General features: G+C 36.9%; 40 protein-coding genes and 1 riboswitch. Of the genes, 27 read left to right on the forward strand and 13 right to left on the reverse strand.

The genetic code is table 11. The features are described 5' to 3' along the window. Nucleotides 1–43 precede the first annotated feature (43 nt). The 6 genes from metA to rne form a co-directional block, all read right to left on the reverse strand. Entirely contained in the window at nt 44–976 is a 933-nt protein-coding gene (metA, locus tag J3U35_RS08055) for a homoserine O-acetyltransferase MetA (protein ID WP_267360665.1), read from the reverse strand. A gap of 221 nt (nt 977–1,197) precedes the next feature. Next, nucleotides 1,198–2,010, reverse strand: coding sequence for an ATP-binding cassette domain-containing protein (locus J3U35_RS08060; RefSeq protein ID WP_220216008.1), 813 nt, complete (start codon nt 2,008–2,010; stop codon nt 1,198–1,200). A 24-nt stretch (nt 2,011–2,034) separates the two neighbouring features. Then, nucleotides 2,035–3,024, reverse strand: a complete 990-nt coding sequence (sapD, locus tag J3U35_RS08065) for a putrescine export ABC transporter ATP-binding protein SapD (RefSeq protein WP_065559789.1) — start codon at nt 3,022–3,024, stop codon at nt 2,035–2,037. A 2-nt stretch (nt 3,025–3,026) separates the two neighbouring features. Continuing rightward, entirely contained in the window at nt 3,027–3,887 is an 861-nt protein-coding gene (locus J3U35_RS08070; protein ID WP_220216010.1) for an ABC transporter permease subunit, read from the reverse strand. After that, the gene (locus tag J3U35_RS08075; RefSeq protein ID WP_267360668.1) at nt 3,880–4,809 is read right to left on the reverse strand and encodes an ABC transporter permease subunit; all 930 of its coding nucleotides are present in this window, start codon (nt 4,807–4,809) and stop codon (nt 3,880–3,882) included. The genes J3U35_RS08070 and J3U35_RS08075 overlap by 8 nt, the downstream gene beginning before the upstream one ends. A gap of 85 nt (nt 4,810–4,894) precedes the next feature. Next, nucleotides 4,895–7,585 (reverse strand): ribonuclease E, encoded by a 2,691-nt coding sequence (rne, locus tag J3U35_RS08080; protein ID WP_220216012.1) that lies wholly within the window; start codon nt 7,583–7,585, stop codon nt 4,895–4,897. Nucleotides 7,586–8,325: 740 nt separating this feature from the next. Between rne and syd the strand changes: the two genes are divergently transcribed. Both syd and J3U35_RS08090 read left to right on the forward strand, forming a co-directional pair. Further along, on the forward strand, nt 8,326–8,853 hold the full coding sequence (gene syd / locus J3U35_RS08085) for a SecY-interacting protein (protein WP_267349608.1): 528 nt from the start codon (nt 8,326–8,328) through the stop codon (nt 8,851–8,853). Between the two features lie 136 nt (nt 8,854–8,989). After that, nucleotides 8,990–10,165, forward strand: a complete 1,176-nt coding sequence (locus J3U35_RS08090; protein ID WP_267360671.1) for an aromatic amino acid transaminase — start codon at nt 8,990–8,992, stop codon at nt 10,163–10,165. A 117-nt stretch (nt 10,166–10,282) separates the two neighbouring features. Here J3U35_RS08090 and J3U35_RS08095 read toward each other — a convergent pair whose 3' ends face one another. Then, entirely contained in the window at nt 10,283–11,419 is a 1,137-nt protein-coding gene (locus J3U35_RS08095; protein WP_267360673.1) for an MFS transporter, read from the reverse strand. Nucleotides 11,420–11,723: 304 nt separating this feature from the next. On the opposite strand from J3U35_RS08095, the gene purB reads away from it, so the two are divergent. The 5 genes from purB to J3U35_RS08120 are packed head-to-tail and all read left to right on the forward strand — an operon-like array spanning nt 11,724 to nt 15,820. Then, complete coding sequence (gene purB, locus J3U35_RS08100) at nt 11,724–13,085, forward strand: adenylosuccinate lyase (protein WP_267360676.1); 1,362 nt, start codon at nt 11,724–11,726, stop codon at nt 13,083–13,085. After that, nucleotides 13,082–13,606, forward strand: a complete 525-nt coding sequence (locus J3U35_RS08105) for a GNAT family N-acetyltransferase (RefSeq protein WP_267360678.1) — start codon at nt 13,082–13,084, stop codon at nt 13,604–13,606. Before purB ends, J3U35_RS08105 begins: the two co-directional genes overlap by 4 nt. Continuing rightward, on the forward strand, nt 13,603–14,388 hold the full coding sequence (locus tag J3U35_RS08110; protein ID WP_267360680.1) for an amino acid ABC transporter substrate-binding protein: 786 nt from the start codon (nt 13,603–13,605) through the stop codon (nt 14,386–14,388). Before J3U35_RS08105 ends, J3U35_RS08110 begins: the two co-directional genes overlap by 4 nt. Next, nucleotides 14,385–15,071 (forward strand): amino acid ABC transporter permease, encoded by a 687-nt coding sequence (locus J3U35_RS08115; RefSeq protein ID WP_267360682.1) that lies wholly within the window; start codon nt 14,385–14,387, stop codon nt 15,069–15,071. Before J3U35_RS08110 ends, J3U35_RS08115 begins: the two co-directional genes overlap by 4 nt. Beyond that, on the forward strand, nt 15,068–15,820 hold the full coding sequence (locus tag J3U35_RS08120) for an amino acid ABC transporter ATP-binding protein (RefSeq protein ID WP_267360685.1): 753 nt from the start codon (nt 15,068–15,070) through the stop codon (nt 15,818–15,820). Before J3U35_RS08115 ends, J3U35_RS08120 begins: the two co-directional genes overlap by 4 nt. A 158-nt stretch (nt 15,821–15,978) precedes the next feature. On the opposite strand, the gene J3U35_RS08125 is transcribed toward J3U35_RS08120, so the two are convergent. Further along, nucleotides 15,979–17,340 (reverse strand): MmgE/PrpD family protein, encoded by a 1,362-nt coding sequence (locus J3U35_RS08125; RefSeq protein ID WP_267360687.1) that lies wholly within the window; start codon nt 17,338–17,340, stop codon nt 15,979–15,981. 213 nt (nt 17,341–17,553) lie between these two features. Here J3U35_RS08125 and folK point away from each other — a divergent pair, with 213 nt between their 5' ends. From folK to gluQRS, 3 genes are all read left to right on the forward strand, one after another. Further along, nucleotides 17,554–18,039, forward strand: a complete 486-nt coding sequence (gene folK / locus J3U35_RS08130; protein WP_267360689.1) for a 2-amino-4-hydroxy-6-hydroxymethyldihydropteridine diphosphokinase — start codon at nt 17,554–17,556, stop codon at nt 18,037–18,039. 134 nt (nt 18,040–18,173) lie between these two features. Further along, entirely contained in the window at nt 18,174–18,629 is a 456-nt protein-coding gene (dksA, locus tag J3U35_RS08135; protein WP_065559802.1) for an RNA polymerase-binding protein DksA, read from the forward strand. A gap of 42 nt (nt 18,630–18,671) precedes the next feature. Next, nucleotides 18,672–19,562: a tRNA glutamyl-Q(34) synthetase GluQRS gene (gluQRS, locus tag J3U35_RS08140; protein ID WP_267360690.1), complete on the forward strand. Its 891-nt coding sequence runs from the start codon at nt 18,672–18,674 to the stop codon at nt 19,560–19,562. Here the strand turns inward: gluQRS and moaA are convergent. Beyond that, a complete protein-coding gene (gene moaA / locus J3U35_RS08145) occupies nt 19,542–20,516 on the reverse strand; it encodes a GTP 3',8-cyclase MoaA (protein ID WP_267360692.1) in 975 nt (324 codons plus the stop codon). The two genes, gluQRS and moaA, sit on opposite strands and share 21 nt — an antisense overlap. Beyond that, a riboswitch (molybdenum cofactor riboswitch) is annotated at nt 20,510–20,639 on the reverse strand. Its footprint overlaps the gene before it by 7 nt. A 390-nt stretch (nt 20,640–21,029) precedes the next feature. Here moaA and ppnN point away from each other — a divergent pair. Continuing rightward, entirely contained in the window at nt 21,030–22,406 is a 1,377-nt protein-coding gene (gene ppnN / locus J3U35_RS08150) for a nucleotide 5'-monophosphate nucleosidase PpnN (RefSeq protein ID WP_220217316.1), read from the forward strand. Nucleotides 22,407–22,488: 82 nt separating this feature from the next. Here ppnN and radA read toward each other — a convergent pair whose 3' ends face one another. Continuing rightward, the gene (radA, locus tag J3U35_RS08155) at nt 22,489–23,868 is read right to left on the reverse strand and encodes a DNA repair protein RadA (protein ID WP_267349586.1); all 1,380 of its coding nucleotides are present in this window, start codon (nt 23,866–23,868) and stop codon (nt 22,489–22,491) included. Nucleotides 23,869–23,877: 9 nt separating this feature from the next. Further along, entirely contained in the window at nt 23,878–24,852 is a 975-nt protein-coding gene (serB, locus tag J3U35_RS08160; protein WP_267349584.1) for a phosphoserine phosphatase, read from the reverse strand. Between the two features lie 154 nt (nt 24,853–25,006). On the opposite strand from serB, the gene J3U35_RS08165 reads away from it, so the two are divergent. Continuing rightward, nucleotides 25,007–25,534: an NAD(P)H-dependent oxidoreductase gene (locus J3U35_RS08165; RefSeq protein ID WP_220216027.1), complete on the forward strand. Its 528-nt coding sequence runs from the start codon at nt 25,007–25,009 to the stop codon at nt 25,532–25,534. A gap of 54 nt (nt 25,535–25,588) precedes the next feature. On the opposite strand, the gene rsmB is transcribed toward J3U35_RS08165, so the two are convergent. Both rsmB and J3U35_RS08175 read right to left on the reverse strand, forming a co-directional pair. Next, complete coding sequence (gene rsmB / locus J3U35_RS08170) at nt 25,589–26,881, reverse strand: 16S rRNA (cytosine(967)-C(5))-methyltransferase RsmB (RefSeq protein WP_267360694.1); 1,293 nt, start codon at nt 26,879–26,881, stop codon at nt 25,589–25,591. Nucleotides 26,882–26,908: 27 nt separating this feature from the next. Further along, the gene (locus J3U35_RS08175) at nt 26,909–28,252 is read right to left on the reverse strand and encodes a Na+/H+ antiporter family protein (RefSeq protein WP_220216029.1); all 1,344 of its coding nucleotides are present in this window, start codon (nt 28,250–28,252) and stop codon (nt 26,909–26,911) included. Between the two features lie 413 nt (nt 28,253–28,665). On the opposite strand from J3U35_RS08175, the gene J3U35_RS08180 reads away from it, so the two are divergent. From J3U35_RS08180 to J3U35_RS08250, 15 genes are all read left to right on the forward strand, one after another. Then, complete coding sequence (locus J3U35_RS08180; protein ID WP_267360696.1) at nt 28,666–29,487, forward strand: sugar phosphate isomerase/epimerase family protein; 822 nt, start codon at nt 28,666–28,668, stop codon at nt 29,485–29,487. 46 nt (nt 29,488–29,533) lie between these two features. Further along, complete coding sequence (locus J3U35_RS08185) at nt 29,534–30,406, forward strand: shikimate dehydrogenase (protein ID WP_267360698.1); 873 nt, start codon at nt 29,534–29,536, stop codon at nt 30,404–30,406. Nucleotides 30,407–30,540: 134 nt separating this feature from the next. After that, nucleotides 30,541–31,305: a type I 3-dehydroquinate dehydratase gene (aroD, locus tag J3U35_RS08190; protein WP_267360699.1), complete on the forward strand. Its 765-nt coding sequence runs from the start codon at nt 30,541–30,543 to the stop codon at nt 31,303–31,305. A 104-nt stretch (nt 31,306–31,409) separates the two neighbouring features. After that, entirely contained in the window at nt 31,410–32,258 is an 849-nt protein-coding gene (locus J3U35_RS08195; protein WP_220216033.1) for an SDR family NAD(P)-dependent oxidoreductase, read from the forward strand. A 111-nt stretch (nt 32,259–32,369) separates the two neighbouring features. After that, the gene (locus J3U35_RS08200) at nt 32,370–32,657 is read left to right on the forward strand and encodes a putative quinol monooxygenase (protein ID WP_267360701.1); all 288 of its coding nucleotides are present in this window, start codon (nt 32,370–32,372) and stop codon (nt 32,655–32,657) included. A 213-nt stretch (nt 32,658–32,870) separates the two neighbouring features. Beyond that, nucleotides 32,871–34,913 (forward strand): FAD-dependent oxidoreductase, encoded by a 2,043-nt coding sequence (locus tag J3U35_RS08205; RefSeq protein WP_267360703.1) that lies wholly within the window; start codon nt 32,871–32,873, stop codon nt 34,911–34,913. Between the two features lie 235 nt (nt 34,914–35,148). Then, a complete protein-coding gene (gene plsB / locus J3U35_RS08210; protein WP_267360705.1) occupies nt 35,149–37,566 on the forward strand; it encodes a glycerol-3-phosphate 1-O-acyltransferase PlsB in 2,418 nt (805 codons plus the stop codon). Nucleotides 37,567–37,939: 373 nt separating this feature from the next. Further along, on the forward strand, nt 37,940–41,008 hold the full coding sequence (gene fdnG, locus J3U35_RS08215; protein ID WP_267360706.1) for a formate dehydrogenase-N subunit alpha: 3,069 nt from the start codon (nt 37,940–37,942) through the stop codon (nt 41,006–41,008). Nucleotides 41,009–41,023: 15 nt separating this feature from the next. Next, nucleotides 41,024–41,998, forward strand: coding sequence for a formate dehydrogenase subunit beta (fdxH, locus tag J3U35_RS08220; RefSeq protein ID WP_294825775.1), 975 nt, complete (start codon nt 41,024–41,026; stop codon nt 41,996–41,998). Then, complete coding sequence (locus J3U35_RS08225; protein ID WP_267360708.1) at nt 41,991–42,689, forward strand: formate dehydrogenase subunit gamma; 699 nt, start codon at nt 41,991–41,993, stop codon at nt 42,687–42,689. Before fdxH ends, J3U35_RS08225 begins: the two co-directional genes overlap by 8 nt. 103 nt (nt 42,690–42,792) lie before the next feature. Next, a complete protein-coding gene (gene fdhE, locus J3U35_RS08230; protein WP_267360710.1) occupies nt 42,793–43,701 on the forward strand; it encodes a formate dehydrogenase accessory protein FdhE in 909 nt (302 codons plus the stop codon). 279 nt (nt 43,702–43,980) lie between these two features. After that, a complete protein-coding gene (locus J3U35_RS08235) occupies nt 43,981–44,940 on the forward strand; it encodes an ABC transporter substrate-binding protein (protein WP_267360711.1) in 960 nt (319 codons plus the stop codon). A 290-nt stretch (nt 44,941–45,230) separates the two neighbouring features. Then, complete coding sequence (locus J3U35_RS08240; RefSeq protein WP_267349559.1) at nt 45,231–46,205, forward strand: ABC transporter substrate-binding protein; 975 nt, start codon at nt 45,231–45,233, stop codon at nt 46,203–46,205. A 59-nt stretch (nt 46,206–46,264) separates the two neighbouring features. Then, entirely contained in the window at nt 46,265–47,218 is a 954-nt protein-coding gene (locus tag J3U35_RS08245; protein WP_267360713.1) for an ABC transporter permease, read from the forward strand. Next, nucleotides 47,211–48,005, forward strand: coding sequence for an ABC transporter ATP-binding protein (locus J3U35_RS08250; RefSeq protein ID WP_267349556.1), 795 nt, complete (start codon nt 47,211–47,213; stop codon nt 48,003–48,005). Before J3U35_RS08245 ends, J3U35_RS08250 begins: the two co-directional genes overlap by 8 nt. Nucleotides 48,006–48,668: the final 663 nt, after the last annotated feature.

The raw sequence follows: 48,668 nt of genomic DNA on the forward strand, positions 1-48,668 counted from the left end.
TTTCTGGCTCTTTTAATCTAGGTATAATTTCTTTATGTTCGGTTTAATCATCAATTGTTAAATTGCGTGTCGTTAAATCAAATGGTGTTAATTGATAGACATAATAGTTAAGCCAATTGCTGAACAATAGATAAGCGTGACTACGCCATGTGGCTTTAGGGGTTAAGTCTGGATTATTATGAGGAAAATAATTTTCAGGGATAGTAGGCTGAATGCCAGCTTTAAGATCACGAAAATATTCGTTGGCTAAAGTAAATGAGTCATATTCAGGATGCCCGGTAACAAATGCCATTCGTTTATCTGCTGTTGCCATTAAATAAGGGCCGGTAATATCAGAATCTGCCAGTATTAAGAGATCAGTATAATTTTTTATTTTTTCAATCGGAAAATCTGCATACCGTGAATGCGGTGCTAAAAAAGAGTCATCGAATCCTCGGGTTAAAATGGCATTAGGTTGTAAAATCTGATGCTGATAAACCCCAGATAATTTATGTGATCGTGTAAATTTTGGTAAATCATAAAGTACATTCAATGCGGCTTGTACTGCCCAACACACAAACATGGTTGAGGTGACATGTTCTTTTGCCCATGTGATAATTTCAACTAATTTTGACCAATAGACTACATCCGTAAAGGCCACTTTTCCTAACGGTGCGCCAGTGATAATAAGCCCATCAAAATTTTGTTCACGTATATCGTCAAAATCACAATAGAAACTATTTAAATGCTCGACTGGTGTATTTTTCGATTCACGCTGATCAATACGTAACAGTTGAATATCGACTTGTAACGAGGAGTTAGAAAGCAGTCGTAAAAATTGGTTTTCTGTCTCTATTTTTTTAGGCATAAGATTAAGAAAGAGCAGTTTTAACGGACGAATTTCTTGTGTATTTGCACGAGAAGATGTCATGATAAAAATATTTTCTTTACGAAGTACATCAACGGCTGGTAATGAATCAGGAATACAAATAGGCATAGCAAAAACTCCTAATAATCAACAATCTTTTAAAACCTAAAATAGACGTCTAGAAATCTGTACAGCTAAATATAAGATGTTTTAGATTATTTGTCGAGGTTTTTATTTTGATTAGCTAAATCCAATATCTCAAAGAAAATCATGATACTACTATATACGAATAACGTTAAATTCGCATTGGTCTTTTTTAGATTGGATAATTGACAAAAGTAAGGAAAAAGTTAAAAAGCCCGTGTATCGGTGCGCCATGAGTCAGCGGTTAACGCTTCGCCAAAATAGCTATTAACGAGTTTTTGCGTGATATCACTAAGTGGCGAGGCTAACACTTCAGCGGTATTCCCGTATTCAACAAGTTCGCCTTTGTGCATCACTAAGATTTGATCACTAATATGCTTCATCATCCCTATATCTTGAGTCACATAAATATAAGAGATGTTATGCTCGGCTTGTAATGACAACATCAAATTAACAATCTGTGAACGCATCGAGATATCTAATGCGGCTAACGCTTCGTCTAAAATAATAACTTTAGGTTTTAGAATTAATGCTCTCGCTAGGGCGACCCGTTGTTTTTGCCCCGATGCCATCACCGCTGGATAATAAGAAGCATGTTCAGGCAGTAACCCAACTTGCTTTAATACGTCGCTTATCATTTTTTCACGTTCAAACGCATCGTAATGTGTATTGTGTTTGAGTGGAATTTCAAGCAATTGACCAATGCGAAGTCTTGGATCAAAAGAGCTTTCAACATGTTGAAAAATCATGCGAATAAGTTGACAACGGTAACTATAATCGCCGTATTCGACTTTTGTGCCATCAATCCAAATATCACCACTATCCGGTTTGACCATTCCAACTAACATTTTAGCTAATGTTGATTTTCCCGATCCATTTTGCCCAATAATAGCTAGAGTTTTTCCTTCATTGATCGAAAAAGATATCGGTTTAACAGCATCAATGTATAGATGCCCCAAAAATCCTTTAGGAATTTTAAATTGCTTTGACAAATTACGCACTTTTAAAATAGGGTTCATGGTTTAGTCCTGGTATTGATAATTTTACTCATCAGTATTTAAAGGAAAATGACAAGCAACAAAGTGATCTTTAATTTGGATTAATTCGGGTGCTTGAATACATTTTTTTTGTGCATAAGGACAACGTGGACCCAATCGACAACCAATAGGTAAATGTTCAAGTGACGGAATAACACCCGGTAAGGTATTTAGTGGGCTTTTATGTGGCATTGCCTTACCAAAATCTGGAATGGCGTAAATGAGTGCCTGTGTATAAGGGTGATAAGGCGATTTTATTAAATCTTCGCTATCCGCCACTTCAACCGTCTGTCCACAATACAATACATTAATTCGATCTGTCCACCTTGTAATCATTTGCAAATCATGGCTGATAAGTAAAATCGTGGTGCCCATATTTTGATTCATGCTAGCCAGTAGCCTAAAAATTTGGGCTTCTGTCGTGGCTTCCATAGCATTAGTCGGCTCATCGGCAATGAGTAATTTAGGTTGATTGGCCAATGCAATGGCTATCATGACTTTTTGACATTCACCTTCTGTCAGTTCAAACGGATAAGACTTTAATATTTCTTTATGCTCTTTGATTCCAACCCGATGTAATAGTTCAATCGCACGATTTTTACGCCAAAATAGCCGTTGCCACCAATGACCTTTAAAGGTGCGTCTAGGTATTGCCTCGATCAGTTGTTGCCCAATTTTCATTGATGGATCTAAACATGATTGTGGTTCTTGGAATATCATGGAAATATTCGCACTAATAACTTTACGGCGTTGTTTAGGCGTAAGTTTTAGTAAATCAATATTATTAAAATGAAAGCGATCTGCCGAAATTTTCCAATTATGATTAGTGATCCCTAAAATCGCTTTGGCAATTAAGCTTTTACCAGAACCCGATTCACCGACTAATCCTCGAATTTCACCTTCTGATAATCTAAGGTTAACCCTGTCGATAGCACGTAACAGACCATCAGGTGTAATAAACTCAATCGTTAAATTACGAATATCTAACAATGCCATGATTAATGCCCTGCTCGTCGACCATTTAATCCAAAGTTTAATAAATAAACAAAGATAATGGTAGCTGAAACCGCAATTCCGGGGGATAAAAAGGCCAAGTAATTGGTACCAATAATGTCTTTCATTTTAAACATCATCATGCCTAAATCGGGTCTGGAGGTATCGTTAGCAAATCCTAAAAAGGTGATGCTGGTAATGGCTAAGATAATTGAGCTAAATAACGATACAATTTCAGTTAAATAGACCGGCAGAATATTAGGCAAAATATAGTGATTTAAAATCGTTATTTTGGATAAACCATCAAGCCGATAAGCCGTGATATAAGTTTTATTCCACTCCTTAATCACTCGTTGATGGATATTGTATATAAATCGTGGTGAATAAGATAACCCAATGATTAACAACATATTGGTTATGTCATCTTCAAATAACATACTGACAACGATAACCCCCAATAAAGGTGGTACGACCATAAAAAATCGGAAAATCAATAAAATAAAAGATCGTAGAAATGGAATAAAGAACATTAAATAATTAATTAATCCTGCAATCACAACAACATAAAATACCGCTTTTAGTGTCATCGATAAGGTTGAGCGATAACCAATTAATAAGTAATCAAAAATATCTTGTCCTTTAGCATTGGTGCCTAAAATGTGATTAATATCGCCATTCATAAACCATGCTGGCGGTAAGGAACTTGCATAAATAGGATCTAAATGAGCATGAAAAAACCACTTTGTTGAAACAGCAACAAAGACAATTGCCATAATGCCATAAAAGCCAACAATTGAATAAAGATTACTATGTAGCTTATTAAAACATAATGCCACACTATTTAATAACCTTGTTACCTTAGACATGATGTTCCTTATGACGTAATGGATAAATAGCCACAGCGGTAATTTCGCCCAATAGTGTTAAAAAGCTTATCACCGTTCCACAAGCAAAAATAGCAATTGAGATAATAAAATAACTATGATGATGATAAGCACCCATGACCCATTGCCCTAAGCCAACACGGTTAAATAATATTCCGACAATCATTGTTGAAAACAACAATGTAGTCGTATTATAAGTCAATTGAGGAATAGTTGCTGGAATGGTGTTGGGCAATAAATGTCGTCGTAAAATTTTTAAAGGTGACCTTTCTCGAATTGCAGCCATTTTTATGTAGTTCTGGCGTGAGGTATTTTTGACATTTTGGCTAATAAGCTGAATAGTCATAATGCTAGGCTGTATCGCAAGAATGATTATCGGCAGTTTCAAATATTGAAACTGCTCAATCAATAAATCTATTTTATTCTGTTTGTCAGACAGTAAAATCTCTAATAACGATGTACCAATAGCGGAGGAAGAGGTATCAAAATGTATTGATACAGACCAATTTGGAGAGACCCAAAACATAACAATCACAATTAGCATCACAATAGGACATGAATATAGTAATAAGCACCCTAACCGAATCGTGCTATTTAACCAATTAATATTACTTAGCCCTAAAAAGATACCTAATGGTAAACCAACAATTAGTGCTACTGCTAAGGCTAGAATACACAGTTCAATCGTCGCGGATAAAGTATAAAGAAACGAGACCTTTTCCCCTGAGGTTAATGTGAATTGTCCTTGCAATAATTGCCTAAAGAAAGAACTGTAAGCATCAACAATATGAAGATGATTAAACATAGAATGAGGCGAAAAATAGACAAGGCAAAAGCTGATCTGAGCCAAAATGCAGATAATTAATACAAAAGTGACTATTTTTTTCAAAATATAAATAATCATGTTTATCTTATCGCTTTTATTTGTCTAAGTAGGAACAGAAGTGGTCTGATGACCACTCTGTTTATAAATATCAGTTTTGAAACTATTATTCTGAAGGATAGGAAGGTTTACTTGCTTTAGCAAAGGCATGGTTTTGAGAGCTTAAACCGCCCGCTTCTCCTTTCCCTTCAAAGTGATAGTCTGATTCTTCCCGTAGTTTGAAACCAATTTCAGAATCTACATACTCTGGTGCAGGGGCTTTAGTCATTACTGACGAAGCGTGACCCGTAGCTTGAGACACATCAGTATTCACATCGCTATCATGACTTTCTTGTTCACTGTCTTTTGCAGCATCATGATCTTGAGTTGATTCAGAATTGATGGATACATCATTCAAATCAGCTGTGTGAATTGTCGGTTCAGAACGGGCTTCTGTCACTTCATTTTTAACGATAACAGGTAATAAAAGTGAAGGAATAACAGGAACCACATTACTTGGTTCATCTTGTGTGATTTGACTATAATCAATCGCAACCCGACCTAATGCCAATTCAAGAGATGCAGCAGCAAATTGTAACGGCATAGGTGATTTTTTAAGATCGCCACTTCGTACCCGTCGTTTATTACGTTGTCCATTCATACGTAGATGTCTGGAAGTGCGTCGTTGACGTTTTGGTTGTGACTCTAAAACAGGTGTTGTCTCAGCCTGTTCAGGCACTATCACCGGTAATAATAACGATGGAATAACAACACGCTCTTCATTGACTTGAATCGGTGCTTCACTATTTTTCACACGTACGCTTTTTGTCAATGAACGTTGTTGACGTCTTGGTTTCACTTCTTTTTGTTTCGGTGTGACCACTTCATTACTATTCGCTGTTTTTTCAGCTTTAGTCGCGTTTACCGCATTCGCCGAATGACTATTATTTTGCTTAGTACGACGACTGTTACTACGAGTTGTCTCTTTCACATCTTCTGTTGCTGCGCTGCTATTAGCATTTGCACCATTGCTATTACGACTATTACGCTGACGGCGACTATTCGATCGATTATTTTCACGTCTTTTAGTCGGTTTTGGTTTAACTTCTGGTTCAGGTTCACTTTTTTCAGCAACAAATAATTTGCGTAACTTACTAAATAATCCACTGAACAAGCCCCCAGATTTTTCAACTTTAGGCTCGCTCTTTTCTTTCGATGTCGTGTTCGCTTCGACTTTTGGCCCTGATAATACCGCTTGTTCAACGATGATTTCAGCCGCTGCGTCTTCTTCCTCTTCTTCCAATTCTCGGATTAATTTCGGTAAGTTATAACTCAGTACATCAGTCTCTTCGCCAACACGTTTACGAATCACTTTATAAAGTGGCGTTTCCATCTCTTCATCACCCACAATGACAATTTTTACATCAGGGTGCATTCTTTCGATATTGTTAATCGCACGACGTTTTTCATTTAATAAATAGCTGGCAATTGGCACTGGCACGATAACATCAATTTGGACAGTGTTATCTTTCATCGCTTCTTCTTGAATTAATCGAAGAATAGAAAGCGATAATGAATTATTATCACGAATCGTTCCCGTTCCTTGACAACGTGGACAAATGTGATGAGTCGCTTCACGCAAAGACGGACTTAATCGTTGGCGTGACATTTCAAGCAGACCAAATCGAGAAATTCGTGTTGTTTGAATACGTGCTCGGTCTGTTTTCATCGCCTCTTTTAAGCGATTTTCAACTTCACGTTGGTTACGAATTGGTGTCATATCGATAAAATCGATAACAATTAGACCACCTAAGTCACGTAAACGTAGTTGACGAGCAATTTCTTCAGCTGCCTCAAGATTAGTGTTAAAGGCTGTTTCTTCAATGTCACTGCCCCGTATCGATTTAGCGGAGTTAATATCGATTGCTGTTAATGCTTCGGTCGCATCAATTACAATAGAACCGCCGGAAGGTAAACGCACTTCACGTTGAAACGCAGATTCAATTTGACCTTCAATTTGAAAATGGTTGAATAGAGGTACATCCCCCTCATAAAGTTTTAGTCGATTAACATATTCAACACGCCCCAAATCAACTAATCGTTTTTTAGCGATCTCAAGGACTTTCGGATTATCGATTAATATATCACCCACATCATCACGTAAATAATCACGAAATGCTCGGGTAATAATATCACTTTCCTTGTGGATTAAACTTGGTGCTGGATGATTCTTAGCTTCATTTTGAATCGCTGCCCAATAATTGACTAACGCATCTAAATCTTGTTGTAACTCTTCTTGGCTTTTACCAACACCCGCTGTTCTGGCAATTACGCCCATGCCTTTAGGCTTTTCAATAGCGTCAATAATACGTTTTAAATCTGCACGATCTTCACCTTCAATTCGGCGAGACACACCACCAGCACGTGGATCATTGGGCATTAAAACTAAATAACTACCGGCAAGACTAATATAAGTCGTTAACGCAGCACCTTTTTTGCCTCGAATCTCTTTTTCAATTTGAATGAGAACTTCTTGACCTTCTTCAAGATGTTTAATGGTGCGACGACCGGTCATATTGGATGGAAAATAACTATCGGCAATCTCTTTTAATGGTAAAAAACCATCTCGCTCTCCACCATATGAAACAAAAGCCGCCTCTAAACTTGGATTGATTTTAGTAATTTTACCTTTATAGATATTGGCCTTTTTCTGCTCATGCCCAAGACTTTCGATATCTAAATCATATAAGCGTTGGCCATCAACAAGCGCAACTCGCAGCTCTTCTTGCTGGGTTGCATTGATTAGCATTCTTTTCATTATTCTACACTCTTCATTAATCTTAATTAATTGTAGGTAGAATCGTATTATTGATAAATGCTTATTTTAACAATGATAAAAAAAGTACTTAATTCGATATTTCTATACAGTGTGCATTATTTTATTTGTGTTATTTTTGTTATTATTTTATGTGACACCGATTTCACATTGACTACATTAAAATAATATTTTAGGGGGATAACCGCTAAATTCAAAAGTACAAATGACACGCCGAATTATTCCTAAATATATAATTTATTGATATTATTTCAATGGTTAATTTGCAAACCTTCATTTTATTGGTTCTAGCAAATAAACTAAATCTTTATATGATTGTTTAAAATAAACATATTATCTAATTATCTTGATTCTACTTACGCTATATTGTTTTGACAAACTGTAATGTCTAACGCCATTGCTGCATTACAAGGATAAAAATATCCCCCCTTATTATTCACGTTTCGGCAAAGGATAGCAAGAAAATTAAACTTCATATTTCATCGATAGTTAGATTAATATTTTGAGTTATTTACAAATAATATTTATCATTTCAATAAAATCATATTAGATATATTAAAAATTTATATTAACCACACTAAAAAGCCAAAATTGCTTTACATTTTTTTCTCATTTTTAGAAAACAAAAAATGGGCACTTACTTAGTAGTACCTAAAGTAAGTTAATTTGTATAATAATGGACGAAATATAAAATAAATTCAAAAAAGAGATTTAACTTATTTATGAAATCACCCGAAAAAACAGCCTTACTTGATTTTACTTCTCGTTGGATGAATCAATTTGATTATGCCCCTAAAAGTGAAGAATTACATGCCATTCCTTCACCTTGTATACTAAAAACAGCGCAACTTGCAGTATATTGGCAACCTTTTTTATTAGAGCCGGCAAGAGATCTAACTATTGTAGAACAAGTCGTTAACATCAATCTGTGTCAAAGTGCTCATGTTTTTTATGGCACACAATATGCCGGAAATATAAGCGCAAACTTTGCTGATACTCATTTAGTATTACTACAAGCATGGAATGATGACGATTTCTCAAATTTAGAGCAGAACTTAATTGCCCATTTGTCGCAACAAAAAAGATTAAAACGAATACCAACTATTTTTATTGCCTCTACCGATGAAAGTACCGAAATTATCGCCATAAATAATTTAACTGGCGAAGTGGTTAAAGAAGATCTCATTAGTGGAGAACTGACGATATTAGCTGAAAATTTAACATCATTTTTTAATAATCTTTCAATTTAATGTAAAAAAATAATTCATAAAAATTAACAAGATTATCGTCTAAACATTTATTCACAAATTGTATGTATCGAAATTGTGTATTATAAAATATTATGTATATAATGCGATGAAAGTGATTAGACGAAATAGGTGAATTATGTTTGAAAGTTTAACAGCAGCACCGGCCGACCCGATACTTGGATTAGCCGATCTTTATAATAAAGATGAACGCACCAGTAAGATTAATTTAAGTGTCGGTGTCTATAAAGATGAAACCACCCAAACACCTATTTTAGAAAGCGTCAAAAAAGCCGAACAATTTTTATTAAATAACGAAACCACAAAAAGTTACTTATCCATTGACGGAATCAAAGAATTTAATATCGCCACACAAATCTTATTATTCGGTAACGAAAATGAACGAGCCAGAACTGCACAAGCACCTGGAGGCACAGGCGCTTTACGAATCATGGCCGATTTTTTAGCTCGCCGAACCAAAGTAAAACGTATTTGGGTCAGTAATCCTTCATGGCCAAATCATCGAAGTGTCTTCCAAACTGCTGGTCTTGAAGTGCGAGAATACCGTTATTATGATGCACAAACCCATAGCTTGGACTTTGATGGACTGATGCAAGATTTAAGTAAAATTGCAGCAGGTGAGGCGGTACTTTTTCACGGTTGCTGTCACAATCCAACCGGTATCGATCCAACTCCTGAACAATGGCAAGCCATTTCAGATTTAGCCTTAAAAAATGGTTGGTTACCGTTGTTTGATTTAGCTTATCAAGGATTGGGGCAAGGTATAGAAGAAGATGTGTATGGATTACGACTATTCACCGATCATCACCCAGAATTATTAATTGCTAGCTCATACTCTAAAAACTTTGGGCTGTATAATGAACGAGTTGGTGCTTTTACCTTAATCGCTGCGGATACGGAGATTGCGGATCGGGCTTTTAGCCAAGTTAAAACCATTATTCGAGCCAATTATTCTAATCCACCCGCTCACGGCGCCAAAATTGTATCTTATATTTTAAATAACAAAGAATTAAAAGAAGAGTGGATCGATGAATTGACAAGTATGCGTCAACGTATTCATCGTATGCGCCAATTATTTGTCAAAACATTACAAGATAAAGGTGCAAATCAAGATTTTAGCTTCATCGCTAAACAAAACGGCATGTTCTCTTTCAGTGGATTAACAGAACAACAAGTACTGAAACTGCGTAACGACTACGGTATTTACATCGTGAATTCGGGACGAATCAATGTCGCTGGCATGACCCTTGATAATATGTCACGCCTGTGTGAATCGATAGTTGAAGTGTTATAAGCCTATTTTATGAAGTCAATTTTTAGGCATTATTGTTGATTAACTGTTGTGTTAGTTTGATAAAGACAGCATGAGGGATTGATTATCAATCCCTCTGCATATTAAGGATATCACGACTTATCTGGTAAATTTTTTAAATAATAAACAGGCAAATACAATATCTAACACACACAGTGAAATCAGCACTAAAAACGAGCCTAAAACACCGCCTGAATCTAATCCTAAACTAAACAGATACGGATAGCCAAATACGGCAATAAAGTAGCTTAAACTAAAAATAGTTAAATAGATACTTCGCTTTTCAGCATCGATGTCTTTAACCATTTGAGTTTGAATTAACGGATAAACCAAACCATAACTTATGCCTAATAATGACGACGGTACAATATAAAAAATATTATTTGTCGTAACCAAAAACAGACACAAAGCGATCAACATAATGAATAACAAGCCGATCATGGCTAACTGCTGTGACAGTTTTAAAATAAATTTAGCCAGATAGAATCGGGCAAATAATAATGAAAAAGTATAAGAAATATAAAATATCGAAAAGTTTAAATTCTTCTCTTTCGCAAACACAAATTGAAAGTTCATCATTGAAATGTAAATACAGGCGCCTAAAAAAACCATTATTAACGGAATGACCGCATTTGAAGTAACAATGGTTTTCATTACTGGCAAAATCGATAATTTACTGCTATTTTGCTCATTGGATAAGGTTACATTAAAAAATAACCCACCGGCTAACAAACTCAACAACACAGCAAACATAAACACATATTCAATAGCAATATTATAATCGAGCAGTGTTTTGACTATCACTGGTGATAATCCGGCGCCTAACATATTAAATGCCGAAATAAACATAAAATGACGACTTAATTCGGCAGTATTACTGGTTGACGACACCATAATCGGCCCCAACGTATAAATAATCCCCCACCCTGCACCAAGCAACAAACCTGCAATATAAAGAAAAACACCACCTGTATACAAAATCAATGCGATAGCAAAGGCATAAATTAACGCCCCCATTGCAGCAATAACATTAGTAGAAACAGATTTCAACACATAAGGAATCGACAAAATCGACGCCACCACCCCAATGATCCCCATTGAAATAATTTCACTCGACATCACCAACGAAAGCTTTAAAGTGTCGGTTAAAAATAACGGCAGCGTTAACATCACGCCATAGGCAAAAGAGGTTAAAAAAGAGCCTAAGCAGACTAATTTAAATAATTTGTTATTCATCACTATTTATTCCTTTTTATTAAGCAGGCTCACGTTGTCCCCACGATGATAACATTAAAGAGATCAAGTATCGTGCATAATACGAATAAAAAATAAGAAATTTTGAAAAAATTCCCCTAGTTGAGTCTATTCATCAAAACAAAATAAACATTCAACAATTAACTTCCTCTATCACCCGTGATCAAAACCCAACAACCTTAATTCTTTTTAGTTATATCCATAGTCCAAGAGGATATTAGACGCTGTTTGAATAATCTTTAATAATTGAATAATAAAACATTAATTAATCTTTGAGGATATTTCGGTGGCGTCACATGTTATTGATTATTTGATTTTAGGTAATAATTTTAGTACCAGTGAAATGCGAGCGATATGGTCAGAACAAAATCGCTTAGAAAAGCAAGTTGCTGTAGAAGTCGCACTAGCAAAAGCACAAGGTGAACTAGGTGTCATTCCTTGCGATGCCGCTGATGCAATCGTTGCTAAAGCCGATGCTTCGAAACTGTCCATTGAACAAATTGCCAAACAAGCTGCAAAAGCCAAGCACTCTTTAATGTCAACGATCAATGCACTACAAGATCAAGTTGGCGATGCCGGTCAATTTATTCATTATGGTGCAACCACGCAAGATATTGTCGATACGGCAACCGTTTTACAACTTAAGCAATCATTTGCCATTATTGAACGTGACACTAAACTGGTGGCATGTGAATTAAAAAAGTTAGCCAAACAGTATCAATATTTACCTATGGTTGGACGCACTCATGGTATGCAGGCACTTCCTACTACTTTTGGGTTTAAACTTGCCGTTTGGTTAGATGAGTTTGTTCGCCATTTACAAAGGTTAAGTGAAATTAAACAGCGGGTTTTAGTGGGTAATATCAGTGGTGCAATTTGTACTTATGCCGCCATGGGCGAATTAGGGGTACAAGTTGAAGCCAGAACATTAACTTTATTAGACCTCAATACACCCAACATTGGTTGGCAAGCTGCACGTGATCGGTTTTCCGAATATGCATCCGTCATTGGATTAATCAGTGGGACGCTGGGTAAAATGGGTAATGAGTTTTATAACTTAATGCGCACTGAAATTAACGAAGTTGAAGAGCCCTTTTCTGACGGAAAAATCGGTTCAACCACTATGCCTCATAAGCGAAATCCAGCCGCATTAGAAGGCTTAGCTAGCTTAACCGCACCATTATTAAAAAGTGTCGCTTTAATTCATGAATCCATGAAAGTTGAACATGAGCGAGACGCCATGAGTTGGCGAGCCGAGTGGATAGCTCTTCCTGAAATTAATCTCTACCTTTCTTCACAACTACAAACGGCATTAGCTGTACTGCAAGGGTTAAAAGTCAATGCTGAACGCATGTTAACTAACTTAACCTTACAAAATGGTTTACTGCTGTCTGAAAAAGTGATGTTTGAAATAGGCAAGCGATTAGGCAAACAGACCGCTCATCGTTTGGTTTATCAAAGCGCCATGCAAGCTTTTGAGCAAAATAAAACCTTTAAAGCAGTGTTATTAGCTGATCCTATCTTGAATAAAGAGTTTACCGAAGATGAACTCGATAGTTGGTTAGAACCTGTTAATTATGTTGGTTTAGCACCTGAAAAAGTGGAACAAGTAATCCGGTATGCTGATCAAAGTGGAGTCTTAGTATGACGTTCCGCCTAATGACGCAAAATGATATCCCAGCTTATCAAACGCTATTGCATAATGCTTATCAAGCAACCCTACAACTTGGTATCCATTTTGCTGCTGCGACAGTTAATCAAAAACAAATTGCCGATCATATTGAATCAAATGCTGTTTATCTCTATGAAAAACAAGGTAAATTAATTTCAACATTAACGATTCGTTTTCCATGGGGCAATAATCCCGGGCCTTATGGATTACCGCATTTAGGTTGGTTTGCCACTGACCCACAATATAAAGGTCAAGGCTACGGTCATGCGTTATGGGATTTTGTTGAACAACAAATCTTAATTAAACAATTAAGACTTCCTGCGGCGACATTAGGAACAGCCGCAAATCATCCATGGTTAGCCACACTTTACATCAACAAAGGTTATAAACCTATTGGGCAAGCCGATTTAACCCCTGATCACACCACACTCTATTTTGAAAAAATTTTTAATCATAAAAACTACACTGAATGGAAAAAAAGGAATCACAAACAATGAAAACAATCAGAACTATTTTCTCTGCGATACTACTCGCCAGTTTAACATTATTATTCGGATGCGATACAAATAGCCAAGATTCGACCACAAAGCAGCCGATCATAAGAGTCGGTTCAACCGGTCAAAGTTATCCAAATGGATATAAACAACAAGATAAATTAATCGGATTTGATGTTGAACTGACAGAAGCCATTGCCAATGAACAGGGTTATCAAGTCGAATGGGTAGTTGCTGAATTTGGCGGCTTAATGGGACAGTTTGATTCTGGACGTTTAGATACCATTGCCAATGCCGTTGCAATCACACCTGCTCGCCAAGCTAAGTATGATTTTTCTAAGCCATACAGTTTTTACGGTAGCCAGATTGTTACCCATCAAGAAAATAACGATATAAATACGTTATCTGATTTTAAAGGTAAAACCATTGCTGGCGTGTTAGGTTCAAATCATATTAATAATTTGAAAAAAGCCTTTCCAAATAATGAAGCGACGATCAAAACTTACGAAACCCGTGACGGAGCCATGTATGATACCGAATATCAACGGGTTGAAGGTTATGTTAATTCAAAACCCATCTTACTGGCTGAAATCAAACGTAAAAATCTTCCATTTAAATTAGTAGGCGAGCCAATAACGATTGAGCAAGTTGCTTTTCCATTTAGTAAAAACGAAAAAGGTCAAGCATTACGTCAAAAGTTTAATCAAGCTTTGGACAAGTTACGTAACAACGGCACGTTAAAAAATCTTTCGATTAAATATTTTGGTGAAGATATTACCTCATGAACTTTAATGTAAACTATTTTTTAAGTGTGTTTCCTCAGATATTACCGTATCTACCGGTCACACTTTTTATTGCGGTGGTGTCAATTTTATTTGCTATGGTGTTAGGTCTGACTATCGCATTGTTACGTAACAATAAAATCATCATTGTTGACGCAATTTTTTCGCTGTTTATTTCGCTATTTCGTGGGATTCCCTCGGTCGTATTGCTCTTTATTATTTATTACGGTTTACCGCAGATCTTTCCTGTATTAAAGCACATGGGAGCAACAACCGCCGCTATTGTCTGCTTTAGCTTAAAATATTCGGCTTATCTAGCCGAAATTTTCCGTGCCGGTCTGGCGTCAGTCGACCCAGGACAAAAAGAGGCAGGACTAACCTCGGGACTAAGCACGATTCAGGTTTACCGAAACATTATTTTGCCACAAGCATTGGTCAATGCTTTGCCTAATACCGGTAACATGTTTATTTCATTACTCAAAGACTCGTCTGTCGCTTTTTTTGTTGGCGTACAAGAACTGCTAGCAGCAGGCAAAATGCTAACGGCGAGCTCCTTTCTCTATTTTGAAACCTATTTAGCGGTCGGCATTGTTTATTGGCTAACGGTTGTTGCTTATTCATGGCTACAAAAACAGTTAGAACGTAAATTAAGCAAACCGTATTACCGTGAAGGAGCAAGCTCATGATTTCTGTATCACATCTGTCTAAACGGTTTGGTCATCATCAAGTATTAAAAGAGATAAACCTTCATGTAAAACAAGGTGAAGTTGTCGCCATTATTGGACCTTCAGGCTCAGGTAAATCCACGTTATTACGTTGTTTGAATTTATTAGAAAAACCCAATACGGGTACAATTCGAATAGGTGATGTCATTCTGGATAGTGAACATTATCGTCATAAAGAAGAAGTCCAATTACGCAAACAATCAGCGATGGTATTTCAACACTATAATTTATTTAAAAACAAAACGGCGTTAGAGAACATTACTTATCCTTTGATTCTGGGTAAAAAAATCAATAAAAGCGAAGCCAAACAACAAGGATTAATGCTATTAAAGCGGGTGGGCATGTTACCTTATGCAGACCAATATCCAATAACATTATCCGGCGGGCAACAACAACGGGTGGCTATTGCCAGAGCATTAGCGGTTAGACCTAAAGTTCTATTATTTGATGAACCGACATCGGCACTCGATCCAGAGCGTGTACACGAGGTGCTGCAAGTCATGTTACAGCTTGCTAAAGAAAATATCACGATGATCATTGTTACTCACGAAATGGAATTTGCTAAATATGTTGCTGACCGAATTATCTTTATGGCAAATGGCGTCATTGTAGAAGAAGGCTATGCTAAAACTCTTATCGAGCATCCACAAAACGAGTTAACTCAACGTTTTTTACGTCAACTAACCGATGATATTAATTTCGAAATTTAATAAAGAAAAAATCGTTCGCTCATTAAATGCTTATATCAAGACAGGAAATTGGGGAATTTTGCATCGTTCCCCCCTATTTAGAATTCACGCAAAATTAAAAAAACACCTTATTAACAAGCTTCAACTTTCATTCTTTTAAGTGAATCCAGACTTTTCTACTATAACTGAACAATATAACGCTTTATAAAATCGCTGACATCTAACCCTTTTGCAAATGCTTGGATATCCTGTTTTAGCGCTATTGCAGTTGGTTGATCATCAATAGCGTTTACGAGTTTTGCTGCCATTTCATTTTGACTGTATGGATTCTTTGGTGATCCTTTGGGAAGGTCGATGCGTTGGCTGATTTTTTGACTGTTATTTAGTAATATCTCAACCACCACATAACGACCATTATAGGCTTGAGGATGTGGTGCTAAGGTGATGTGATAACTGCGATGCATTTTTTGCATCAGTTGTTGAATGTTGTCAGCGATTGGCGTTGCCGAAAATGCCTTAAAATCAGTGGGTAAACCTAATAAAATTAAGGCCAAAATATATTCAGCTGAAAAGCGCCCTTGCTCAGCAAGGGTTGGCTGTTGATAAATTAATGCCGCATCACTCTTAGGTGGCGCAAAGTAAAGGGTAATGTTAGCCACATTCTCAACACGAAATTGTGGATGTCGAGAAAGTAATTGTCCGGCATCCGCAATATAGGATCCAGCGGAACAAAAACTATAAGTTTTAAACCACAATCCGGGTTCAATTATCTTCCAAGGCTTTGCCCAACGGGTTAAATTCAACGTCGTATTCCCTTGTCCATACATGGCGAGAAATCCTAAATTTTCATCTAAAAAATTTTGATCTGCTTGTAGTCCTGCTCTTAACCAATCAACGGTTTGGATGGCATGTTGCGCTGCCAGTCCTGCATGTAAAAATTTTATGGGTGTGCCCATTAACAATCGCATTCCCGAAGCTTGGGTTGCTGCAAGTGCTAATGCTTGCGTTAAAAAAGGTTCATCATACAAATAACAAATTGCGGCTGTGGCTGCTATGCCACCAAGCGTAATAGTGGCATGCCATCCTTTTTCATAATGTTGTGGATTGACGCTTTTACCCAGCAACGCCATGACTTCTATACCAATAACATAAGCCGTTAAAAATCGCCGTCCATCAATCTGGAATGGCATATGATCTAATCGAATACTGGCAAACAGTGCCGATAAAATCACCGCTGAAGGATGGCCTCGTATATCTGAATGAACATCATCATAATCTAAACAGTGGGCTTGAAAACCATTGAATAATGCCGCTTGACGTGGTGTAGCTAACTTTTTTTGACCAATCAGCCAAGACCGCTCATGCCCGCCTTCTTCTTTTATCCAAGCGAGTAATTTTTGAACATTCATATCCTGACGAGCTTGTAAACAACATGCAAAATAATCGACGATGCCATTCATCGCATTGTTAATAACAGTCGAATCACTAAGAATAGGGGTATTTTTAATTAACAAGCATAATTGTTGGTTTAAGTTCATCATATATTCACTCATCAAACTATCATAAATAGACTTGACCAAAATAGCGTAAAATCAGCGTTAAGTTAAAGATTATCTAGTTATATTTTAATAACTAAACTTAATACTATTGCATCAAGCAGTCTTCTTTTTCCCTTCATATAACTATTTTTGACTCATCATTAGTATGCTAATATAGATGACAAATGATTAACCTAAAATTTCACTTATCTAATTATGTCAACTTGTTATATCGCGTTAGGGAGTAACCTTGACGATCCTTTTGCTCAAGCAAATCGAGCAATAGCCGCTTTAACTCAATTGCCTCATACTCAACTGATTGAAGTCTCGCCTTTTTACCGCAGTAAACCTTTAGGGCCACAAGATCAAAATGATTATCTCAATGCAGTGATTAAGTTAATAACCAGCCTTTCACCAATTGAATTATTAGATGCCTTACAATCGATTGAAAAATCACAAGGGCGAGTTCGCAAAGATAATCGTTGGGGGGCAAGAACTTTAGATTTGGATATTCTTTTATATGATGATTTGATTATCAATAGTGAACGATTAACCATACCGCATTACCACATGAAAAACCGAGAGTTTGTCCTTTATCCACTCTTTGATATTGAGCCAGAACTCGTCTTTCCCGATAATGACAAATTGTCAGATCTTGTTGCTAAGTGTCCTAAAAATGACATGAAACAGTGGATAGCATAATTATATACATTAATACATATAGTTATGTTAATTTGCTCTAATTATGTAAAAAAAATCATAAAAAAATTTTGCCAATGGCTAATTTATTGCTATAGTTTAGCGCTTGCAAATAATCTGTACTTAAGGGGATTGCTGTGAAAAAGGAACAAAAAGTTAATACATCTTCTCTTAGCCTGCTTTCAATTGCTGGGCTTGAGCCTTATAAAGAGGCGAAAGGCGAGGAGTATATGAACCCTAAGCAATTGAAACATTTCAAACTTATCTTAGAAGCATGGCTTGCGCAATTACAAGGCGAAATGGGCAAAACAGTCTCGCACATGCAAGATGAGGCTGCAAATTTTCCAGATCCAGCTGACCGAGCAACTCAAGAAGAGGAGTTCAGTCTAGAGTTAAGAGCACGCGATAGAGAACGTAAACTGATCAAAAAAATTGAAAAGACATTAAAGAAAATTGAAACTGATGATTTTGGTTTTTGTGAATCTTGTGGCGTTGAGATTGGTATTCGTCGCCTTGAAGCTAGACCTACGGCGGATCTATGTATCGATTGTAAAACGTTAGCGGAACTTCGCGAAAAACAAATGGGAATGTAATTTTAATTACTTTCCTCAAACATTACACTACCAGATAAGCCCATGTGCTATATTGGTCGTTTTGCTCCCTCACCATCCGGACCATTACATTTTGGTTCGTTGGTGACGGCTCTCGGTAGCTATTTACAAGCTAAAGCTTATCAAGGTAAATGGTTAGTCCGTATTGAAGATATCGATCCACCACGCGAAGTCAAAGGTGCATCCTCACTCATTTTAAAAACATTAGAAATATTCAATCTGTTTTGGGATGATGATGTTCTATACCAATCAACATGTAGTGAACGTTATCAATCGGTATTGCAATCATTACTATCCAAACAGCAAGCCTACTATTGCGACTGTTCGAGACAACGAATCCATCATCTTACCAATCATATTTATGATGGCTTTTGCCGTCAGCGAAATTTAACCCCGAACCACCAGCAGCATTTAGCCATTCGGTTAAAGCAAACCCATCCAATCTTTGAATTTGAAGATAACATTCTTGGATTACAAACAATTGAACCAGCAAGTGCGCAAGAAGATTTTATTATTCATCGAAAAGATGGACTATTTGCTTATAATTTGGTCGTCGTTCTGGATGATCATCAGCAAGGCATTACCGAAATAGTTCGTGGTGCTGATTTGCTACCGGTTACCGCAAAACAGATATCACTTTATCAACAGTTAGGCTTTACTGTTCCAACCTATTGCCATTTACCACTCGTCTTAGATCATAATGGTAATAAGCTGTCGAAACAAAATCATGCTAAACCAATCAAATTGGATAATCCAACCTCATTAACCATTCAAGCACTGCAATTTTTAGGGCAACAGATACCACAAGATTGGCAAGATGCAACCCAACAACAATTGTTAGATTGGGCAATAGCACATTGGCAGCTTTCAACTATCCCGAAACAAAATGCAGTATTAACCACCAATGTAAGATAAATTAGGCACCATACCCACTTGATTATCGTGTAATCGATGTTTTTCTGGTTTGACTACCAATGAAGCAAGAATGCGTGATTTAAGTTGTGCTTTTTGGTCTGCACTGACCAGTAAATCACGTAAATCAATCGCCGAATCACCAAACAGACAATAGTGTAACTGCCCAATTGATGACACTCGCAATCGATTGCAACTTTTACAAAAATCTTTTGAATATGGCATGATAAGACCAATTTTACCTTGATAATCATCATGTGCATAAACTTTTGCCGGCCCTGATAGAGCTTGCTTCGGTTGTAACTGCCAACCTTGCTCAATTAATTGACGTTCAATTGATTGACCAGCTAAGTGATAACGATGAAATAAATTACGGCTTTCATTGGTTTCCATAAGCTCGATAAAACGCAACTCAACTGGTCTGTATTTAATCCAAGATAAATAGTCTGATAAATGGCTATTGAGATCTTTCATTAAAACAGTATTAATCTTCACTTTCGGTATGCCAATTTCTAACGTTTTTTCAACGCCAGCAATCAGCTCTTTCAGCTTATCTTGACCTGTGATTAGTTTGAATATATGAGGGGAAAAACTATCTATACTAATGTTGATTGAATTTAAACCGGCTTGATGCCAATGGTTGATATTTTTTAATAACCGTGTGCCATTGGTCGTGATAGCAAGCTCACGAATACTGGGATAAGCCGAAATAACCGACAAAATTTCGGTAAAATCTCGACGTAATGTCGGTTCACCACCTGTAAGTCGAATTTTATGAACACCAAGCTCAGCAAATATTGACACAATATTATCAATTTCATTAAGCGATAAAAAATGGTGAAGCTTATTCGGATGATAACCATTGGGTAAACAATACTGACATTTAAAATTACATAGTTCGGTAATCGACAAGCGCAGATATTGAAATCGACGCTGATAATTATCCACTAATTGCATATAAAAAAACACCTTATCCAAATCGGGAAGCATAGCCATTTCTGCGCTATACCGCGGCTAATTCACCATATGAAACAGGCCAAGGCAACACTTAGGTAAAAAAGCTTCAGAGTTTGGTTTAGTCTAACATAGACAATATTTTTTGACTATAATCAATTAATCAATTCGAACATTCTGAATAAAATTCTAAGGTTAAGTTGATTCATCACTGTTTTCACCATTCTCAACTATTTAGAATAACAATTACTGCTTTCTCAACGATTATTCGCTTTAAATTAATCATTTAGCACAACAATATTAATTGATTTATTCACATTCAAATAAAGTCAGAGGTATATTAATATCAAATAAATTTAATTATGATAAATCAATCCTTTTGCTGTATTTCAATTATTCAATAGGATAATTACGATAAAATTGAAAAAAGTTCATTTTATAAACTTTACTTATTCAATCTGTTTGAGTATATAATAACTCCTTTGTCGATAAAACCGTCAAATGGAGGTTGTGATGATTACCACCCATATAAGTCCATTAGGATCTATGGATTTACTCGCTCAAGCTGAAGTGGATATTCTGAAGAGATCAGCAAATAGTGAATTATATCAATTATTTCGAAATTGCTCATTGGCAACACTGAATGCAGGTAGTAAAACCGATAATACGAAAGAGCTATTAGATAGGTTTCAATCGTTCGAAATTAATGTGATTAGTAAAGAACGAGGCGTTAAGCTAGAGCTCATCGATGCGCCGGAAAGTGCTTTTGTAGATAAACGCATCATCCGTTCAATTCAAGCTAACCTTTTTGCGGTGTTGCGAGATATTCTTTTTTTAAATAGTCAAATCAGTGCTGTTAAGCAATTAGTGTCGAATGTCAACCTTGATAAAGATCATTCCTATTATATTACTAATTTGGTTTTTTCGATTTTACGTAATGCTAATGCGCTACATGTCGGCGAAGAGCCTAATCTTGTGGTTTGCTGGGGTGGTCACTCAATTAATGAAAACGAATATTATTATGCCCGTCAAGTCGGTATGCAGTTAGGGCTACGTGAGCTTAATATCTGCACTGGCTGTGGCCCCGGCATTATGGAAGCCCCTATGAAAGGCGCCGCTGTTGGTCACGCTCAGCAACGCTATAAAGATAGCCGTTTTATTGGGATGACTGAACCTTCAATTATTGCCGCTGAACCACCTAATGCCTTGGTCAATGAGCTTATCATCATGCCAGATATTGAAAAACGGCTTGAAGCTTTTGTCCGTATGGCACACGGTATTATTATCTTCCCTGGTGGTCCGGGTACTGCTGAGGAACTGCTCTATATTTTAGGCATTATGTTAAACCCAGCAAATAAAGATCAGACATTGCCACTTATCTTAACTGGCCCTAAAGAATGCGAAGGCTATTTTGCTGCCATTGATGACTTTATTCGTCAAACCTTAGGCGAAGAAGCCACCAAGCTTTATCAAATTATTATTGATTCCCCAGAACAAGTTGCGCGTATTATGAAAAAAGGGGTTAAACATGTAAAATCCTCACGCTTAAAAACAGGTGATGCTTACGGTTTTAACTGGCTCCTTAAAATTGATGGTTCGTTACAACAACCTTTTGAACCCATTCATGAGAATATGGCTTCATTGAATTTACACAAAGATCAGCCTGTGGAATTATTAGCCGCTGATTTACGTCGGGCATTTTCGGGAATTGTTGCCGGTAATGTGAAGGAGTTTGGTATGAAACAAATTGCTGAACGAGGCCCTTATAAGTTACAAGGCGATAAGGAAATAATGAAACAGTTGGATGATTTATTACGTAGCTTTGTTAAACAAGATCGGATGAAATTACCGGGTGGAACGGCTTATCAACCTTGTTATGAGATCTGTTATTAATACATCATCTAAAATAGCTTATTCAACTGTTATTTTGCCGGTATTTTTTATCGGCAAAATAACAGACGCATCAACCAATTAGCTATAAATCATTCAAAATATCTAAAGCTTCAGAAACTTTTTTGACACCAAAAACTTGCATATTTTCAGGTCTCTTTTTAGGCATATTGGCAATCGGTACTATCGCTTTTTTAAAGCCATGTTTTGCCGCTTCAGAAATCCTCTCTTGACCACTTGGCACAGGGCGAATCTCGCCACCTAAGCCAATCTCGCCAAAAATAACCACATCTTGTGGCAGTGGACGATTTCGAAAACTTGATACTAAGGCGGCAATCAATGCTAAATCGGCACTGGTTTCAGTAACTTTTACACCACCGACGACATTAACGAAAATGTCTTGGTCAGCCATTTGTAATCCACCATGCCGATGCAAGACCGCCAGTAAAAGGGCTAATCGATTCTGATCAAGCCCAACTGTTACGCGTCTTGGATTCCCATACATTGAATGGTCTACCAGCGCTTGAATCTCAACCAATAATGGACGTGTCCCTTCCCATAACACCATCACCGAGCTACCGGGTAGCATTTCATCCCCACGACTTAAAAAAATCGCTGATGGATTACTGACTTCTTTCAATCCTTGCTCGGTCATGGCAAAAACGCCTAATTCATTTACTGCACCAAACCGGTTTTTATGGCTACGCAACGTCCTAAATCTGGAATCCGCATCACCATCTAATAAAATTGAACAATCGATGCAGTGTTCAAGGACTTTAGGACCGGCAAGTGACCCATCTTTAGTAACATGTCCAACCATAATAATGGCTATGCCTTTGGTTTTAGCAAAACGAGTTAAATAAGCAGCGGTTTCCCGCACTTGAGCGACACTCCCCGGCGATGATTGAATGTCGGCAAGATGCATAACTTGAATGGAATCAATAACCATGAGTTTAGGTTGTGATTGTTCAGCCAGCAAACAGATCTGCTCAATACTGGTTTCTGACAGCATATTAATATTATCGGTTGGTAGTCCTAAGCGATGAGCACGCATAGCCACTTGCTGTAAGGACTCTTCGCCCGTCACATAAAGGGTGTTCATTTGAGTTGAAAGCTTACTCATGGTTTGTAATAACAGGGTACTTTTACCGGCACCTGGATTACCCCCAATGAGAATTGCACTACCAGGGACAACACCGCCCCCTAACACTCGGTCAAATTCGGAAAAGCCGGTAGAGAATCTAGGCAACGCTTCTAAACTAATTTCAGACAGTTTTTGAATTTTTGCCTGTCCAACGCCACTACCTGCATAACCGGTTAACCGATCATTGCGTGATGATGCACTTGCCAGCCTAACTTCGGTAATGGTATTCCAAGCATGACATGCACTACATTGACCTTGCCAACGAGGATAATCTGCACCACAATCATTACAAACAAAAGCACGTTTAACGGTTTTTGCCAACTTAATCTCCTAACCTTCACTTAATAAACTGGTCGATAAGATACACCATAATCCAGTTAAATCTGCATAATTAATGCTAATTCGTGCCTTTTCAACCACTTTAGGTTTACCATGATAAGCCACACCAAGACCTGCAATTCGAATCATCATTAAATCATTCGCACCATCGCCAATAGCAACCGTTTGTTCAATGGGTATATCTAACGATGCAGCTAAATTCTGTAATGTTCGAGCTTTAAATTTGGCATCGACTATTTGACCCGTTACTTTACCGGTTAATTTATCATTTTTGATTTCTAACTCATTTGCATAAGCATCGACCAATTTTAATTTTTGTTTTAAATGGTCGGCAAAATAGGTAAATCCCCCTGATGCGATAGCGACATACCAATTTCTTTTTTGTAATTCTTTAACTAGATAAGTCAGTCCCGATGTCAAAGGTAATCCATTTTTTACTTGCTGTAAGAGTTCTTGAGGAGCCCCTTTCAAGGTTGCAACTCGCTTACGTAAGCTGGTCGCAAAGTCTAACTCGCCCCGCATAGCTTGCTCGGTGACAGCCGCTACCTGATGTCCAACACCATATAATTTGGCAAGTTCATCGATGCATTCAATTTTAATCGCCGTGGAATCCATATCCATAACAAGCAAACCCGGTGAGTGTAAGGTGGGTAAATTATCAATAGGTGATACATCAATGCCTAATGCTAGGGAAATCGATTTTGCCTTTTTAGGCATAACGCCAGCAATCCGGACAATTTGGTAAGTTTTAATTTTCCAAGAAGAAACTATCACCATTGGCATCGCCAACTGATTTTGGAATTTTGACAGTATCGTTTTATTTAATTTTTTACCATAGATGATCCAACCTGTTTTACCTGCATTATAGTCAAGCGGAACCACTTCACAACCATTCAAAGATAATGGTAAACCTTGCCAGTTTTGAATATTTTCGGGGAGATCACTATAGGTGAGAGTATAAGCCATTACAAATATCTTTATAACACAAAATAAACCGAGAATTTACCACATCTACTAAAAATTGTCCAAGTGAGCAATAATTATCCTATAATTTAATTTTATACTAGTATATAGTATTGAATAACGTGCATTTTATTAACTAAAAGGAAAGGAAATTACTATGACATTAATGATTTTAGGCCATCCCAATATGGCGCAATCCATTGCTAACAAAACAATTATTGAGACATTACAGCAAACTGTTACCGATCTTGAAATCCGAAATATACATCAACTTTACCCTAATTATCAAATCGATGTAGAACAAGAACAAGCCGCATTATTGAGACATGATCTTATCATTCTTCAATATCCTATGTATTGGTTTAATATGCCAGCTATATTAAAGTTATGGTTTGATGAAGTGTTGACTTACCAATTTGCTTATGGCTCACAAGGTGATAAATTAAAAGGTAAAAAGTTATTGCAGAGTTTAACAATAGGGCAAAAAAGTTACCAAGAATACGGTGAAAATTTAATTGACCACTTTCTTGAATCAGTAAAATTTTCGTCTCTGTATATACAAATGGAATATCTACCACCAGCATTATTATATGGTGTATCGCCATTTGATGATAAAACAGAAATAAGAACCAAAGCCTTAAAACATGGACAGGAATTAGCTGAATTGATAAAAAGTTACTGCTAATGACAAAATGTGATGATATAGCGTGAGGCAGACATCATCACATTAAACGTTCTGTTAGCTATGTTTGGTTAAAACCGCATAAAAAAACCCATCACCGCCGTTGTCGGTAGGTAAAAACTGTTTAACCTCGCCTTGCAATTTTGCATCACTATTTTCATGTAAAAAACGCTCAATTTGCAATCTATTCTCTTCTGGAAGAATTGAACAAGTCGCATAGACTAAAGTACCACCTGTTTTTAAATAAGGCCAAATATTCGTTAAGATCGCATGTTGTAACTCAGTGAGTTGGGCTATATCACTATCACGACGTAACCATTTTATATCTGGATGACGCCGAATAACGCCCGTAGCTGAACATGGGGCATCAAGTAAAATCCGGTCAAATTGACGCCCTGCGCACCATTTTTCTGGCGTTAATCCATCACCAACTTTCACTTCAGCACATTGTTTTAAACGCGTTAAATTATCTTTAATCCGTTTAGCACGACTTGCATCAACATCAACCGCTAATACTTGAGCATTTGGGGCGACTTCTAAAATATGTGTAGTTTTACCACCAGGTGCGGCACACATATCTAAAATTTGCTCGCCATTTTGCGGGGCAAGTAGATAAGCCGCATATTGTGCAGACAAGTCTTGTACGGTCACCGCACCTTCAGAAAAATAGGGCAATTTGTTTACATTAACAGGTTGTAATAACCTAATGGCAGAAGGTATATCGGTAAAAACTTGCGATTCAATGCCTGCTTCGGTAAGTAGTTGTTGGTACTCACTCACTGAATAGTGATTAAGATTCACTCGCAACCACATCGGAGGTTTTTGATTATTAGCAGCAACAATTGCTTGCCACTGCTGTGGATAGGCTTGCTTAAGACGCGTTAGTAACCACGTCGGATGGAGAGTTCGGGCTGTATCTTGTTTACTGTCTTGCGTGAATTGGTTTATTAAAACAGCTTGTTGACGTAAAAATTCCCGCAACACACCATTAATTAATCCTTTGAGAGCGATTTTTTTTAATTCCTTAACCGCGTTAACTGTTTCTCCTACTGCTGCATGCTCCGGAATACGGGTATAGAGAACTTGGTAAACACCCACTAACAATAAATAGTGTAAAACTCTATTTTTACCAGTAAGCACTTTGTTCATCAAGCTATGAATATAGAAATTCAGTTCAGGTAATACCCGCATTACCCCGAAACAGATTTCTTGAACTAACGCTTTATCTTTATCGGCAATTTTAGGATTTAAAGTCATCAATGCAGAACTAAGCGATTGCCCTTCTTCCAACACATTAAAAATAGCCTGAGCACAAACCGCTCGGATATTTTGATATAACTTGTTATTCATAAGCAATGACAGCCTTTATTAATGTTATTACAGAATTAACGATCCAACCCAACCCGCAATAAATAAAGGGATATTAAAATGGGTGAATGTTGGAATAACACTATCACGAATATGATCATGCTGACCATCACTATTAAGCCCAGCCGACGTTGCTAAAATGGTGTCAGAAGGTGGAGAACCAGCATCACCAATCGCTCCAGAAGCACCAATTAAACAGACTGTTGCAATAGGTGAAAAGCCAAGTTGAATACAAAGTGGGACATAGATTGCCGCAATAATAGGCACCGTCGAGAATGACGAACCGATACCTAACGTGATCACCAATCCGACTAACATCATCATAAATGAAGCAATAACTTTATTACCCGCGAATAAAGCAGCACTGTTAATCACTAACGGTTCAATATCATTTGTTTGTTTTAGCACTTCGGCAAAGCCTTGGGCAGAAATCATAACAAAACCAATCATGGCCATCATTTTAATGCCATCGGTAAAAACGCCGTCTGCTTCACCCCATTTAATGGTTCCCGAAACAATAAAGCAAATAAAACCAATTAGCGCTCCTAAAATCATTGAACCTGTATAAAGTTGGATAGCAAAAGAGAGAACAATCGCCAATAAAGACACAATAAGTGAACGCTTATTTACACTATTTACCGTTTCTAAATTCGTCTCTTCACGAATAATTTTATATTCTCTTGGTTTACGGTAACTGACAAAAATTGCCCAAAGTAGCCCAACAAACATCCCTAGCGCTGGTATCGCCATAGCATGCATTACATTCACATGACTAACATCCATGCCAGATGCAGTGATATTTTTTAATAAAATTTGATTTAAAAAGATATTACCAAAACCAACCGGTAAGAACATATAAGGTGTAATGAGTCCAAATGTCATTATACAGGCAATCATTCGTCTATCTAACTGTAATCGAGACATCACATATAATAGTGGTGGGATTAACAGTGGAATAAAAGCAATATGGATAGGTATGATATTTTGTGAAGAAATACTGACCAAAGCAATAATAATAATTAATAACCATTTTATGCGTTTTTTAGCACTGCTCGTTGTCAACTGTTTAACCGCTTTATCAGCTAATAATTCAGGCAATCCCGATTTTGAAATTGCAACCGCAAAAGCACCAAGCATAGCATAAGAAAGAGCGATATTTGCACCATTGCTAATACCTGTATTGAATGCATCAATTGTTTGTTTTAACGTTAAATGGCTAAATAAACCACCAACAAAGGCACCAATAATTAAGCTAATTACCACATGAACACGGCAAAGAGATAAAATTAACATACAAATTACCGCAATAACCACAGCGTTTATTGACGATAAAAGCTCAAAAACTGTATTCATAGATATATTCTCTTAAATAAACAAAGTTAATTATTTTAGTGGATGACTATAGAAAGTGCAATTGATAGTAAATGCTGACTTTTAACCATGATTATTCTAAAAATAGTTGACGTCTAAATGGATTTTAAGTGACAGATTAAAATAAAAAGCAAAATCAACACATTGCTCAATAAACTCCCCATATTTTTTATAACTGTCTGATTAATTTTTTATTGATAAAGATCTCATTTTGATAAAAATCCTTTTTTTATCCTTGCTAATTACAGAATAAATGGCTATTTTAAATAATAGATATTTTTAATAGAAATCATTATATTTATAGAAATATAATAATGAATCATAATGTGGCTTATTTAAAAATTACACTAATTTTATGCTTTAGATGAATTAAATTTTTAATTAAGGAGAAAGATATGTCTAACCGTCCAATTGGATTGGCAGCGTTAACTGTCTTAGATGTTTCACCTGCTAACCAAGTCCTCGTTGCAGCAGAAGCGGGTTATACTCATGTCGGTTTGAGGCTTATACCGGCTACGCCAACTGAACCGGTATATGCGACCGTCGGCGATACGCCATTGGTTCGAGAAATTGAACGCCGTTTAAAAGAGACAGGAATTAAGGTATTAGATATAGAAATCTTCCGTTTAAAACCCGATACCCGTGTCATTAACTTTTTACCCGTACTGGAAACAGGCGCAAGATTAGGTGCCAGTCAGGTACTTTTGGCGGGTAACGATCCCGATCAAAATCGATTAGCCGATAATTTTGCCCAGCTTTGTGACATTGCCGCTCCCCTTGGCATTGCCATCAATATCGAACCGATGCCATGGACAAACATCCCTGGCGTCAATGCCGGTGTTGAACTGCTAAAAAAAGCGAATCAAAACAATCAAGGTATGATAATTGATCCCCTGCATTTTGATCGAGGTCCAAATACCCTTGACGATTTGAAAAAAGTACCTAAAGATTGTTGGCGTTATATGCAACTGTGTGATGGTACTAAAGAAAAACCTCAAGACACAGAAGGACTACTTTATCAAGCCCGTAACTATCGTTTATCCCCGGGGCGTGGTGGTATTGACCTCGTATCTTTGTTGAAAGCTTTACCTGAAATGCCGATTTCAATTGAATGTTGTAATGACGAATTAGCTTTATCTAAATCCCCAATTGAACGCGCTAAAATGTATATTGAAGATACACGTACATTATTAAAACGTGTTGCTGAACAATCTTAATTGTTAACGCTTTATTGAAAAAAAAGTGTGTAGTGGAGAATTTTTAATGAGAAATAATATTGACGGCCATTATTTATTGATTGGTTTAATGGCTTATCCAATACGTCACAGTTTATCACCGCAAATGCAAAACACTATTTATTCAAAACTAAATATTCCTTATATTTATTTGGCTTTTGAAGTTGATCAAGAAAAATTACCCGATGCAATAAAAGGTCTTCGTGCCTTAGGTTTGCGAGGTAGTGCGGTATCGATGCCCAATAAACAATTGGTTTGCCAATATCTTGATAAGTTAACACCTGCGGTTGAAATGAGTGGGGCTTGCAATACAATTTCGAATGATAACGGCATATTAACCGGTTATAACACCGACGGCATTGGCTATATGCGCATGTTGAAAGAAGCAGGCATTGATGTCATAGGTAAAAAAATGACGATTCTTGGTGCAGGCGGTGCAGCAACAGCTATTGTAGTACAAGCTGCACTTGATGGTGTGAAAGAGATCGCCATCTTCAATCAGAAAGATGACTGCTATGCAAAAATTGAAGCAATTGCAAAAAAATTAAATGAAAACACACCATGTAAAGTCAGTGTGACCGACCTTGCTGATAAAGAGCAACTCCGTCAAGCCATTGCCACCAGTGAAGTACTTTGTAACGCTACAGGTGTTGGAATGAAACCATTAGAAGGGCAAAGTTTAATTACCGATCCAACGATGTTAAGACCGGATCTTGTCGTAACAGACTGTATTTATAGCCCACGTAAGACCAAATTGCTTGAAATCGCAGAACAGCAAGGTTGTAAAACCTTAAATGGGATTGGCATGATGCTTTGGCAAGGTGCAGCGCAAATCAAAATTTGGACGGGTGAAGATGCACCTATTGAGTATGTAAAAGAAAAAATGGGATTTAATGATTAGTCGATAAGTAATCTTTTTACCTAATAATCCAATTAAAAATAAGTTAGCAGATTATTTTATGTTATTGTCTGATTTGCATCACACAATATAAGATTAAACATTATAAACATAATCTTTTACCAACAGGATATAAAATGAAAACAGTTACAACCAAAAATCTAGTTATAGGATCGGGTGCGCCGAAAATTATTGTCCCAATTGTAGGGAAAACTGAAACCGAACTACTTGATGAAGTCACATTTTTACAATCGATAGATTTTGACGTTTTAGAGTGGCGAGTGGATCACTTCACCCAAGTTGATAATATTGATGCTGTGAAAACTGTTGCTAAAAAAATTGCAACCTTATTACCGAGCAAACCTATTTTATTTACCTTTCGTACCGCTAATGAAGGTGGAGTAAAACCATGGCCTCTAACCGCTTATCTTGAATTAAACAAAGAAATAGCTAAGAGTGGACTGGTCGATCTGATCGATGTTGAAGTCTTTATCGGCGATCAATACGTAGAAGAAATTATTAATGTAGCGCATCAACATAATGTATTGGTTGTCACATCCAACCATGACTTTGAAAAAACTCCTGCGAAAAACGATATCATTTCTCGATTACGTAAAATGCAAGATTTAGGTGCTGATATTCCCAAAATTGCGGTTATGCCACAGACCACAGATGACGTCCTTACCTTATTAGCGGCAACCACAGAAATGAATGAAAAATATGCAACCAGACCCATCATTACCATGTCAATGGCAGGGCTGGGGGCAATTAGCCGAGTGGCAGGAACAACATTTGGTTCAGCAATGACATTTGGAGCAGCTAAAAATGCCTCAGCACCGGGGCAATTAGATGTCAAACAGTTACGTTATATTTTAGATGTGTTGTATCAAAGTAAACAGTAGGTTAAATAATTTGGTACTTACTTTGACATTAAGATTTAATCAAATATAAAGATATGCGAAGAAAGTATAAATAAAAGTTATCAAGTTGAACAATAGGAGTTTTTATGAGCCAAAGTTGGTTAGGATTAGAAAATGATGTTTGTGTCATCACAGGTGCAATTGGTGGCATGGGCTCCGAAATTTGCCGTGAATTTGCTAAACAAAAAGCGAATCTTGTACTTATCGATTTAGATGAAACAAAATGTCAACAACTCGCTAAATCGTTAAGTAATGAATACGGTATAAAAGCAATTGGTCTTGCCTGTAATACCACTAACGAAGCACAAGTAGATGCAGCGGTCGCAAAAGTAAAACAAGAATTTGGACGTTGTGATGTACTGGTTAATACCGCAGCGATTTTACGTTTTTGTCCGATTGAAGACCTTCCTCTTGATGAATGGAATACTACCGTTAATATTAACCTAACAGGATATTTCCTTATGTCTCAACGTTTTGGGCGTTTAATGATTGAGCAAAAATCAGGTCGTATGGTGCATATCTCAACGGTGGCGTCGCACACGCCTGAAACTTACAGTGGTGCTTACAGTTCAACCAAAGCTGGGGTTTCGATGATGTCTAAACAATTTGCTGCTGAATGGGGACAATTTGGTATTCGCAGTAATGCAGTCTGTCCATGTTTTGTCAAAACACCTTTATCAAAAAAATTCTATGAAGATAAAGAAGTTGAACAAGGTCGTACCCGTATGATTGCCAGCCGTCGTATTGGTGAAACCATTGATATTGCTAATGCTGTTTTATATTTGGCAAGTAAACGTTCTGATTATTCAAATGGTACTGAGCTTGTGGTTGATGGTGGTTACGAAGTGATGCTTGGAGATTTAGTCCCACGTCCAGGTGGTCGTCGCCAATTTGCAGAACAACAACATGCGGCTTCGAAAGCATCGAACAAATAAAAAATATCAGTCAATTAGGCTTATAGCTCACGACCGTGATCATGGTGGTTAATTGGCTTTTTAGGATTTGAAAACCATAATCAAAATAGAGAATAACCATAAGGAGTATCGATGTGTGAGCTAAATATTATTGCAATACATGAGGTAAAACCAGAGTGGGTAAAGGAATATCAACAAGCTGCCCTAAAAGTGCGGAATGAAAGCAGAAAAGAAGCTGGTTGCATTCGTTATGAACTCAGTCTGGATACCAATAACCAACATATTTTTATTTTCTCAGAAATATGGGCAAACCAAGCTGCCATGGAGTTTCATAACACGACTGCTCATTTTATGGAATTTAAACAATTCTTAGAGAATAAATTAGTCGATAGAAAATGGTATAAAACGAAAAAATTCTAATTAAATAGATAACGAATTCTCGTAATGGCTCGCGCTTAGCATAACGCGAGCCATTCTAGTTTTCATCTATTTATAGATAAAATGAATAAATTAAACTTGATCTATAAAATATAAGCATAAGTTAGCAATGGATTTATTATTAACTTTAACACGTTTAGAAGACTATTTTGCAATGTTTGATAGAGAAATTATTTAAATAAAAAGGAGACAAATATGCCCAATTTTTCAGCTATATTTGAACCGTTTGTAATTAATAAAACAACTATACGCAACAGAATTGTCATGCCACCGATAGGGACTAACTTTGCCACATTACATGGCGAAATGGTGGATGACCATATTCAATACTATGAACAACGAGCAAAAGGCGGAACTGGGCTTATTATCCTTGAAAACGTATGCGTTGATTTTCCTTATGGTACTAACGGTACCACACAACTGAGAATCGACAACGATCAATACATTCCCGGATTGTATAAATTTACTGAACGTATGCACAAACATGGGGCATCGGTCGCAGTACAAATTAATCATGCAGGCGCATCCGCTTACCCCGGTCGCTTAAATGGCTTGCAACCTATTTCTTCATCCAATATACCATCTAAAACAGGTGGCAATATTCCCAGACCAGCAACGATTGAAGAGCTTCATGATATTGTTAAACAATATGGACTAGCAGCTCACAGAGCCCAAAGAGCCGGTTTTGATGCTGTTGAAATTCATGCCGGACACTCATATTTGCTGAGTCAATTTTTATCACCGCTGTATAACAACCGTACAGATGAATTTGGAGGCAGTATTGAAAACCGAGCACGATTAATTCGTCTGGTTATTGATGAAATGCGTAGCAAAGTCGGCCCTTTCTTTCCAATCCTTTTACGGATTAGTGCGGTCGATTTTGTAGATGGAGGAAATACTTTAGACGATACCTTAGCTATTTTAGAACACCTGAGTGAGGGTGTGGATGTTTTTGATGTATCTGCCGCACAAAATGATACTATCCAATTTCAGATTGATCAGATGAATCTCCCAGACGGTTGGCGTTCTTACATGGCAAAAGCTGTGCGAGATAAATTTAATAAACCGACCATTGCGTCTGGTAACTTTCGAGACCCGTCAATCATCGCCAAAACAATTAAAGAAGGGATTGCTGATTTTGTCGTTTTAGGACGAGGGCTAATTGCCGAACCTTATTGGGTTGAAAAAGTACAAAATAACGAAATCGACACATTAAGAAAATGTATTTCATGTAATATTGGTTGTGCAGATCATCGCATTGCGAGATCTAAACCAATTCGCTGTACAGTTAATCCGGATATTATCAGTTATGAAGACTATAAACGCTATCAGATCTCAACCCCGCTTAATGTTGTTGTAGTGGGAGGCGGAACGGCTGGACTTGAAGCCGCATGCACAGCAGCAGAAGTCGGATGTAATGTTACATTATATGAAGAAAAGCCTTTTTTGGGTGGTCTGTCAATGATGATTTCACGATTTCCATATAAACAACGTATTGCCGATTTGCCTAAATTTCTTATCAACCGTGCCAAAAGTTTAAAAAATCTCACAATCAATCTTAATACACGAGCAACGCCTGAAATAATCGAAAAATTACAACCCGATTTAGTGATTAGTGCAACCGGTTCAAAACCTTTATTACCCCCTATTAAAGGATTACACGATCAGCTTAGTGCACCAAACAGACAAGTATTTTCGATTTTTGACATCATGGAAGACTTCAATCAATTTACCGATATTGCCAATAAAAAAGTGGTTGTCATCGGTGGGGGAGCTGTCGGGCTGGATGTCGTTGAATATTTTTCTGAAAACAACGCCAAGGCGGTTTCCATTGTTGAAATGAAGCCTGCTATGGCTGAAGATTTGGATTATATTGGTCGTATTTCTATGATGACCATGCTCAAACATAATCAGGTTGATGTTCATCTTTCTACAACTTTACTGGAAGTCGCTGAAAATCACTTTTTAGTTAAAGATAAAGATGGTCACCAATTTAAATTAGAATTCGATTATGGTTTTGTCTGTTTAGGAATGCTAAGTGAAAACACCTTTAGCCAAGCTTTTTCTGAACATGCAACTAAAAATAACTATGTTTATCATAAAATTGGCGATTGTAAACAAGCTCGTAAACTTATCGATGGCATGCGTGAAGGACGAGATGTTATTACCCTGATCCAACGATTGGAGAGGATAAAAAACAAAGAGATTCGTGGAGTTGATATCAATAAACCTTTATAATGCTTTCAACTATCGTTATAAATAGAGTTATTTAACTCAAACTATATCGACGAAAGATTGTGCAAATTAGCTAACGTTTAAATGATAACAAGTATATACTTAGTGTTTTCTCTCTTATTTAAACAATAAGAGAGATTCACTATTATGATTTAAATACTAATTTCTGTATTAGCTTGATTAAGTATATTTCATTATTTAAGCCTATAATTAGCGAAATACGATGAGGTTTATTTTTATGTTTTCGTGGTGGACTAAAGTTTCTTTTTCACTAATCCAAATCCCAATTAAATTATTTGTTAAAAGTAAACCTATACCAGCAGATCCGGTTTCTGAATTAGGTCTTGATACTAATAAACCCATATTATATGTTTTGCCCTATAATTCTAAGATTGATCTTATGGTTGTTCGTTCTTTATGTTCCAAGTTCGGCTTACCTGATCCGCTAGAAGGCATCGATATTAATGGTAATATGGTTCCTTCATATATTTTTATTGATAAAGGCCCGGGTATTTTTGCCTCTAATCAACAAAAAACAAAAGCAATTGACATTTTAAGAGAATATATTTCTGCTCATCAAGAAAATCCCGAGTTGGATATTCAAATGTTACCGGTTTCGGTGATGTTCGGACGCAGTCCAGATAAAGAAGGCAAAAAAAGCCCTTCTCTACAAGTGCTGGGAGCAACTTATAAATTATATAAAATCATTGTTTCAGGTCGAGATTGCTATACCCGTTTTTCAAGAACCGTGTCATTAAAAGATATTGAAATCAATAATCAACAAAATATTTCGGTCTTAGCCCATAAGCTTGCTCGAGTTGCACGTATTCATTTTACCAAACAAAGAATGGCATCAGTGGGGCCTAAACTGCCTGTACGGCAACAAATGCTGAATAAATTATTAACTAATCCTAGCCTTTCTGATGCAATTCAAGAAGAAGCCAAAAGTAAAAATATTAGTCTTGATAAAGCGAAAAAAAATGCACTGGCAATGTTAAACGAAATTGCCGCTAATTTTTCTTATCGAATGCTAAGAATTACCGATATTGTTCTAACTTGGGCATGGAACAGACTTTACCAAGGTTTAAAAGTAACCAATGCCGATCCAGTTCGAGAACTGGCGCAAAATGGACATGAAATTGTTTATGCACCGTGTCATCGCAGTCACATGGATTATCTTTTATTATCTTATGTTCTTTATCGACAAGGATTAGTACCACCTCATATTGCTGCTGGTATCAACTTGAACTTCTGGCCTGCTGGTCCGATTTTTAGACGACTAGGTGCCTTCTTTATTCGTCGTTCATTTAGAGGAAATAAACTTTATACTTCCGTTTTTCGTGAATATTTAGCTGAGTTATTTATTCGAGGCTATGCTGTTGAATATTTTATCGAAGGTGGGCGTTCACGTACCGGTAGATTGCTCGATCCGAAAACAGGCATGCTCATGATGACCATTCAAACGTTATTGCGTGGCGATGCAAGACCTATCACCGTTGTACCGGTTTATATTGGTTATGAACACGTTTTAGAAGTGGCGACTTATGCCAATGAATTACGCGGCGCAAAAAAAGAAAAAGAGAGTTTATGGCGTACGCTAAAAGCCTTTTTAAAATTAAAAAAATTAGGTTTTGGCTATGTTAATTTTGGTCAACCTATCCCACTGAACCAATTTTTAAATCAACAAATACCGGAATGGCGTGATGCAATTGAACCAACTGGCACCGCTCGCCCAAATTGGTTGACACCCACTACCAATGTTCTGGCAAAACAGATCATGGAGCGTATCAATGCCTCAGCAGCTATTAACGCCATGAATTTATGTTGCTCTATCTTATTGGCGGCGGATCAACGGGCATTAACTAAAGTTAAACTTATAGAACATATTAATTATCTTCTTATATTATTAAAAAATATTCCTTATTCTGATTTGATAACGATTCCCGCTCAAAGCGCAGATGAACTATTTGAACATGCTAAACAAATGGGTAAATTTGTTATCACAACCGATGAGGCTGGCGAAATTGTCGGTTTAACCACTGAACAAGCGGTTTTAATGACTTATTATCGTAATAATATTCAACATTTGCTGATCATTCCTGCAATCGTTGCCAGAATTCTTGTGAAGAATAATCGCATCTCCTCAGAAGCGGTTTTAGAACAGGTAAAATTGCTTTTCCCATTAATTAAATCTGAACTGTTTTTATATCATAATGAAGCGCAGTTAGTTGAATATGTAAACCAAATTATCGCCACCTATTGTGACTTAAATTTAATTAGTTGTAAGTCAGATAAATTAGTGCTCAATTATGCAAAAATGTCTGGTTTACAGTTAATTGCTTCGTCATCAAAAGATACCTTACAACGTTACGCGATTGCTTTTTCGCTTTTGCAAAAAGACCCTTCAATTAGTCGAGCTAATTTAGAAAAAGAAGGTCGATTAATTGCGGAAAGATTATCGGTATTACATGGAATCAATGCGCCAGAATTTTTTGATAAAGGGGTCTTTTCAACACTGGTTGCATCACTACGAGAACAAGGTTATCTGGATGATCAAGATAGTGCCAGTTTTCAAAAAATTGAAAACATGAATAATATCTTAAAACCTCTCATTACTCATCGAGTCTTGCAAACAATTGAGGAAATTAATCCTTAATCACGAGTTAGTATCGATAGAGTTTGCCCTTTTATCAGTCGCAAACTCTATCAATATTGTTGAATATAGCAAAATCCACAATACCAATCGATTCACTTGATAGCTTGTACATTGATAATAATTTTAAGTTTTGTTAAGATACGCTTTACATAATTATTGCAAAGTGCTGTTAACAATTTTAGATAAAATTTAATAAAAATTATCGGATCTTTTCTTCTGATTTTTTGATCAAAGTCAAATTTTAACCATTGATATCTGTTTTTTCCTTTATTTCCAATTAATAAACGATTATTATGAATTATTATCCAATAGGGATATTAGTACCTACCAATATTATAAATTAAAATGTAATGTCAGCTTTTAAGGAGTTCATATGCTATTTAACCGTAGACAGTTCTTTAAGATCTGCGCTGGTGGCATGGCAGGAACAACAGTTGCCACGCTTGGACTTGCTCCCAATGTGGCGCTCGCACAAACTCGCCAATTCAAATTATTAAAATCGAAAGAAACCCGCAATAACTGTACCTACTGTTCGGTTGGCTGTGGAATGTTACTTTATAGTCGAGGAGATGGAGCTAAGAATGCCGAATCTTCTATTTTTCATGTAGAAGGCGATCCTGATCATCCAGTTAGTCGTGGCTCACTCTGCCCAAAAGGTGCTGGGGTGCTAGACTATATCAAAAGTGAACAACGTGTTAAATATCCCGAATATCGTGCTCCTGGCTCTGATCAATGGCAACGTATCAGTTGGGATGAAGCGATTGATCGTATTGCTCGATTGATGAAAGAAGACCGAGATAAAAACTTTATCGAAAAAAATGAACAAGGTACAACCGTGAATCGCTGGACATCAACCGGTTGGTTGGTTACTTCAGCTGCGAGTAATGAAACGGGTTGGCTAGCGTTCAAAATAGCTCGCTCATTAGGTATGCTAAGTCTTGAAACTCAAGCAAGGGTTTGTCATGGCCCGTCAGTATCAAGTCTTGCAGCAACGTATGGGCGTGGTGCGATGACAAATAACTGGAATGACATTAAAAATGCCAATGTCGTCATCGTTATGGGTGGAAATGCCGCTGAAGCTCATCCAGTTGGTTTTAAGTGGGCGATTGAAGCTAAAATCACAAATGGCGCTGAACTTATCGCTATTGATCCTCGTTTTCACCGCACGGCTTCGGTTGCCGATAAATATGTTCCGATTCGTGCAGGTTCGGATATTGCCTTCTTACTAGGTATTATTAATTATCTCATTACCCATAACGAGGTTAATTTTGAATATTTAGTCACACACAGTAACGCTAGCTTAATTGTGAGTGATGACTTTAATTTTGATGAAACTAGTGGTTTATTTAGTGGCTATAATGCTGATAATCGCCAATATGATCAAGCCAGTTGGACATATCAAAAAGATGAAAAAGGTTATGTGCTTCGAGATAAAACACTCACGCATCCACGCTGTGTTTGGAATCTGTTAAAACAACATGTAAGTCGATATACACCAGAAATGGTAAACAAAGTTACCGGAAGCCCGATAGACGGATTTTTACATGTTTGTCGGTCTCTTGCCAGTACGAAAACCAATGACCGAGCAGCAACATTTTTATATGCCTTAGGTTGGACACAACATACTTATGGTACCCAAATTATTCGTACTGCTGCCATGATTCAACTTATTTTAGGTAATGTGGGTGTCATGGGTGGGGGAATTAATGCCTTACGTGGACACTCAAATATTCAAGGTTTAACCGATGTCGGACTCTTATCCAATCGTTTACCTGCATATTTGGATTTACCTAAAGACTCGCAAGTTTCGCTTGAACAGTATCTGGATGAAAAAACCCCTAAACCGTTAGGCGCCAATGAGGTGAACTTCTGGGGTAACTATCCCAAATTCTTTATCAGTTTTATGAAAGCGATGTATGGTGATAAAGCGACTAAAGACAATCAATGGGGATTTGATTGGTTACCTAAATGGGATAAAACTTACGATATCTTACGCTTTAGTAAAATGATGCGTGATGGTCAAGCCAATGGTTTTATTTGTCAAGGATTCAACCCACTTGCTGCCTTACCTGATAAAAATAGTATTCGTGAAGGTTTATCTAAACTCAAATTCTTGGTGAGCATTGACCCATTACCCACTGAAACAGCCGAATTTTGGAAAAATCATGGTGAGTCAAACGATGTCGATTCAAGCAAAATTCAAACCGAAGTCTTTCGATTACCGACTAACTGTTTCGCTGAAGAAAACGGTACGATTGTCAATTCATCACGTTTATTACAATGGCATTGGGCAGCAGCAAAGCCTCCTTATGAATCGCTATATGACCCCGAAATCATTTCACGTATCTTTCTAAGAATCAAAGAACTTTATGCTGAAGAAGGCGGTGCTTATCATGAACCAATTAATAATCTTTCTTGGGATTACCAAGATCCAGAAGGGCCAGCAGCAGAAGAATTAGCCCAAGAGTGTAATGGTCGTGCTCTTGCTGACCTTACGGATACCAACGGTAATGTGATTCTGAAAAAAGGTCAATTATTAAGTGGTTTTTCTCAGCTTAAAGATGATGGTACCACCTCTTCAGGTATTTGGATATTCTGTGGTTCGTGGACTGAACAAGGTAATTTAATGGCAAGACGTGATCCAACAGATCCATCTGGTAAAGGTATCCATGCTGGTTGGGCATGGTCATGGCCAATGAATCGACGTGTACTCTATAATCGGGCATCGGCAGATGAACACGGCAATCCATGGGATCCAAACCGAGTATTGATAAAATGGAATGGTTCTCATTGGGATGGCAATGATGTTGCTGACTTTACCGCTACCTTGTCTCCAAGTTTTGGTGCAGGCGCCTTTATTATGAATAACGATGGTTTAGGTGGATTATTCTGCTTAAATCGTCTGGTTGATGGGCCTTTCCCTGAGCACTACGAACCATTTGAAACGCCAATTACCAATAATCCGTTGCATCCAGAACAAATCAATAATCCGGTTGCTCGAGCATTTAAAGAAGATTTAGCGCGTTTAGGTTCAGCAGATGAATTTCCTTATGTGGGAACAACATACAGTATTACAGAGCATTTCCACTTTTGGACACAACACGCAAGATTGGCTTCAATTACGCAACCAGAACAATTTATCGAACTAAGCGAAAATCTTGCCAATAAAAAAGGAATCAAATTAGGCGACACCGTTAAAGTGACTTCGTATCGAGGCTATATAAAAGCGAAAGCGGTTGTAACTAAACGCTTGCCTACGTTAACGGTAGACGGTAAAGAGATCGAAACCATTGGAATCCCAATTGTTTGGGGATTCACTGGACAAACTAAGAAAGGATTTTTGGTCAATGAATTAACTCCTCATTTAGGTGATGCAAATTCACAAACGCCAGAATATAAATCATTCTTAGTTAACATCGAAAAAGTTACCACCGTGGCATAGGCAGGAGGATTAATTATGTCATTACAAACTCAAGATATTATTCGTCGTTCTGCAACTAATGATTTAACGCCTGCGCCGCGAGCACGTGATTATCAACAGGAGGTGGCCAAATTAATTGATGTCACCACCTGTATTGGTTGTAAAGCATGCCAAGTCGCCTGTAGCGAATGGAATGACCTGCGAGCTGAAGTAGGCAATACGGTCGGTGTTTACGATAATCCCGCTGATTTGGAGCCAAAAGCATGGACGGTAATGCGCTATTCTGAAGTTGAAATTAACGGAAAATTTGAATGGCTAATTCGCAAAGATGGGTGTATGCACTGTTCTGAGCCTGGCTGTTTAAAATCTTGCCCTTCTGAAGGTGCTATCATTCAATATGCTAACGGAATAGTCGATTTTCAGTCGGAACATTGTATTGGTTGTGGCTATTGTGTAGCAGGTTGTCCGTTTAACATTCCTCGTATCAGTAACGAAGATAATCGAGCCTATAAATGTACCTTATGTGTTGACCGTGTTTCGGTTGGACAAGAGCCGGCTTGCGTTAAAACTTGCCCGACTGGTGCTATTCATTTCGGGACTAAACAAGATATGATTCGACATGCTGAGCACCGAATAGCCGATTTAAAAAAACGGGGGTTTGAACATGCAGGGCTTTATAATCCTCAAGCGGTCAATGGAACGCATGTCATGTATGTATTACATCACGCTGATCAACCCGATCTGTATCACGGTTTGCCAGATGAACCCCATATCAGTGAACTGGTTAGATTCTGGAAAGGCCCTTGGAAACCACTTTCAGCTGCCGCCTTTATTGCTACTTTTGGAGGATTACTTTTCCATTACATGGGCGTCGGTGCAATTGAAGTAGACGAAGAAGATATCGAACAGGAAAAACAAGCGGATAAACAAGCAAGAAAACGATTAGGATTACCTATTTTTGGTCGTAAAAATAGTGCCGACATACCACAAAAGGAGGAACATCATGAATAAAAAAGGAATGATTCTTAGAACACCACTTATTGTACGTTTTTGCCATTGGTGTATGGTGTGTCTTTTCATCTTAACGGCATTATCTGGTTTATCGTTATTTTTTCCGTCCATTAAACTATTTGGGCTTTTTCTTGGAACCCCTCAACTGGTTAGAGCGTTACATCCCCTAATTGGATGCATCGTCTTTATACTGCTGATGTTCATGTTTGTAAAGCTTGCTCATCATAATATCCCTAATAAAAATGATCTGTTATGGATCAAGAATTTTAAACACGTCATCATGGGCAAAGAAGAAGGTATACCCATTGGCAAATATAATGTTGGTCAGAAATTTTTATTTTGGTGTATCATGAGTTTAATCACTGTGTTATTCGTAACCGGTATGATTATGTGGCGAAGATATGTTTCAGATTATTTTTCAATTGAAATTGTTCGTATTGCAATCTTTTTCCACTCGTTCGCAGCTATTTGCTTAATCTTACTCGCCATTGGTCATGCTTATATGGCTATCTGGGTTAAAGGTTCAATTAAAGGGATGATTACAGGGTATGTATCTCGAGCTTGGGCTCGAAAAAACCACTCTTCATGGTATGAAGAAGAAATGCAAAAAATCTATCAACAGGAACTGGAAGCAGATAAACCTGTAGAAATGAAGCAAACAACAAAAGTCGAACAAAAAACAGCTTTATAGTTGTTTCTAAAATATATCTATTTTATCCGCTGATATTTATCAGCGGAATTATCTCAATCACTAAATCGATTATGGATAAAATAATCATGAATGGTAACCAATAATGAGTATAAAAATCATCCCACAAGTCCAGCTTGAAGAACAAAATATCAATTCCGTTATCAGACAAATTCCCTTACTTTTTTATCCTTCACCAACAACGCTCTATTTGCATCGAGCTAACAGGCTAAAAGAATTAGCAAAAAATAGTCCATTTAGTGACTATCTCTGTTTTTGTGCTCAATTAGCGCAAACGCAAGCAGACTTAGTTAGCCAAAAACCACTAAATAAAGAGCTATTCGAGCCATTAAATAATGATTTACCGCCACTGAGTATAGAAAACTTTTCATTACCCTATTCTTGGCAGGATTATTTAAAGGTGTTATTACAATCATCATCAAATTTAACCGATCAGATTTCAATCGTGATTGAACAACTGGATAAAAACAGTATTGAGCAATTACAAAATAAAGCTTTGCATTTACTTAAAGGCGAATTCCACGCAGTTGATGGCAATGAAGCCGTATTTATTTGGTCTGCACTCTCTGTTTACTATAGCCAGCTAGCTAGCCAAATAAAAGGTAAAGCAGTATCCGAAAATAGTGATAAAAATTGGCTATGTCCCGTTTGTAATAGCATGCCGGTTGCCAGCGTCATTCAACTGGGTGGTCATAATGGACTGCGTTATTTACATTGTAGTTTATGTGAGAGTGAATGGTATGTGCCAAGAGTAAAATGTACCAGCTGTGATAATATGAAAAATATTGAATATTTTTCGCTAGATAGTGAATTGTCAGCGACTAAAACAGAATGTTGTGATGCTTGCCACAGCTATTTAAAAATCTTTGATCAGGATAAAGATCCGCATATTGAAGTTATTGCTGATGATATTGCCTCTTTAATACTTGATATCAAAACCGAAGAAGAAGGTTTTGCAAAAAGTGGTATCAATCCATTTGTATTTGCACAATAAGAATTTAGCTTCTAATAAATTTAGAATTAACCTTGAATAGGTAACTGAACAATATTAGCAGCTATTTTTAGCTTTTTTTCATGAAAAGCAGGATAAAAAACCAATAATCTGATTATTATATTCTTAATTTGCTTGAAATTTTAGCGTATTTTTATATTAATCAGATAATGCCTCATCCTTTTAAAAAATAAGAATGACAAAAAAGTCCAATTACACCTTAACATTTTGGTTGAATCAGTTTAGAATAATACTATTGTACTAGTTTGCGAGTTTATTTTTATGAAACGCTTTTTTTTATTCAGTTGTTTGATGTTAATTACCCCTTTTATGTGTATAGCCAATACGGTAAAAAGTGTTGCCATAACTGCAATTGTTGAACATCCATCACTAGATCAAATCCGAGATGGTGTAAAAGATGAATTAACAAGCAGTGGTTATCTATTAAATGAAAATTTAACGGTTAAGTACAAAAGCGCCCAAGGCAGTAGCGCGACTGCAGCACAAATTGCCAGACAATTTATTGCCGATAAACCCGATGTTATCGTCGCTATTGCAACACCAAGTGCACAAGCAACAGCCGCAGTAACTAAACAAATCCCACTCGTATTTGCAGGAATTACCGATCCCATTGCCGCAAAGCTAGTTAATAATTGGGAACCTACCAATACCAATATTACGGGTGTATCTGATTTTCAAGAGATTGGTCCTCAAATCGACTTTATGAAAAAAATTGTCCCGAATGTAAAATCGGTAGGATACATCTACAGTCCAAGTGAAATCAATTCCACTGTGGTAATGAAAAATTTGAAAGCACAACTTGCAGAACAAAATATTTCATTGGTTGCAGTGCCCGCACAACGAACTGCGGATATTTCCACTGCGGCAAATTCATTAAAAGGCAAAGTTGACTTGATTTATACGACAACCGATAACAATGTTGTATCTGCTTATGAATCATTAGTGAAATTTGCTAATGAAAACAAAATTCCTTTATTAGCATCTTTTCCTGATGCAATTGAAAGAGGCGCCGTTGCGGCTTATGGTATGAGTTATTATGATGTTGGTCGTCAATCAGGCAAACTTGTTGTTCGCATTTTGAATGGAGAAAAACCCGGCAGTATTGCGCCAGAAATTGGACAAGCATTACGACTGGTTATCAATATTGAAGCCGCGAAAAAACAAGGCGCAACATTATCGCCTGAAGTTATTCAGTCCGCTTATAAAGTCATTGGTGAATAACATAATCCCATTTATGCTTTGCTGAATCAATCAGCAGAGCATACCCCTATTATCAACAGAACTCGCTTACTCTCTAACGAATGATTATTTTCGTTTTTTTTATCTATAAAAGAAGCAAAATATACCCAATTTTTGTCGATTAAAAGTGCTTTACAATCACTAATCATAACAGATTGTAATTAAAAATTTACAGCTAAATAAAGTGATATTCCTAGAAAATTATTTAAATATGATTTATAGTAAACACATATTTATCTAAGTTGTAAAAAAATTATTACAAAGGTACCTATATGCGTAATCGTATTTGTAAACTTATTATGCTACTCTGTTTGTCAACCCTTACTTTTTCATCGTTTGCTGATACAGCAAAGGAACAAAAGTATGTTGCTATTACAGCCATTGTTGAACATCCTGCATTAGATAATGTTCGAAGAGGGGTGGAAGATGAATTAAAAGATAATGGTTATATCAACGGTGAAAACTTAAAATTACAGTATGCCAGCGCTCAAGGCAGTAGTGCTAATGCTGTTCAAATCGCTAAACAATTTGCTGCCAATAAACCCGATGTGATTGTCGGAATCGCAACACCTAGCTCACAAGCTTTATTAGCGACGACTAAACGTATTCCAATCATTTTCACGGCTGTAACAGATCCCGTTGCCGCAAGATTAACCCCTAGTTGGGAAGCGTCAAAAACCAATGTGACCGGTGTTTCTGATGCACTACCGTTAGATGCGCAAATAGATATGATGTTAAAAATCAAACCAGATGCGAAAAACATTGGTTATGTCTACAGTCCTAGCGAAGTCAATTCAACTATTGTACTTAAACAATTACAATCAGCACTGGAAAAACGTGGTATGCAAATTATCGCAGCTCCAGCTCAACGTACTTCAGATATTTCTACAGCGGCAAGAAGTTTAAAAGGTAAAGTTGATCTGATTTATACCACTACCGATAACAATGTCGTTTCGGCTTACGAATCTTTAGCAAAAGTCGCTAATGAAAGTAAAATACCTTTGTTAGCCTCCGATCCTGACTCAGCCGAACGTGGAGCCATCGCGGCCTTGGGAATGAGTTATTACGATTTAGGACGCCAAGCTGGTAAAATCGTTATCCGCATTCTTAATGGTGAAAAACCTGGCGATATTCCGCCACAAATAGGTAGCATTACACAGTTAACAATCAATAAAAAAGCAGCTGAGCGACAAGGCGTCGTATTATCTGAAGATGTATTGAAATCAGCAACGAAGATTGTTGAATAGTTTTTTAATTTTATCACGATACCGCTAATTTTAGCGGTTAATTTTAATAGGTTTTTTTCATGTCTTTTGAATTTTTAATAGGCTCGCTGGGAATTGGACTTATTTATGCCATTGTGAGCTTAGGTGTTTTTATATCTTTCCGTTTACTCGATTTTCCGGATCTTACAGCCGATGCTAGCTTCCCGTTAGGTGGCGCAGTATGTGGTTTATGTATTTATATTGGTATTGACCCTTGGATTGCCACACTTTTAGGTATGTTTGCGGGGTGTATCGCCGGTAGTTTGACTGGCTTGCTTTATGTTAAGCTCAATATTTTGCAATTATTATCCAGTATTATTGTCATGATAGGTTTGTATTCAATTAATTTAAGAATATTAGGGCTTGGACGTTATATTACTCACGAAACAACTGAATATTCAGGATCACCGAATCTTGCGTTATTGGATGCGAAAACTATTTTTTCACCCTTTATTTCAGAAGACTACAGTAACCAATATATTGTTCAATCCGTTATGGTTTTTGGCTTTGTTGTTGTGGTTTGGTTACTGCTACATTTATTTTTAAACACCCAAATGGGATTGGCATTGAGAGCAACCGGTACAAACCAAAGAATGGCTAGATCTCAAGGTGTCCCAACGGGCAGCATCACCATTTTAGGTATGGCTATTTCCAATGGCTTAATCGCATTAGGTGGTTCATTATTTGTGCAAACCCAAGGCAGTGCTGATATTACCATAGGTGTGGGGACAATCGTCATTGGTCTTGCTTCTATTATCATTGGTGAAAGTATCTTCCCAACAAAACGTATATGGGCAATTATGCTGGCAGTTATTCTAGGCGCTATTCTTTATCGTTTATTTATAGCTGTAGCACTAAGTAATGAGTTTTTGCACAAAATAGGCGTAGGCACAGAAGACTTAAATCTTATTACCGCAATATTGGTTGTACTTGCTCTTGTACTACCTAAGCAATTAAAAAAATACTCGAAAAAAAGAGGAAATAAACATGCTTAACGTTGAACAATTGCAATTAACTTTTAACCAAGGTACACCTATTGAAAATCACGTATTACGTGGCTTAAATTTAAATATAAAAGAAGGTGAGTTTGTTACGATTATTGGTAGTAATGGTGCGGGTAAAAGTTCGTTACTTAATATTATTAGCGGAGATTTACTCAGTGACTCAGGGCATGTCATCATCAATGGCAAAGATGTAACGCGTGTTCCTGCCTGGAAAAGAGCAGGAATGGTTGCCAGAGTGTTTCAAGATCCGATGGTGGGAACCTGTGAAAATTTAACCATCGAAGAAAATCTTGCTATTGCTTATAATCGTGGACGTTGTTTTACATTACGCCCTGCACTTAATCGCAAAATTCAGTCCATATTTAAGGAAAAGCTTGCGACTTTAAATTTAGGTCTCGAAAATCGTTTATCCGATATGATGGGGTTACTTTCAGGAGGACAAAGACAAGCAATAAGTTTATTGATGTCGACCTTACAGCCATCTAAAATTTTGTTACTCGATGAACACACCGCTGCACTTGATCCTAAAACAGCTCAATTCGTTCTAGATCTGACTAATGAAATAGTGGGCAAAAACCACTTAACGACCATGATGGTAACACATTCAATGAAACAAGCTCTAGAATACGGAAACAGGACCGTAATGCTTCATCAGGGACAAGTCGTACTTGATGTTTCTGGTGAACAACGTGATAAGATGACGGTAAATGACTTATTAGCTATGTTTGAAAAAACACGCGGTGAAAAAGTTACTGACGATGCCTTACTTTTAGGTTAATATTAACAAACAAGCAATATTCCTTAATAGGAGTATTGCTTTCTCTTTTTGTCTGTCCAATCAAACTCTCCAAACTTTAAGCTCTTTCAATTGCTCACATAATGTTATCAAAGCATAAGTTAATCAAAGATCACTTTTTCATATTAATGGATGACCAATAATAAAGTACCTTAGCTAACGCTTTTTTTAAATATTTAATCTACAGACATTAACTTCGATTCAATATCTTTCCAATAAAGAGCATAAATTTGACTCATTGTTATTATAGAGAGCACTTAACTAGACTATTGGCTAGATAGGTGTCAAACATTTAATGGAATTTTATAATCAACAGTCTAGTCTAAATAACAGATATGTTATTAGCATCAAACAAATTTATCACTCATTGGGCAGGTTAAATCTACAGATTTATATTTTTCATGTTATGAAAATTGAACTACGACATTACACTGATATAACAATAGATATTTAATGGAATTTTGTAATCGACGACTTAATGTAGATAATAGACATGTTATTAACATCAAACAAACTTATTAATATTTGTAATAAGTATTAGGTAGATCCAATCTGCTGTTTGATATTATTCATGAGATACCGCTTTAAATGGTTTATTAAAAGCGATTAATGAGCTCATTTCAAATCATATCCCGTTCAGTCGTC

The sequence above is a fragment of the Gilliamella sp. B2717 genome, assembly GCF_026536675.1.
Lineage (GTDB): Bacteria > Pseudomonadota > Gammaproteobacteria > Enterobacterales > Orbaceae > Gilliamella > Gilliamella apicola_I.

Bases quoted from the DNA above. Each gene is read 5' to 3' on its own strand.
- fdnG (WP_267360706.1), top strand. From the start codon at position 37,940: ATGCTATTTAACCGTAGACAGTTCTTTAAGATCTGCGCTGGTGGCATG.
- J3U35_RS08175 (WP_220216029.1), bottom strand. From the start codon at position 28,252: ATGAATACAGTTTTTGAGCTTTTATCGTCAATAAACGCTGTGGTTATT.
- metA (WP_267360665.1), bottom strand. From the start codon at position 976: ATGCCTATTTGTATTCCTGATTCATTACCAGCCGTTGATGTACTTCGT.
- plsB (WP_267360705.1), top strand. From the start codon at position 35,149: ATGTTTTCGTGGTGGACTAAAGTTTCTTTTTCACTAATCCAAATCCCA.
- J3U35_RS08110 (WP_267360680.1), top strand. From the start codon at position 13,603: ATGAAAACAATCAGAACTATTTTCTCTGCGATACTACTCGCCAGTTTA.
- J3U35_RS08125 (WP_267360687.1), bottom strand. From the start codon at position 17,340: ATGATGAACTTAAACCAACAATTATGCTTGTTAATTAAAAATACCCCT.
- fdhE (WP_267360710.1), top strand. From the start codon at position 42,793: ATGAGTATAAAAATCATCCCACAAGTCCAGCTTGAAGAACAAAATATC.
- serB (WP_267349584.1), bottom strand. From the start codon at position 24,852: ATGGCTTATACTCTCACCTATAGTGATCTCCCCGAAAATATTCAAAAC.
- J3U35_RS08095 (WP_267360673.1), bottom strand. From the start codon at position 11,419: ATGAATAACAAATTATTTAAATTAGTCTGCTTAGGCTCTTTTTTAACC.
- aroD (WP_267360699.1), top strand. From the start codon at position 30,541: ATGAAAACAGTTACAACCAAAAATCTAGTTATAGGATCGGGTGCGCCG.
- J3U35_RS08075 (WP_267360668.1), bottom strand. From the start codon at position 4,809: ATGATTATTTATATTTTGAAAAAAATAGTCACTTTTGTATTAATTATC.
- J3U35_RS08165 (WP_220216027.1), top strand. From the start codon at position 25,007: ATGACATTAATGATTTTAGGCCATCCCAATATGGCGCAATCCATTGCT.
- J3U35_RS08060 (WP_220216008.1), bottom strand. From the start codon at position 2,010: ATGAACCCTATTTTAAAAGTGCGTAATTTGTCAAAGCAATTTAAAATT.
- J3U35_RS08070 (WP_220216010.1), bottom strand. From the start codon at position 3,887: ATGTCTAAGGTAACAAGGTTATTAAATAGTGTGGCATTATGTTTTAAT.
- J3U35_RS08205 (WP_267360703.1), top strand. From the start codon at position 32,871: ATGCCCAATTTTTCAGCTATATTTGAACCGTTTGTAATTAATAAAACA.
- J3U35_RS08185 (WP_267360698.1), top strand. From the start codon at position 29,534: ATGAGAAATAATATTGACGGCCATTATTTATTGATTGGTTTAATGGCT.
- J3U35_RS08180 (WP_267360696.1), top strand. From the start codon at position 28,666: ATGTCTAACCGTCCAATTGGATTGGCAGCGTTAACTGTCTTAGATGTT.
- sapD (WP_065559789.1), bottom strand. From the start codon at position 3,024: ATGGCATTGTTAGATATTCGTAATTTAACGATTGAGTTTATTACACCT.
- J3U35_RS08195 (WP_220216033.1), top strand. From the start codon at position 31,410: ATGAGCCAAAGTTGGTTAGGATTAGAAAATGATGTTTGTGTCATCACA.
- J3U35_RS08250 (WP_267349556.1), top strand. From the start codon at position 47,211: ATGCTTAACGTTGAACAATTGCAATTAACTTTTAACCAAGGTACACCT.
- J3U35_RS08115 (WP_267360682.1), top strand. From the start codon at position 14,385: ATGAACTTTAATGTAAACTATTTTTTAAGTGTGTTTCCTCAGATATTA.
- syd (WP_267349608.1), top strand. From the start codon at position 8,326: ATGAAATCACCCGAAAAAACAGCCTTACTTGATTTTACTTCTCGTTGG.
- J3U35_RS08225 (WP_267360708.1), top strand. From the start codon at position 41,991: ATGAATAAAAAAGGAATGATTCTTAGAACACCACTTATTGTACGTTTT.
- rsmB (WP_267360694.1), bottom strand. From the start codon at position 26,881: ATGAATAACAAGTTATATCAAAATATCCGAGCGGTTTGTGCTCAGGCT.
- gluQRS (WP_267360690.1), top strand. From the start codon at position 18,672: ATGTGCTATATTGGTCGTTTTGCTCCCTCACCATCCGGACCATTACAT.
- fdxH (WP_294825775.1), top strand. From the start codon at position 41,024: ATGTCATTACAAACTCAAGATATTATTCGTCGTTCTGCAACTAATGAT.
- J3U35_RS08235 (WP_267360711.1), top strand. From the start codon at position 43,981: ATGAAACGCTTTTTTTTATTCAGTTGTTTGATGTTAATTACCCCTTTT.
- moaA (WP_267360692.1), bottom strand. From the start codon at position 20,516: ATGCAATTAGTGGATAATTATCAGCGTCGATTTCAATATCTGCGCTTG.
- J3U35_RS08120 (WP_267360685.1), top strand. From the start codon at position 15,068: ATGATTTCTGTATCACATCTGTCTAAACGGTTTGGTCATCATCAAGTA.
- folK (WP_267360689.1), top strand. From the start codon at position 17,554: ATGTCAACTTGTTATATCGCGTTAGGGAGTAACCTTGACGATCCTTTT.
- J3U35_RS08105 (WP_267360678.1), top strand. From the start codon at position 13,082: ATGACGTTCCGCCTAATGACGCAAAATGATATCCCAGCTTATCAAACG.
- rne (WP_220216012.1), bottom strand. From the start codon at position 7,585: ATGAAAAGAATGCTAATCAATGCAACCCAGCAAGAAGAGCTGCGAGTT.
- J3U35_RS08090 (WP_267360671.1), top strand. From the start codon at position 8,990: ATGTTTGAAAGTTTAACAGCAGCACCGGCCGACCCGATACTTGGATTA.
- J3U35_RS08240 (WP_267349559.1), top strand. From the start codon at position 45,231: ATGCGTAATCGTATTTGTAAACTTATTATGCTACTCTGTTTGTCAACC.
- J3U35_RS08200 (WP_267360701.1), top strand. From the start codon at position 32,370: ATGTGTGAGCTAAATATTATTGCAATACATGAGGTAAAACCAGAGTGG.
- J3U35_RS08245 (WP_267360713.1), top strand. From the start codon at position 46,265: ATGTCTTTTGAATTTTTAATAGGCTCGCTGGGAATTGGACTTATTTAT.